A 57671-nucleotide genomic window follows, 5' to 3' on the forward strand; every position below is an offset into this window, starting at 1 on the left:
TTTTTATCTTAGGTTTGATAACAATGTTTTATCTGTAAATGATTCAGAATTAGAGAATATTCAGATATACAGTGATTCTAATCAGAAGCAAATTGTTGTTAAAGGTCAATTAAATAATGATACAGAGTTTACTTTATTCGATATTCAAGGTAGAGAAATACTAAAAAGCACATTAAACACAAATACAACAAAAAACAATGTAAGTACAGCTAATTTTATGTCGGGTGTTTACCTAGTTCAACTTTCTAATGCAACCTATAGTATTACTAAGAAATTGATAGTTAGATAAATAAATTACTATTTTAAAAAAAGGGCTCAGATAATTTCTGAGCCCTTTTTTTATATAAAACTAACCATAAGTAAATCGATTCTTACTTTCAGTTACGGTTTTTCCACACATTTTACTATTGTAGCATTAAACTTAATCTTCAATATCGATTTTTTAAAAAAAAGCTATAACTTGATAGTAGCTATTAATTAATTTATTAACCTCACAATTATGAAGATAAAATTACTACTGCTCATTGGGATTATGAGTACAAGTTTTCTGTTTTCTCAAAACAAACAGTTTTGGATAAAGGAAATTTCAACTACTAATGACTTATCTAAGTCTAATCACAAAAATTTAAAAGAATTTCATCTTTTTAGTTTAGATGTTGCTATTTTAAAACAGCAATTAGAATCTGCGCCAAATCGAGACGATTTTGGCCGACCATCTAATGTTGTTATTAGTGTTCCTAATTACAACGGAAAACTAGAACAATTCTCTATAAAAGAGGCATCTACAATGCATCCTGATCTGCAGGCTAGGTATCCAGAAATTCGTTCATATGTTGGGCAAGGATTAGATAATCCATCCTCAGTTCTTAGATTTAGTATTTCTCCAAAGGGATTAAGTGCAATGATTTTATCCAATGATGGGGAAAGCACATTTATTGATCCAATAGGAAATGCTTCTAATTTACATATTGTATTTAATAGAAAAAATAGAGCAGATTTTAACGATGATTTTGAGTGTCAAGTAACAGAACAACTTAATAGATCGATTGACTCTGGTATTGCAGCTAGAAATGCTGATGATTCAATATTAAGGACATATAGACTAGCAATTTCTGCTACAGGGGAATATACTCAGTATCATGGTGGAACTAAGGCTCAGGCCTTAGCAGCAATGAATACTACCATGACTAGAGTTAATGGAATTTATGAATCAGATTTTAATGTCACTATGCAACTTATTGCAAATACAGATGATGTTATTTATACAAGTACCGCTTCAGATCCTTATGGAAATACTACAAGTGGTTATAATTCACAATTACAAAATACTTTAACGAGTGTAATTGGCGAATCCAATTATGATGTAGGTCATTTATTTGCTAATCTTCAAAATAATGGAAACGCTGGTTGTATAGGTTGTGTATGCGTTAATAATCAAAAAGGGAGTGGATGGACATCTCACGTTGTACCAGAAGGAGATCCTTTTGATGTTGATTATGTAGCACACGAATTAGGACATCAATTTGGCGGAAATCACACATGGACTTTTGGTGGAAATGAAGGAGCCAATGCCCAAATGGAACCAGGTAGTGGATCCACAATTATGGGATATGCTGGTATTACTGGAGCTACAGACGTACAGAATAATAGTGACCCATATTTTCATGCAAGATCAATAGAGCAAATAACGGACTATATTAAAACAACATCTTGTCAGACAAATACGAATACTGGTAATAATGTACCAGTAGTAGACGCCGGTTCTAATTACACAATTCCTAGAGGAACCGCATTTGTATTGGAAGGATCTGCTACAGATGCAGATAGTGGGGATATGTTATCATACTGTTGGGAACAATATGATGAAAATAATGCCGCAACAACAAATCCAAATGTTAATGCAACTTCTGGTGTAGCATTTAGGTCGTTTAATCCATCAACAAGTACAGATCGTTATTTCCCAAGACTATCTACCATAAAAACAGGAGCTACGTCTTGGCAATGGGAGGCTGTACCAAATGTAGCAAGGAATTTAAATTTTAGACTTACAGTTAGAGATAATCAAGCTGGAGGTGGAACAAACAATAGTGACGATATGATAGTTTCCGTTAATGGAACTGCAGGACCATTTATTGTAAATTCCCCTAATACCAATGTAACATGGAATGCAGGAACAACACAATCCGTCACATGGAATGTAGCTGGGACTACTGGCAACGGAGTTAATGCTGCCAACGTAGATATATTCTTATCTACAGATGGAGGAGATACATATCCTATTTCTTTAGCATCTGGAGTACCTAATGATGGTTCACATGATATTTTAGTACCGAATAGTCAAGGAAATCAGAATAGAATAATGGTGAGAGGAGCAAATAATATCTTCTTCGATATCTCAAATTCTAATTTTACTATCGCAGGTCAAGTAGTTTGTAATGCTGATGTTCCAACTGGTCTAGCAGCTTCAAATGTAGCAACAACATCTGCAACATTAAGTTGGACTGCTGTTGCAGGAGCGACTTACGACTTAAGATATAGAGAAGTAGGAACTTCTACTTGGACAACGGTTGCAGTTACAGGAATTTCTTCTAACGTAACGGGCTTATCATCTTTAACCCAATATGAAGCACAAGTGAGAAGTAAATGTTCTGGAGGCTCTAATTCAGCCTACAGTAGTTCGGTTAATTTTACAACTACAGATGTTCAATTAAATTACTGCACTTCCGCAAGTACGAATACAAACGATGAATATATTAGTAGAGTACAGTTAAATACTATTGATAATAGTTCTGGCCCTCAATTTTACTCAGATTTTACAGGGATTTCTACAACCTTAACAAAAGACTCGGAATATACGATAACTATTACACCAACGTGGACAGGTACAGTTTATAACGAAGCTTATGGAGTATGGATAGATTATAATAGAGATGGTGATTTTACGGATGCCGGAGAACAAGTATTTACCCAAGGTAATACCCAAGCAACTTCTGTAAGTGGAAGTTTTACGGTCCCTACAGGAGCAGTAGAAAATTCAACAAGGATGCGTGTAACAATGCGTTACAATCAAGTTCCTGGACCATGTGATGGTTTCACTTATGGGGAAGTAGAAGATTATACTATTATAATTGAAGGCAACGGACCAGATACAGAAGCACCCGTAATTACTTTAAATGGATCAGCCACAGTTGATTTGAATGTTGGTGAATCTTATACAGAATTAGGCGCAACAGCAACTGACAATATCGATGGTATTCTTACAAGTAGTATTGTTGTTGCAGGAGATACTGTTGATACAAATACAGGAGGCACATATGTAGTAACTTATAATGTAAGTGATGCTGCTGGTAATGATGCAATAGAGGTAATAAGAACAGTTACTGTAATTCCTGATACAACGGCACCTGTAATTACTTTAAATGGATCAGCCACGGTTGATTTGAATGTTGGTGAATCTTATACAGAATTAGGCGCAACAGCGACTGACAATATCGATGGTGATCTTACAAGTAGTATAGTTGTTGCAGGAGATATTGTTGATACGAATACAGCTGGAACGTATGTTGTAACCTATAACGTAAGTGATGCAGCTGGAAATGTAGCAACAGAGGTTATAAGAACAATTACTATGATTGCAGATACAACAGCGCCTGTAATTACTTTATTAGGTGATGCAACAGTAAACTTAGAGCAAGGAGATTCGTATTCAGACTTAGGTGCAACAGCGATTGATAATATTGATGGAAACCTAACATCGAGTATTATAATAGTAGGTGATAACGTAGATACTAATACTATTGGTTCTTATACTATAACTTATAATGTAAGTGATGCTGCTGGTAATGCTGCTGTTGAGGTTATAAGAACTGTCAATGTAACTATGGATGGTACACCACCAGTGATTACTTTAATAGGAGCATCTAATATAGATTTAAATGTTGGAGATGTATATAATGAATTAGGGGCTACAGCTACGGACAATATCGATGGAAATATTACAGCCAATATTATAATTTCTGGAGCTGTAGATACAAACTCAGCAGGCACATACTTTGTAAATTATAATGTAAGTGACGCTGCAGGTAATGCTGCAAATCAAGTCACTAGAACAATTAATGTCATTGCTGATACAACACCACCGGTAATTGTTTTGGTTGGTAACGCTACAATAAATTTAATAGTAGGAGATACCTATAACGAACAGGGAGCAACTGCAACAGATAATTTAGATGGTAATTTAACATCTAGTATTGTAATAGCAGGCAATGTTAACACTAATGCAGCAGGAGCTTATTCAGTAACATATAATGTAAGTGATAATGCAGGTAATATAGCGAATGAGGTTATTAGAACTGTAAATGTATCAGATCCTTCAACAGGATGTGCAGGTGGAATTTCAACATTCCCATATGCAGAGGGTTTTGAAAATACTTTAGGAGCTTGGTCGCAATCCTCAGCTGACGATATTGATTGGACAGTAGATGCTAACGGAACACCATCAAATAACACAGGCCCATCTAGCGCTACTGAAGGTAACTTTTATGTATTTGTAGAGGCATCAGTTCAGAACGTTGGTTATCCAAATGCAAGAGCAATTTTAAACTCTCCATGTTTTAATCTTACAGGATTAAGTGAAGCTACTTTTAGTTTTAAATATCACCAATTTGGTGCTACTAATATGGGAAGTATAGATTTAGAAATCAGTGACGATGATGGAGCGACTTGGACGTCTATATGGAATAGTACAGGAAACCTTGGCAACTCATGGTTAACAGCTAATGTTAATTTAGATGCATATGTTGGTGGAAGTGTACAGTTACGCTTTAATAGATTAACAGGTAATACTTGGCAAGCAGATATCGCTATTGATGATATTAGTTTGACAGAAGGTGAACCAACTGTAGTTGGGTGCTCAGGAGGGATTTCAACCTTCCCTTACGCAGAAGGATTTGAAAACACCTTAGGCGCATGGACACAGTCTAGTGCAGATGATTTAAATTGGACAGTAGATGCCAACGGAACTCCATCTAATGGAACTGGACCATCTAGCGCGATACAAGGCAATTTCTACATTTTTGTAGAAGCTTCAGGTAATAATACAGGTTACCCTAATAAGCGTGCTATTATTAATTCACCTTGTTTTGATTTAAGTAGCGTATCTACAGCAAACTTTAGCTTTAACTATCACCAATTTGGTTCTAATAATATGGGAACTTTAAATCTTGAGGCAAGTAATGATAATGGTTCAACTTGGACTAGTATTTGGAATAGTTCTGGAAATCTTGGTAATTCTTGGCAATCACAAACTGTAAATTTATCTGCTTATACAGGTGGTAGTGTTCAGTTACGTTTTAATAGATTAACAGGTGGTACATGGCAGGCTGATATTGCGATTGATAATATCAACTTAACAACAGGAACAACCTCTAGAACCGAAAAAGAACCAGAAGTTGTAATTAGTGACGATATAAGAATTTATCCTAACCCTGTAAAAGGTCAAGTGTTAAATGTTAAAACTCAATTTACAGATGTAGCATACGAAGTATATAATTCTATAGGACAAATAGTAGCAAAAGGAAGACTTACGAATGATACTATTAATGTAAGTGTTTTAGATGCAGGAGTCTATCATATTAGATTTGTAATGGAAGATAGAACACTAATGAAACGTTTTATTAAGAACTAGTTAGTAATTAGATCCTTAATTGTTAAACCCAGAAGTAAACTACTTCTGGGTTTTTTATATATGAGTTATTTCACTGTCGTGCAGAAGTTCATCTCCTCTTAAACGCAGAAAAATTTGAGCAACGGCTATCGTATCTTTTTCACAATAGGTTATAATGCGATCTATCTCGTTTTCTTTATAATAGACACGGTAAACTTCACTACCGTCAATATCATCTTTTGGGGAAGGAATTCCTAAAACATTAGTTAATAGTTTTAAAGATGTATAGGTTTTATAGTCACCAAATTTCCAGAGTTCTAAAGTATCTAGATGAGGTACTTCCCATGGTTTTTTACCAAAGAGATTTAGCTTATATGGCAATTCTATATTATGAATAATCATGCGTCTAGCTATATATGGAAAGTCGAATTCCTTACCATTATGAGCACAAAGCAGATGCTTATTAGAGCTAAAATGCGAAATTAATAAGTTTTTAAAGTCCTTTAGAATTTTAACTTCATCTCCATAAAATGAAGTCACTCTAAACGTTCTAACATCTCCTTGCATTTTAAAATAACCAACGGAGATACAAATAATCTTACCAAACTCAGCCCAAATACCAGCTCTGTCGTAAAACTCTTCTGCACTAAATTCTTCTTTACGTTGATACCTAGATTTAGCACTCCAAAGCTCTTGTTTACTGGTATCTAATTCAGAGAAATGTTCCGTTTCAGGAACAGTCTCTATATCTAAGAATAATATGTTTTCTAGGTTGAGTTTGTTAATCATAACATTTCTTTCGAAGGCAGAAATCTTTTTAAATTAAATTCTATTTCTCCATCATTTCGTATGCTTCATCAATAAAAGTATAAAAATCTGGTGAATGGGCATCACCCGTTGCTTTAGCAATAGAATGCCCTAAGCGTACAACAATTAAATCATCTTCTGGGATAACAATTACCAATTGCCCTAGATGCCCACGCATATAAAAGATATCTTTATCTGCATGATTAGCTAACCACCAACCATAGCCATACATTGGTCCATCATTAAATCGTGGTTTTACAGATTTTGCGATAAATGTAGAGTCTAATATTTGTTTACCGTTCCATTTGCCATGATTCTTAAATAATTTACCATAACGTGCAAAATCCTTAGCGTTACTAGCTATGCAACAATAGGCTTTTACTAAATCATGATCTTCGCTATCTACTTGCCATAGTGTTGTGTTTTCTGACCCTAATGGTTTCCAAAAACTGTTTTCAAAATAATTATAGATTTTTTTACCACTTGCTTTCTCAATAACCATAGCCAGCATTTGTGTATCTCCACTTGCATATTTAAAACTTTTCCCTGGTTCTGTTTCCATTTTTAAGCCATTCATTACTTTAGCTAAATCGTCATCAAAATAAGCTCGTGTTGTTATTGATAATGGCGAGTAATAAGCTTCGTCCCAATTGGTTCCAGAACTCATACTCGACAAGTCACCAACCGTCATTTTTGCCGCTTTGTCTTCACAAAATGCAGGTAAAAAATCACAAACAGGTTGATCTAAACTTTTAATATAACCATCTTGTATGGCTTTTTGCATTAAGCCAGACACATAACTCTTAGCCATTGAAAAACTATTAGATTTAGAATCTTCATTAAAACCGTCGTAATAATTTTCAAACCAAATACTATCATTTTTTATAATGACGTAGGCAATGCTTCCAGATGCTTTATGTAGATCGCTTAATATTTCAGTCTCTTTAACGCTATTATAATTTTTATGGTTTGGCCAAGGTAGAGGTGTAGCAATATCAATTTTTTGATTATCAAATTCTTTATAATCTTCTAGATAAGCTGTAGTGTGTCCTTTCATATAGATAGTACGTACTGCTTTTATAAGATAATCAGTATCAGTTAAGTATAAAACTATAATTAGTAAACCGAAAAATATAATAATGAATTTGAAGAGTTTTTTTAGAAATTTCATTAGTGTCAATTATTAGTTATATGCTTTTACGCGCTTTAAGTTTTTCTTTATAAAAAGCCTTATCAGCTATATATACTGTCTTTTTAAAAGTAGCAATTATATTTTGCTTTTCGTCAACCAAACTCATGGTTTTGATAATATCAGTCTGATTTTTCTCTTTTATAGATTGCTTTATCGCTTTAATCTCTTCAGTAGAAAATATAAATTCACCATAAATTGTTGATTTTGCAGGTTTTCTATACCGCGCTTCAACGGCTTTATCCCAAACAACATAATCCTCACCAAGAATCTGAATTAACTGAATCATGTAAATAGGATCTGTAGCAGCTAACATACTTCCTCCAAAAATAGAACCTGCGTAATTTCGATTTTTCCAGTTGAGTTTTAGTCTAATTTTTACATAATACAGATCATCACTAACTTCAATTAGTTTTGCTGTGGTTCTCATGTACATTGGAGACCAATTAAACCCATATTTATAAATGGTAGATACCTTTATAAACCGTTTTAAAAAATCAGTACCAGCTTTATACATTAAAATAGGGATTGTTGTTTATACGGACTTTCATGCTCTAATAACCATTGTTTTCTGTGTAAACCACTAGCGTAGCCAGTTAAACTTCCATCACTGCCAATAACACGATGACAAGGTATAACAATCCAAAGCGGATTTTTACCATTTGCACTTGCAGCAGCCCTTATAGCTTTAACATCACCAAGCTGTTTAGATAAATCTAAATAGGAAATGGTTTTGCCGTAAGGAATAGTTTTAAGTTGTTCCCAAACTTTTTTTTGAAAATCTGTGCCTTGTGGATTAAGTTTTAGATCAAAATCTTTTCTAGTACCATCAAAGTATTCTTGAACTTGTATTGCACAATCTTTAAGAACTGATGGAATATTATCTGTTAATTTTTCTTCAGAATTTAATACAGCCACCTTCATAATACCATTCTTATCACCACTAATTTCAGTGAAGCCTAAGGGTGATTTAATGATGCAATTTTCCAATAATTATTCGTTTTCTTCTGAAGGAGAATCATCAAAAATTCCTAACTTTTTTGCTCTGGCCTCCCAACTTTTTCGAGCCATATATTGAAGATCTGAAACGTTGTCGCTCTCATCCATTATTTCTAGACCAAGAAGTGTCTCTATTACGTCTTCCATAGTTACTAAACCACTTACAGATCCGTACTCATCAACAACAAGAGCCATATGATTGCGGCTTTCAACCAACTGTTCAAATAATTTAGGAATAGGTAAATCGCGCTCCACTACGATTATATTTCTTTTAAGTTCCACTAATTTTTTAGAACCATTATCTAAAGCCATTTCTTTAAAAACCTCACCTTTTAAAACAAGGCCTTTTATATTATCTGAATTATCTAAATAAATAGGAATTCTAGAGAAACGTAGATTCATATTTTTTTTAAAAAACTCTTCAACAGTCATATTTTCATCTTCAGCTTTCATAACCGTTCGTGGCGTCATTACATCTTTTGCGAAGACTTCTTTAAATGTTAAAAGATTTTTAATAATCTTACTTTCGTTTTCTTCAAAAACACCTTCTTCTTCAGCAATTTCGGTCATAGCAACAAAACCTTCTCTACTTAAAACACTACCATGACCTTTACCACCAATTAACTTAGTTGTAAGTTGAAGTATCCATAATATACCTGTCCATTTTAAAGGGAAGATTAATACGTTTAGTGCTTTAGTTGTAAAATTTGCTAGTTGTCTCCAAAAGGTTGCTCCTATAGTTTTTGGGATTATTTCTGAAGCTACCAAAATAAGAATTGTCATAAGTGTTGAAACGACACCTACCATAAGATCTTCTGTAAATTCAAAACCAAGTATTGTACGCTTAGTGCTACCATAAAGTTCTGTGTAAGCTACTTTTGCTTGTACACCAACTAATATTGCACCAACAGTATGTGCAATAGTATTAAGGGTGAGTATAGCAATTAAAGGACGATCTACATCTTTTTTTAATTCTTCTAAATCGTTTGCATAAGCCTTTCCCTCCTTCTTTTTAAGATTTAGAAATGTCGGAGTTATACTGAGAAGAACAGCTTCTAAAATGGAGCACAAGAATGAAAAGAAAATTGAAATGACGGCGTAAAAAATGAGTAAGCCCATTAACGGTATTGAAGTTTAGTTATTGCAATTTACAAAATAGAATTAGTAATTTTTTATTTTGAAATATATTTAAGGAGATTATATGTTTCTTTGGTGGTTAAATTCGGAAATTTTATACAGGCTGAGTTAAATGATTTATCAATAGATTTTAACCTTTCACCTTTAATTACAAAATGATTAAAACTAATAGAATCATATTTTTTTATTGCATTTAATAATGCTGGACCAGTCATAATTCTATTTAATTTATGACAGGCCGCACAATTTGCATTGAAGATTTGTTTTCCTTCTGAAGCCTTTTCAGTTAAATTTTGAGTTCCACAAAATGGTTCAAAATCTTTTACTCCACAAACTGGTTGCTTTAAGTTTTTAAAATGAATAAACAGAACACTTAAACCTCCAAAAATTAAAAATAATGATGTGAAGATAAAACGTTTCAATATTAGTGTATCAATTTAACTACATCCTTAGCGAAATAAGAAGCAATTATATTAGCACCAGCACGTTTTATAGAAGTTACTTGCTCCATCATAACGGCATCATGGTCTAACCACCCTTTTTCGGCAGCAGCTTTTAGCATTGCATATTCACCAGAAACTTGATAAACCGCAATAGGCACATCAAAATTATTTTTAATATCTCTGACGATATCGAGGTAACAAAGTCCAGGCTTTACCATAACAATATCAGCACCTTCATTAATATCCATTTCAGTTTCTCTAATGGCCTCGTCTCTGTTAGCAAAGTCCATTTGATACGTTTTCTTGTCTTTAGGAATATCAACCATATTAACAGGAGCAGAATCTAAAGCATCTCTAAAAGGGCCATAAAATGCAGAGGCATATTTTGCAGAGTAACTCATAATGCCAGTATCAATAAAATTCGATTGGTCCAAAGCTTCTCTTATGCCTAAAATTCTGCCATCCATCATATCGCTAGGTGCCACAAAATTGGCTCCGGCTTCGGCATGGGAAATACTCATTTCGGCTAAAACTTCTACTGTGGTATCATTTATTATTTTTCCGCCTTCAACAATACCATCGTGTCCGTAAGCAGAAAATGGATCTAGCGCTACGTCTGTCATTACTAACATCTCTGGACAAATATTTTTAACCGTTTTAATAGCACGTTGCATTAATCCGTTAGGATTTAAAGCTTCGGTTCCCTTATTATCTTTAAGAGCATCTTCTACTTTCACAAAAAGTAAGACTGATTTTAAGCCTAAGCTCCAAAGTGTTTTTACTTCGTCTTTGAGTAAGTCTAAACTAAAACGATAATAGTTTGGCATCGACGCAATTTCTTCTTTTACACCTTTTCCTTCGACTATAAATAGCGGTACCAAAAAATCGTTTGGAGATATAGTGGTTTGTCTTACTAAACCTCTAATAGTTTCGTTGGTTCTAAGTCTTCTATTTCTTCTTATTGGAAACATATTATATCCAGTTTTTAGGTTCTTGTAATACTTCAATTAAGCGTTCTTCTTCACTTCCGGCTTCTGGTTGATGATCGTAAACCCATTGCACATGCGGTGGTAAACTCATTAAAATACTTTCAATTCTGCCGTTTGTTTTCAACCCGAATAACGTGCCTTTATCATGTACTAAATTAAACTCTACATAGCGTCCACGACGAATTTCTTGCCAGTTGCGTTGCTCTTGTGCGTATGGTAAGTCTTTTCGTTTTTCAACAATAGGAACGTATGCTTCTAAAAAACTATCTCCAACTTCTGTCACAAAATTATACCAGTTTTGCATGCTCATGTCGTCAGTTGCTTTACAATAGTCAAAAAATAAACCACCTAAACCACGACCTTCATTTCGGTGTGCATTGTAAAAGTACTCGTCGCAACGTGCCTTGTATTTTGGATAGAATTCTGAGTTATGTTTATCACAAGCCGTTTTACAGGTTTTGTGAAAATGTTTAGCGTCCTCGTCAAACAAATAATAAGGAGTTAAATCTTGCCCTCCACCAAACCACTGATCTACGATATTACCTTCTTTATCATACATTTCAAAGTATCTCCAATTGGCATGTACAGTTGGTACCATTGGGTTTTTAGGGTGCAAAACTAAACTTAAGCCGCAAGCAAAAAAATCGGCATCTTCTACACCAAAGTATTTTTGCATACTGTCCGGTAATTTTCCATGAACACCAGAAATATTGACACCTCCTTTTTCAAAAACAGCACCATTTTCAATAACGCGTGTTCTACCTCCACCACCTTCTGGACGTTTCCAAATGTCTTCTTGAAATTTTGCTTTATCATCAATAAGCTCAAGCCTTGAAGTTATGGTATCTTGTAGTTGATGTATATATTTAAAGAATTTGTCTTTCAAAGCTTACTTTTTGTATAATTCGTATAATTCCATATCTAAAGGCTGTTCATTTGGTGGTGTATATTCATTCAGTAAGGTTTTTCGCCATTGAAAATTGTTATTGACTGCAACTTTGACACTTCCTAAATTATTTTTATGTGAAATTATTTGAAGTACTTCTACCCCTAGATTCTTAAATGCATGCTTTGATAATTCACTGACTGCTTTGGAGGTTAATCCTTGTCCTTCAAAAGTATAACCAATACAATAAGCAAATTCACCTTGTTTTATATCCCAATCTAGTTCTTTGATATAAATGAGTCCAGCTAATTCTCTAGTTTCAGAATGCTTTAGAGTAAATAGAAACTCTTCTTTATTGTTAAATTGTTTTACCTTTTTGTCTACAAAGAATTGTGATAAGGTAGGATTTAAGTTTTGTTCTAATGTTTTTGGAAAATAACGTTTAAAACGATCTGCATTAGAAACACAGAAGTTGCATATTTTCCATGCATCTCCATTATGGATAGGGCTTATTTGGAAACCGTTAAACTGCGCTACCATATATTATGCATTAAGTTTTTCAAATGGCTCAAAGCCAATAGTCCCATCATCATCAAAAAGTAAATCAACTGCAATTACCGATGCTGAAGTCACCGATAGTGGTAAGACGAGAACTACACCAACTACAGGGATAAATAATAAAAGTAAGAATCCAATGCCATTACCTATAGCTAAACCTCTGTTTTTTCTGATAAAACTTACACTTTCTTTATACGTAAAATGACGCTCAAGAGTATAATCCATATTTCCAAAACCAGCATAGTATGCTTGCACTAAAAATAGTAATGCTGTAGAGAAGATATTTACAACGGGAATAAAGTTTAGTAGTAAGATTGGAATAGTGAACAATAATTCTTGCGATAAGTTTCTTAAACTTAATCTCACACCTCGCAGTAACTGTTTAGTAAAAGTTGAATTTGTGTAATTCGTAGTTGGTTGACCTGTATAATAGGCTTCAATCTTTTCTGAAACAGGACTCATGAATGGCGTGGATAATGCCATAATAATATGTTTAAATAGGAAAACTCCAATAAAGAAAATGGCTATAGCAGCTATAATTGTCGAAATAAATATAAAGGTAGATTTTCCCCAATCCCAGACCCAAATGCCAGCTATCCACTCACCTAAATTATCAGAGAGACCATAAGCCGACACAAAAATTAAGACAAAAACAACAAAGCTTATAAGCATAGGTATTACAAAATACTTCCATAATTTCAATTTTGAAATTAAGGCATATGCACCTGTATAAACTTGAAGTCCTTTGAGTATATTTTGAATCATTTTTTTGTTTTTAATTAATAAACATCTTCTATTAAACAAGACGTATTAATTTCCTTTCTGTTACGCGAAAAGTTAAACAATTTAAGCCTCGTATTCCTTTACAGCGTCAATAAATGCCTTGGCATTATCTAAACCAATATTGGGTAAAATACCATGACCTAAATTTACGATGTATTTATCTTTTCCAAATTCATTTATCATTTGATGCACCATCTTTTTAATTTCTGAAGGTGGTGAGAATAAACGTGTAGGATCAAAATTACCTTGTAATGTAATATTGCCACCTGTTAAATAACGTGCGTTACGCGCAGAGCACGTCCAGTCTACACCCAATGCAGAAGCGCCAGATTTTGCCATATCACTAAGTGCGAACCAACAACCCTTGCCAAATGCAATTACTGGAGTTTCATCTTTTAAAGCATCAATAATTTGCTGAATGTACTGCCAAGAAAACTCTTGATAATCTACTGGTGATAACATACCTCCCCAAGAATCAAAAACCTGTACCGCGTTAACACCTGCTTTTACTTTTTCTTTTAAATAAGCAATAGTTGTATCTGTAATCTTTTGTAGTAACTGATGTGCAGCAATAGGATTTGTAAAACAAAATTCTTTTGCTTTATCAAAGTTTTTAGAGCCTTGCCCTTGCACACAATAACATAAAATTGTCCATGGAGAGCCAGCAAAACCAATTAACGGAATCTCATTATTAAGTTTTTCTTTAGTGGCTTTTATGGCTTCATAAACATAGCTTAGTTCTTGTTTTACATCTGGTACAATAACATTATCAACATCTTTTTGAGAACGCACAGGATTTGGGAGATAAGGTCCAAAATTAGGTTTCATCTGTACCTCAATGTTCATGGCTTGCGGAATCACTAAAATATCGCAAAACAAAATTGCAGCATCCATACCGTAACGACGAATAGGTTGTACTGTGATTTCACTTGCTAATTCTGGTGTTTGGCAACGTGTAAAGAAATCATATTTCTTTTTAATTTCCATAAACTCAGGTAAGTATCTACCTGCTTGTCGCATCATCCATACTGGTGGACGGTCTACAGTTTCTCCTTTTAATGCTCTTAAAAATAAATCGTTTTTAATCATATCTAAACGTAATGTTCGTTCACCAACTCTATGACACTCTCAACAGTTGGCACTCTTGCAATTCTAACATCTTCAAAATATTGTTTTGCCACCTTGGCAGTGGTTTCACCAATACAAAAAGCAATGCCATTGGCTTTATTTTGCTTCAAAAAACTATCTACAGTAGAAGGACTATAGAATAGTACACCATCTAGATTACCTTCAATTTTATCTGCATCAAACTTTGTTTGATAGGCTTCAACTTCATTTACTGTAATATTATTTTCAGTTAATATATTTGGTAAATCGTCTAGTCTTAAATCACTACAGAAGTAGGTAACCTCTGTGCCATCAATATATTCGACTAAGTATTCAGCAAGCTTTTTAGCATTCGCTTCTGTATGTTTTACTTTACCAATTCGTTTTTCAACCATACGCTTTGTTCTTCGGCCTACACAATAAATATCTTTAAATTGTAATTCTGGCGCAGAAAAATTAGTTAATAAAGCTTCAACAGCATTTTTACTGGTAATAATTACATTTTTAATTTCATTTCTAATTAAACTTTTAGACAACCGATTTAAGCTAATTTTTATGGCATCATTACTTTCTGAAACGACATTATTATGAAATAAAAGCCGTTGATCGTCAGTTAGTTTTTTAGTGGAATAAATATTTGTAGTTTTATCACTTCTTTGCAGCTGATCTATTAAAGTTTTACCACCTTTTTCGATAATGTAATCTGCAGCAAGTTTCGCTAATTCGTCTTTTTTATCTAATGCTACAACCTTAGTATATTCTATTTTTTTTGTCCCATCTTTACTTAGAAGAACACCCTTAAAGTTGACCTCTTCTTCCTTATTGATATAACAAATAGCACCGATTGGTGCAGTACAGCCTCCTTCGAGACGATTTAGAAATTCGCGCTCTATTGATGTACAAATTTCACTTACTTCGTCATTGATTTCTGCACAAATAGCTCTAGTTTCTTCGTCAGCTTCTAAAGCAGTAATCATTATTGCTCCTTGTGCAGGTGCGGGAATCATCCAATGAAGATTTATTGACGTTTCTGGTGTAATATTTAATCTACCTAAACCAGCTCCAGCAAAAATAGCTGCATTCCAATCTTCATTATTTTCAAGCTTTTCTAGTCTAGAGTTGACGTTACCTCTAAGTCCTACAATAGTATGTGTTGGATAACGATTTAACCATTGTGCACGACGCCTTAAACTGCCTGTAGCAATAATTGCATCTCTGGCAGATAAAAACTCTTCATTCTTTTTGTAAACAAGGGTGTCATTAATATTTCCGCGTTTTAAAACAGCGGCTTGCACAATACCTTTTGGTAATACAGTAGGAACGTCTTTAAGTGAATGTACTGCAATATCGATATCCTCGTTAAGCATTGCAATATCCAATGTTTTTGTAAAAATACCTGTAATACCTAATTCGTATAATGGTTTATCAAGAACTAAATCTCCTGTAGATTTTACAGGTACTAAAACGGTTTTATGCCCTAAATGCTCAAGTTGAGATTGAACCGTTTTTGCTTGCCACATAGCGAGCTGGCTGTCGCGTGTGCCAATGCGAATAAGTTTAGACATTATCTGTAGTTTCTAACTGAAATATTTTTTTGATGAGCTCTATACTTTCATCAGATGAGTTGCTATCTTCCCTTAAGTGATGAGCAAATTGATTTGTTATTTTCTGAATGAGATTATTTGTAATTAGCTCAGCCTGATCTTCATTGAAATCGGACATTTTTTTACGTTGAGCATTAAATTCAGAGTTTTTATAATCCGTTAACTTGTGCTTTATGGCTTGTATTGTTGGTACAAATTTACGCGTATCTAACCAAGCGTTAAACTCTGATTTAATTGCTTCAATAATTGACTCGGCTTCTGGAACAAAAGCTTTACGTTTTTCTAAAGTATCATCTGTAATTTTTGCTAAATCATCTAAATGTACTAAAGTTATATTTGTATGATCTCTAATATCTTCATTTACATTCTTAGGGATTGATAAATCTAGAATTAAAAGAGGCTTATTGGTAGAAATCAAAGATTTATAGACAGTAGGGTTTTCTGCACCAGTAGCCACTATTACAATATCTGATCTGTTAATTTCATTTTCTAGATTCTCATAATCTTTAACAATGAGATTAAATTTACCAGCAACTTCTTCTGCTTTAGTTTTTGTTCTATTAATTAATGTGATATGCGGATTCTTAGTATGTTTTACTAAGTTTTCACAAGTGTTTCTTCCGATTTTTCCAGTTCCGAATAGTAAAATATTTTTTTCAGAAATATCCTGAATAGTGTTCATGATATATTGCACAGAAGCAAAGGATACAGAAGTTGCACCAGAAGATAATTCTGTTTCTGTTTTTATGCGCTTACTTGCTTGTATAACAGCATTAACTAGTCGTTCGGAAAATGAATTTAATAAATTTTCTTTTTTTGAAGCTCTCGCACCAAATTTGAGTTGACTTATAATTTCAAAGTCACCAAGGATTTGACTATCTAAGCCAGAGCCTACTCTAAACATATGATTTATAGCATCATTGTTTTTATGGACATAAGCTACTTCTTGAAACGCTTCAACAGTCCCTTTTGTGTTTTCACAAAGTAAATGAATGAGTTGATAAGGATGCTCTGCGAAACCATAAAGTTCGGTTCTGTTGCAAGTAGAAACCACTAAAACACTTTCTATGCCATTTTGCTTTGCTTGGGCTAAAAGGTTTTTTTTTGCAGTATCACTTAAACTAAAATGTCCACGTACCTCTGCGTCTGCCTTTTTATAACTTAGACCAATTGCATAAAAGTATGTGCTTTTGTTTTGTTTCATTCTGTTATATAACAACTAGTTGTTATTTAATCCTGATATTAATTTTAAATAGCGGAACAAAAATAATTCTGTTACTCATAAAAAAGTAACGCTAGAAGAACATAAAGTATCGTTTCTGGTTTTTTAAGATTAAATTTTATAAAAATATGATTTATATCATATTTTTACAGTAAAATCAAGGGGTTTTTAACCTTTTGTTTAGAACGAATCTAAATAAGAATAAAATGAATATTGAAAAAAAGACTCAAAAAAGTATCGCTAAAGGTACTTTTGATGAAACTTTTATAGAAGAAGGCTTTTTTGTTTTAACACGGAAAAATGATAAAGATGCGATTGAAACTTTAGAACGAGAAATAGATAGTAGTTATATTCAATTTCATTTTTGCACTAAAGGATCTGGAGCTTTTGTTTTTAACCAGGGAAATTACAATTTAGCAATCAATGAAGACACCTCATTATTATTATACAATCCTCAGCGCGATTTACCTATTCATTTAGAGTTACAACCACATTCTTGGTTAATCTCGTTAGCTATATCCATTAAAAAATTTCATGGATTATTTTCTCGTGACGCAAATTATGTGACATTTTTAACGGATGAGAATAAAAACAAAAAGTATTACACCGACGGTAAAATAAATCCCTCAATGGCAGTAGTTTTAAATCAGTTAATTAGTTTTAATCTCAATAACTCTATAAAGTCGCTCTATTTTAAGGGAAAGGTCTATGAGTTATTAAGTTTATACTTTAATCGCAGTGAAGAGGCAGATATTGAGCAATGTCCGTTTTTAGTAGATGAGGTAAATGTTGCTAAGTTAAAGAAGGCTAAAGATATTATTATTGCTAATATGGCTGAGCCACCAACATTACAAGAACTCTCAGAAGCTATAGGTTTGAGCTTAAAGAAACTCAAAGAAGGTTTTAAACAAATTTACGGAGACACAGTTTATAGCTTCTTATTTGATTATAAGATGGAGGTGGCGCGCAAACTTTTAGAGTCTGGTGACCATAATGTTAATGAGGTTGGTCTTAAAGTAGGCTATAGCACTTCTAGCCATTTTATAGCAGCTTTTAAAAAGAAATTTGGAACTACACCTAAGAAGTATATTATGGGTTCAAGTTAATAATCATAATAATCTCCACTGGGTCTACTCGGAGTTACCCGTTTTCTGTCTTTGTAAATCGCTAAATTAATAATCTCGTTATATTGTTCTTCTAGTGTTTTTGTTTTATCAATTGGTGTCCCATAATTTTGAGATCTATTATAAACTTTAACCACAATCTGTTCAGGATCTTTTGGTTTTAAGAATGATATGTAATGGAGTATTTCGGTTTTACCAGAGTAGTCATCATCCTTAGTTACTTTATAAAAATACATATGAGCATTTTTGCCTTCATCTGTTACAAAGTCGCGCTTAAAAATAAATCTAATAGAGTCTTTTTCTTTTTCGTAACTAGAGTTAGATAACAATTTAGATTTTGCAAATTGTTGCTGATTAATATTTAAAGATGCTACATTTTTTAATAGATTAAATTTATTAAGTTTTTCTAAAAGTAAATACTGATTTTCTTCGTTATCGCGTATTTTTTCTTTTAATTTTTGTGGAATTTTTGCTTCGTTTTGTATCAATAAAACATAATAACTTACTAAAGCAATCTTATCATCTACATTTAATAATTTATCGAAAAAATCTTTTGCAATACGATCATTTTTATAAGGATAAATAAGTTTCACATAAGTAGAGAGGTCATTAGAATATGAGTTGTATCTATAGTTAGTTGCACTACCTAAATTTCGTTTTATCTCAATTTTACCATCATTAATAAGTTGATTTTTGTATTTACTATACACCTTGGTTTTAATGTGCCCACTGTCTTTTAATCTAGATAATAAGCTGTAAATTGGATTCTTATATTCGGTTATAGTGCTGTACTGCAATAGTTTAGGAAATAAGGTTGTTTTTAATTTTAAAGAATCTCTTTTATAGTAGGTATAGAAAATATTACCTACTCGACCTAAAGGTAAATCTCGTTCCATAAGGTCTAAGGCTATATTATAGTTGTCTTTTTGATTAGAGTTAAGTAAACCTTCTAAAATAGCAATCTGTGTTTGAGGATCAGAATAACTATCATAATATAATTGTTTTATAAATTCTAAATGACGCTTTAAATCTATTTTGATAAGCTCTTCGACCAGATGTGATTTAATTTTTAACCGTTCTTTTTCAAATTTATGATCTTTTAAAACAGAAATAATATCGTCAGTATTTGATTTTTTAAACTTAATAAGATTATAGGATTCTAAAACAATACTATCATTAGCTTTTAGAGCCTTAAAAAATAGTGTTGTTTTATCTTCAAGAACGTTTTTACCCATTAACGTATCTTTGGGAGTAAATGATTTATAAAATTCAGTTACAAATTTTGATGGACCAGTAATGGAGTCCGTTAAAGTCTTTAGTTCAAAAAGGACACCTTCTTTTAAAATATTTTTAACCATAACCTGTTTGGCACTGCCAGAATCTGTATAAGAAAAACTGTGATAATAAATACCATTTTTTGAAGTGGTTGAGCGATTAGAAATTTTAAACTTTTTACTAATTTTAGAATATTTAGTTGAGTAATTGACCTTACGTTCTTGTTTTTCCCATAAGCTATCAACGCTATGAAACATGTGAAGATCATGAAACTTTTTTCTGGTAACAACAATTTGTTCATTAGCCTTGGTGGTATAATTCGTTGTATTTGTCTTTTCTTGATAATCCTTTACATTTTTTCCATTATTGTAATTACCATTAGCGTATGGATTAGGTAATGGTGATTTTGTATTTGTTAGCACAGAAAAATGCAGGGATGTATCAATGATTTTTTTAAAACCATTATAGTTAGTAGTTCTAAACTTAAAGGATTTAAAAAAGTCTGTTTTTTCAGCTTCGCTTATGCCAACATATCCTAACAGATAATAACTACCATCTTTTACAATTGTTTTTAGATGTAGTTTTTTGTTAGATAGGGAATCTAGTATAGCGTAAGATTCATAGTTTTTATACAAGCCTCTTTTAAAGCTACCTTTTGCTTCTTTTAATTTATAGGCCTTATAAAGTGCGTGATGAAAATATTTAGCTTCAAAGCTATCTTCTTCAATGTAAGACATGTCATTTAATGCAGCTTCTTCTAAAAAATAATAAGCATCATTTTTATAACCCTCAACTAACTTTTTGCCACTGTTAGTCATATTACTTGTTGTGTAATATTCAGGAAAACTAACCTCAAATTTATTGTAAGGTGAAATGAACAATTTTTCTGAGTCTGAAGGCGATTTTAATTGTATCGAATTAAATATTTTGTCACCATGTTTTAGAACAAAATCACTACGGCCTGCAAATTTTATAACAATAATTTCCAAAGGTGTTTGGTAGATATGATATTTTTGAAATTCACCTTTCTTTGTTTTGTTAACGATACTTATACCAGGATATGGTGTTGTTAGTTCTTCTTTCTTAAGAATATCTCCAGGAATATCTTCATACAATAAGTGGTCAATATCCTTTAAAGTAATATTGTCTTTTTCATTTGGCAGATATGTAAAACGACTGATCCTATTAACGGTTAAATAGGCTCCATTCGTCATGTCTGGATCTAGGTAATATTTTTGAGCACCATATGAGAATTCTCGCAATTCGTCATAAGTATTTAATCCTAAAAATCCATCTGGTGTGTAATGCATTTTTAACTCTGGATTTACAAATAAACTGTCGAGTTTTAATTTTTGATTCTTACTGTAATCTGATTGTTTAGATGTTAATGATTTTACATTGTAACCGCGTTGGCGCAACATATTAATCATACCTTTATTACCAGGTAAATGTGCAGCACCAACACCAGCAAATACAGATTTACTAGGCATTAATTCTATCAGAGAATTCACCATATTTTCATTTCTAATAAATAGCATATGCTCTCTATAGAATTCTGTATTTGCACCTGCTCCAATAGAATCTAATAAATCGAGATTGCGATCGCGATATAAATTCTCCTGAATTAAATATGGATTTTCCTTTGCATATAGTTTTTGTAACCAAGGCTCTAGATCTTTCTTGTTCGCGTTATAAGCTGCTTTTGTGGTTAAATAACGCGACTCTGCTAAATCCTCTAGACCATAAATTTCTTTATTATTTTTCTTACCAGCTTGGTAAATAAACATATCTAAATATGTTTCTTCTTCAAAATTGTCTGAGGCATTATTTTTTCTATAAAGATAAGCATTTACAGCACCATTATCCATCCTAACCGATCCTCTAATCGCCATTTCTTCAGGATGGATTAACTTAAAAAGATTTGTGTAAAATTCATTTCTGTAATTATTATAATAAGACATTTCATTTAACATCATCTCATAATTAAAACCAGGCCAAGTCGTTGGATCAGACTCTAACGCTACGCAATCACTTGTATTTAATGCTTTATAGAAAACATCATCTAAACGAAAAGCTACTTTTTTACTAACATGCATTGTGCCATAGAGATAAGAAGGCTTTTCTAGATCGCTACCCGTTATTTCCCAAAGTAGACTTTGGTATTGTTGCTGAGCAAAACAAGTTATTGAAATCAGAAGTGTTAGGACTGTAAGATTTTTTCTCATATATATATTTTGTGAAACCAAGAATCTTTAATTAAACAAAGGACTTGTAAAGATATTTAAATACTTGAAACAGCCATGGTCATTCCTTAAAACTCGTTGAAGTTACTTATATAACAGATATTCCATAATAAAATTATAGAGTTTTAATAGAAAATAATTTCGCAATAGGCATATAAGTAAAACCTATATAAAGTTCAACAAAAATTACAGAATAGAGTTGTATTTTTGTTTTTCGAAAAAGAAAATTATGTCAAAAGGAATACTACTAGTCAACTTAGGGTCTCCGGATAGCCCAAACCCAAAGGATGTAAAAAAATATTTGGGTGAATTTTTGATGGATGAACGTGTAATTGATTTACCCTTAATTGCTAGAACACTTTTAGTTAAAGGTATAATTCTTAATACACGACCAAAACTTTCAGCAAAAGCCTATAAAAAAATATGGTGGGAAGACGGTTCGCCATTGATTGTACTTTCTGAAAGACTTCAAGAAAAAGTTCAGCAACAAGTAGATTATCCTGTTGCTTTAGCTATGCGTTATGGTAGCATGACCTTAAAAAAAGGCATACAAGAGTTAGTTGATAAAGGCTGCACTGAAATAAAGACAATCCCTCTATATCCGCAATTTGCAATGGCGACGACCGAAACCATTGATGTAAAAATTGATGAATTGGTAGCCGAATTTTTCCCACAAATTAAAATAACAAAGACTCCAGCGTTTTATAAACGTCAAGATTATATTGATGTGCTTTCTAAAAGTATAAGAGAAGTTTTAGAACAGTTAGATTACGAGCATATTCTATTCAGCTATCATGGTGTACCAGAACGCCATATTCGCAAAAGTGATATCACTAACGGAAACTGTAAAATGAATGGTAAATGCTGTTTTAAAAAGGGCAGTGAGCAACATGAGTTTTGTTATAGACATCAGTGCGAAATCACAACAGTTAATGTGGCTAAAAAATTAGGCCTTAAGAATGGCACATATTCTACGACCTTTCAATCGCGTTTAGGCTTCGATCCCTGGTTAAAACCGTACACGGATAGAACTATAGAGCGTATGGGAAAAGCAGGTACTAAAAAAATGGCCATTGTAACACCAGCTTTTGTAAGTGATTGTTTAGAGACTTTAGAAGAAATTGCCATGGAAGGTGAAGAAATTTTTCACGAAGTTGGTGGTAAAGAATTTACAGTCATTCCTTGTTTAAATGAGCGTGAGGATTTCGCTCAAGTGCTTAGTAATATCATAGAAGAATGGGCAACTAAAGAAACTCTAGCCGTTTAATGTCTAAGGTATCTTCACAAGATTTAGGACATCAACCCATTGGTAAATTACTGATTAAGCAAGCTGTACCAGCATCTATTGGTATTTTAGTTATGTCACTAAACATCCTAGTAGATACTATTTTTGTCGGCCAATGGATTGGGCCAACAGCAATTGCAGCCATAAATGTGGTGCTACCTGTTTCGTTTTTTATTGCCGCTTTAGGTATGGCAATTGGTATTGGAGGTTCTTCAATTATTTCTCGTGCCTTAGGTGCCGATAACCCTATAAAAGCCCTTAAAACGTTTGGTAACCAGATAACATTAACAGCAATTGTAACTATACTGTTTGTAGTTTTTGGACTTCTATATATAAATGACATTGTGCCAGCCTTTGGAGGTAAAGGCGCAATTTTTGAACCAGCTAGAACCTATTATAGAATTGTTTTATACGGAGTGCCTATCCTAGCATTTTGTATGATGGGAAATACAGTAATTAGAGCAGAAGGTAAGCCTAAATTTGCCATGTATGCTATGTTATTTCCTTCTGTAGGAAACCTTTTGTTAGATGTACTTTTTATTAAAGTCTTTGATTTTGGTATGGCAGGAGCTGCTTGGGCAACTACAGGTTCTTATCTGCTATGTTTCTTATTTATACTTTGGTTTTTCTTATCTAAAAATTCAGAATTAAAAATTGATATTAAACATTTTGGTTTAGATCTTCCTATTGTAAAAGAAATAGGTTCTTTAGGATTTGTGACTTTGGCGAGACAAGCTATTGTTAGTGTGACGTATTTGTTAATGAATAATATTTTATTCGATTTGGGTGGTGAAACATCAGTGACAGCATACGCTATTGTCGGACGCATGTTAATGTTTGCCTTATTTCCTGTTTACGGAATTACTCAAGGATTTCTGCCAATTGCTGGTTTTAATTATGGTGCAGAAAAGTATAAACGAGTTCGCGAAGTGATAACGACAGCCATAAAATATGGTATTTTATTGTGTGCTGTAATCTTTGTGTTTCTAATGATTTTTCCAGATGCAATCACTAAGCTTTTTACTCAAGATGCAGAAGTACTAAAAGAGACACCTTCTGCAATGCGTTGGGTTTTTGCTGCAACACCGATAATTGGGATTCAATTGATTGGTGCAGCGTATTTTCAAGCTATAGGTAAAGCAATACCTGCATTATTGTTGACCCTTTTACGTCAAGGTTTATTCTTTATTCCTTTAATATTTATTTTGCCTAAGTATTATGGCGCTTTAGGAGTTTGGATGGCGTTTCCGATTTCAGATGTATTAGCGACTATTGTTACTGCTTATTTCTTGCAACGTGAGGTAAAGTTAAATTTAATGACCAAGGCGGATAAATAATATTTAATCCGTAATTTTAAAATTGAATAACTAACCGCTTTTCGACATGAAATTTTCTATATCTATTGCAGTTCTTCTGCTATCATTTTTTAGTTTAAATACATACTCACAAAACTTTCAAGAATCAGATTATGATGTCTTGGAGTATAGACTTCTTGGCCCTTTTAGAGGTGGTAGAAGTGCTGCTGTAACAGGAGTACCTAATCAACCAAACCTTTATTATTTTGGGTCTACTGGAGGAGGTATCTGGAAAACAACTAATGGAGGTCGACAATGGGAAAATATTTCTGATGGTTTTTTTGGCGGAAGTATTGGAGCTATAGCAGTTTCAAAAAGCGACCCTAATGTTATGTATGTTGGTGGTGGTGAAAAAACAGTAAGAGGTAACGTATCTTCTGGATATGGTATCTGGAAAAGTGAAGATGCTGGTAAAACATGGAAATCATCAGGGTTAAAAACATCGAGACATGTACCAAGAATAGCTATTCATCCTACAAATCATAACATTGTTTTTGCAGGTGTTATGGGAAACTTATACAAACCAACACAAGAGCGCGGAGTTTATAAAAGTATTGATGGAGGAAAAACTTGGAAGAAAACTTTATTTTCTAATGAGCATGCTGGAGTTGTAGATTTAATTATGGACCCGACAAATCCAAGAGTCTTGTATGCTTCGACTTGGAGAATCAATAGAACGCCTTATAGTCTAAACTCAGGAGGAGAAGGTTCAGCACTTTGGAAAAGTACAGATAGTGGAGAAACTTGGACAGAAATTTCAACTAATAAAGGGTTTCCTGAAGGCACTTTAGGCATTATAGGTGTTACCGTTTCACCTTTAAATAGCCAACGCATTTGGTCTATTATCGAAAATAAAGACAAAGGTGGTTTATACCGAAGTGAAGATGGAGGTGATACATGGACGCAAGTTAATAGTGAGCGCAAATTGCGTCAACGAGCTTGGTATTACACAAGATTATATGCAGATACAGAAGATGTAAATACGGTTTATGTTTTAAATGTACGCTATCATAAAAGTACAGATGGTGGACGAAATTTCAACACATACAATGCACCTCATGGAGATCACCACGATTTATGGATTGCACCAGAAGATCCTAAACGAATGATTATTGGAGATGATGGTGGAGCTCAAGTCACATATGATGGTGGTGAAACATGGAGTACCTATTACAACCAACCAACATCACAGTTTTATCGTGTGACTACAGACAATGCATTTCCATATCGTATTTATGTGGCGCAACAAGATAACTCTACAATTAGAATTCCGCATCGTACCGACGGAAGGTCTATAACAGAAGACGATTGGGAATCTACAGCAGGAGGCGAATCTGCTCATATTGCTGTCGATCCAGAAGATAATGATATCGTCTACGGCGGAAGTTATGATGGTTTTTTAACACGAAGAAATCATAAAACAGGAACGGTTAGAGCCATTAATGTTTGGCCAGATAACCCAATGGGACATGGCGCTGAAGGTATGAAATATCGTTTTCAATGGAATTTCCCTATCATATTTTCTAAGCATAACCCAAATCGATTATATACGTTTTCTCAACACGTGCACGTTACAGAAAACGAAGGTCAATCTTGGGATATTGTTAGTCCGGATTTAACACGAAATGATCCTGAAAAACTAAAATCTTCAGGTGGACCAATCACTCAAGATAATACATCAGTGGAATATTACTGTACCATTTTTGCAGCACAAGAATCGCCATTAAAAGAAGGCTTGCTTTGGGTTGGAAGTGATGATGGTTTAATAAACATAACTCAAGATGGTGGAAAGACTTGGACAGATGTTACGCCTAAAGGCATGCCAGAATGGATGATGATTAATAGCATTGAGCCAAGTGCATTTGATGAAGGTACATGTTATGTCGCAGGTACAAAATATAAGACAGGTGATTTTGCACCTTATTTATATAAAACGACTAACTATGGAAAGAGTTGGACAAAAATTACAAATGGTATTAACGAAGAGCATTTTACAAGAGTAGTTAGAGAAGATCCAAAACGAAAAGGTCTTTTATATTCTGGTACAGAAACAGGAATGTATATTTCGTTTAATGATGGTAAAGACTGGAAGCCTTTTCAGCTGAATTTACCAATTGTACCAATTACAGATTTAACCATCAAAGACAATAACTTAATTGTAGCTACCCAAGGGAGAAGTCTTTGGATGATTGATGATTTATCTGTAATTCATCAGTTATATAATGCCGATTTAAGTAAAAATGTACTCTTCAAACCAAAAGACACTTACAGAATGCGTGGTGGAAGTAGAACTGGTAGTAAAACTTCTGGAACTAATCACCCTAATGGTGTAATTACATATTTTAATCTAAAAGATTTCAAGAAAGATGATAAAGTTTCTCTAACTTATTTTGATACTAAAGGAGATACGATTAAAACGTTTTCAACTAAAGACAAGAAGAATAAATTAAAAGTTGAAAAAGGAGGAAATCAGTTTGTTTGGAATATGACTTATGATGGAGCAGAACGCTTACCTGGCATGATTTTATGGTGGGCAAGTTTACAGGGGCCTAGAGCAATTCCGGGTACTTATAAAGTAAGTTTAAATATAAATGGTGCAGATCAATCTCAACCATTTACTATTGTAGCTGACCCAAGAGCAGAAAGTACTTTGGCAGACATGCAAAAGCAATTCGATTTTATTAAAGATGTTAACAAAACAATGGACGACGCGCATAAATCTATTAAGAAAATTAGAGCAGTTAACAAACAGTTGAGCGCATTTCAGAAGCAATATAAGGATGACGCTAATGTAAAAGAGCTAGTTGAAAAAGCTAAAACGTTAGAAGAACAATTATCTAATATTGAAAAGGAGTTATACCAGACTAAAAATCGAAGTGGACAAGACCCTTTAAATTTCCCGATTAAGTTGACTAATAAATTAGGGCATTTAAATTCGCTCGTAAGTATGGGTGATTTTCCACCAACCGAACAAGATATTGCAGTGAAGAACGAATTATCTGGTAAAATTAAAACACAATTAGATGCATTTAATACTATTTTGAATGATGAGGTAAAAGCGTTTAATGCAGCGTTTAATACTAGACAGTTAAACTATTTGTTTGTTGAAGATTGATGGGAGACATTATTAGAGAATTTTCAGGACAATTTTATGATTATATAAAATCCCTACACCTCATTTTTGTAATCACATGGTTTGCTGGTTTATTTTATATTCCACGATTATTTGTTTATCAAATTGAAGCTTTTCATAAACCGTCTCCAGAAAAGAAAATTTTAGGAAAGCAATTAAAATTAATGGCTAAACGACTTTGGTTTATTATTACATGGCCATCAGCCATATTGGCGACTATTTTTGCGATTTGGCTTTTAATTCTAAGACCAGGTTGGTTAGAACAAGGTTGGATGCACGTAAAATTAGTATTTGTTATTTTACTTTTTATTTACCAATACAAAACACATATATACTATAAACAACTTCAAAAGGATAATGTAAAGGTAACTTCAAATTTTATGCGAATATGGAATGAAGGCGCCACATTTATATTATTTGCAGTGGTGTTTTTAGTAATTTTAAAAAGCACTATCAATTGGATCTTTGGAGTTGTGGGAATTATTGTTTTAGGGATTCTGATAATGCTTGGTTTTAAACTATATAAAAATATTAGATCAAAAAATCCAGAAGCCTAGTTGGCTTGATTATTGCTATATTTAGAAAATTGTAGATAATCATAACAGATACCCTTTTTCAAGGGCACTTTGATGAAAATAAAAAGACTGTCTTTACGAGCACGAATATTTGTAGCCATGATACTATTAGTATTACTGGCTTCAATTTTAATTGCTGCTGTTACTATTTATCAGTATAATGAGGAAGCTAAGGATTACCATAAAGAGCGTTTAGAACGTAAGGAAAAGGCGATAAGAAAAAGTATAAACTTTACTATTCAAAAGACCACATATCCGGTAACAACAGATAATATTCCACTGATTTTTAAAGATGCCATTTTTGATATTGATGCTATTCATAGCCTACAAGTTAATTTATACGATTTGGATGGTCAATTATTAAAAAGTTCCAAAAGAACGATTCAACGCGATACGACTGAGCAATGCGTTGAAGCAGAAGTATTAAATCTATTATCTAGCACAGCAGAGCATCGTTATGTGCTTAAAAAAGAAGAAAATGGACAAACTTTTCAATCTTCATATTCTTATATAACAGATGAAAAATTTAAAAATTTAGCAATTTTGAATTTGCCTTATTTAGAAAATGATGATTTTTTAAATAAAGAACTGAATGAGTTTTTATTGCGCCTTAGCTATGCTTATTTAGCAATGATATTGGCAGCTATAGTTTTTGCTTATTTCATTTCAAAATATATCACAAAATCCCTTAAGAACATTAGTGATAAAATGAATGAAATTAGGTTAGAAAAACGGAATAAGAAAATTGAAATAGAATCTTCTAGTGATGAAATAGAGACTCTAGTCAATTCATACAATAGTATGATTGATGAGCTAGAAGACAGTGCTGTAAAATTAGCAACTAGTGAAAGAGAACAAGCCTGGCGAGAGATGGCCAAGCAAGTTGCACATGAGATCAAAAACCCTTTAACACCCATGCGATTGAGTGTTCAGAGTTTTCAAAGAAAATTTAATCCTGAGGATGATAATATTTATCAAAAGGTAGAAGAGTATAGTAATACACTGATTCAGCAGATAGATACAATGAGCTCTATAGCGTCTGCATTTTCTAATTTTGCTAAAATGCCAGCTCAAATGAAGGAGGTTTTAAATGTTTCACATATCGTAAAGTTGGCTTTAGATATCTTCAACGAAGATTATATCTCATTTTATCCTGATGATAAAGATATCATTGCTAAGTTTGATCGAACACAACTTATTAGAGTAGTAACTAATCTTGTAAAGAATGGAATTCAAGCGATACCTGAGAATTCTAAAAACCCAAAGATTGAAGTTAAAGTTTTAAGTCATGAGAATGATGTAAAAATTACTGTAAAAGACAATGGTTCAGGGATTTCTGAGGAAAATAAATCTAAAGTATTTGAACCAAAATTTACCACTAAAACTAGTGGAATGGGATTAGGTTTGGCTATGGTAAAAAATATTGTTGAAACATATAATGGAAGTATTACCTTTGTTTCTAAAGAGGGAGAGGGGACCACGTTCATGGTTAATTTTCCTAAAGACTAAATTCCTTTAAAAGAACGAGTAGCGTTATTATAAATTTACAGAATTGATATAAAAATGAAATTTCTGCTTTAGCTGAGATTAAATTATTTTCTATGAACTACAACAATATACTTTCGAATTATAGCAATGGAATTACAACCATTACTATTAATAGACCTAAAAAACTCAATGCCTTAAATAAAGATACTATTTCAGAGTTGCACAAAGCATTTGATGAAGCTAATAACGATGGGGATACTAAAGTTATTTTAATTACAGGTAGTGGTGAAAAAGCTTTTGTAGCAGGTGCTGATATTAGCGAATTTTCTCATTTTAATATTGAAGAAGGTGGTAAATTAGCAGCCCAAGGTCAAGCTTTATTATTTGATTTCGTTGAAAAACTCAGTACACCAGTTATTGCAGCAGTTAATGGATTTGCACTTGGCGGTGGTTTAGAACTAGCTATGGCCTGCCATTTTAGAGTAGCTAGTAGTAACGCTAAAATGGGATTACCAGAAACTTCATTAGGTGTTATACCTGGATATGGAGGTACACAGCGTTTACCTCAATTGGTAGGTAAAGGAAGAGCTATGGAGATGGTAATGACTGCTGGTATGATTGATGCCAGCCAAGCATTAATCTTTGGATTAGTAAACCATGTGGTAGAACAGATTGATTTAATACCGCTTTGCGAAAAAATAGCGAGTAAAATAATGAAAAATTCATCAGTTGCTATTTCAGAAGCAATCCGAGCAATAAATGCAAATTATGAAGATGGTATTAATGGATATGATGTAGAGATAGAATCGTTTGGCAACTGTTTTGGTACCGAAGATTTTGTTGAAGGTACAACAGCCTTTTTAGAGAAGCGAAAGGCTGATTTCCCAGGTCAATAAATAAAAGGACTATCGTTTTAATGTAAAATGAGCTTTAAAAACACGCTTTATATTATCTAAAGGTTCTATATATTCAACCGTAAACCAATAGTCACTAGTTGGCATTTTATTACCATTATATGTGCCATCCCAGCCAACACTGCCAGGATTTAACTGTTTTAATAATTTCCCATAGCGATCAAATACATATATTTTTGCATCAGGTTGATTTGCTATGCTAGTTATATTCCAGGTATCACGATAACCATCACTATTAGGTGTAAAGTAACGGGGATAATCTATTATACTTTTTACAGCAATAAGCATGTTACAGTTATAAATATCTCTAACTCTAACTTCATGTTCTCCTCCCGCAACATTATTAAATATGGGTGAATCTTGCCAAAGACCATTATCTAAACTATAATTATATTCCCCATTACCAACAACTATGACTTCTAATGTATTAGTTCCAGAAAATGTAGGGCTAATTAGTTCTAAAGTAATACTTTCTGGTGGATAGGAAGCAATAACCAATGTGCTTGCTGCAACTGTGCAGCCGGTTTCATTATTTGTTGTTATTACAGTATAGGTGCCTGGTGCAGTTGGATTAAACATAGGTGCAATTTCACCAACAAGAATATGTTCTATTGGATTAATAATAACATCTTGCTCAGAGCCAGTATACCATTGAAACGTATAATCATTAGAGCTTAGCTCTGTATCTATTGGAGGATTTTCTATAAATGTAGTATTTACATTATCTATTACAGAATTTGTATTAGATAGACATATTACATATTGATCTGCTATTGGTATGGGTGGTGCAGAATTTACAATTAAAGTTACGGGTATTACAGCGAAACATTGATTGTTGCTGCCACTAATTTTAGTAACACGGACATATATTATTTGTTGACTAAAAATTGTATTAATAAATGTTGTTTGATCAGAAATAGAACGTGATAAATCTTCGATAGCTAAGGATGCATCACTTTCTAATTCGTAGTAAGTAAATATATAATCGCTTATATTTAGGTCATTTGCGGCACTTGCATCAAGTAAGTTTAAAATATCAGGTTCAACACGAGTCAAATCAAAATTATCATAACCATCATTATCTACTTCACATTCTTCAATTGGAAGTGGATTAAAATTATAATCATCATATAACGTTGTATTTAACCTTTGGATTTGTGAAGAAACGCAATTATTTACGTTGGTAACTAAAACGATAATATCTCTGCTAAGCTGAGTGTTTAAATATGTTGAAGGATTCTGTATTGGATTATTATTATTAATATCATTTTCAGATTCAAAATAGTTAATTTCTAAGCTACTATCACCGTTTAGAATTTGACTCTCATTTATAGTTAAATCATATATAGTATTTAATTGCTCACTGCATATTTCTATAGGGTCTGGCTCAAAAATTACAGGCAATGAATTAATTACTAAATTAAATTGCATGTCTATTGCATTATAGCATTCTCCTAGGTTAGCAATACCATCATTATTTGTATCGTACGTAGCCCTAACAAATATAGTTTGACCAGAACTCACATAATTATTTGGATTAGCAATAGGTATATCGTTTTCAGCATCTGCAAGCGATTGGTAATAATTAATAATAAAATTTTGAGTTTGGGTGCCAACTACTTCTGCGTCTTTTGTTGTAAGATCGAAAGTAGAATTACCGTTATCACTGCATAATTGATAATTGCTAATAGGATTATTTATAGGAACTTCTAAAACGTTTAGAATAACGTGTGGGCCTAATCCTTCACACCCATTATTATCTAGATTATCAACTCTAACCCAAATTGTCTGACTGTTTGGGGATAACACATTCCTATAATCTATAAGATTTGTAATAGCATTTAATTCTTGTAACGCATCATTTTCATTAAGATAAAATGTAGTTTCTAAGTTTTGACCAGCAGGGAATAATCCCTCTATTTGACTTGCAGCATTACTAAAGTTAAAGGTGCTAATACCATCTATATTAGATCCAAAATCTACATCATCACAAGATTCATAAATTAGCTCAAAATTTTGCGGAATTTGAGTTGCTCCAACATTTAAGTTTATTTGTACGGTGTCAAAGCACCCTGTATCTGCTTCTATTCTGGCATATACAACGCTGTTTAAAGGTGTTGGATTTTGATAAGCTGTAACATTTGTTATTTGAGTAGAAGGATCACCAGATATTGCTTCAATTTCAGTCATGTAATATGTAAAATCAAAAGCAGAATTAGATGTGATAATACTATTAGTTTCTGTAAGATTGAACAAGGTAATACCGTCTTGATCAACGTCGCACTGATCTAAAGAGATCATTTCAATTAGATTTGGGGCGACTAAAGCCTCTATATCAAAGTTTGTTATACCATAACATACAATAGATTCTTGACTTTGCGCTCTAACCCAAATAGTAGTAGAATTACTTAAGAATGTAGCTGTGTCTAAAATGGCTCCAACATTATTATTTGCATCATCTTCTGTTGTATGAAATGTTAGATCTATGTTAGTTTGACCGTTTAATATTGATGTAATTTGCGACGTCAAATCAAATTCTGCCAAACCATTTTCATTTTGGCATTCTGCAAGATTATTTGGTTGTACAATATCTATATTACCGACACTAATATTGATGGGTTGACTCTGAGTGCAATCAACTATAGATTCAATTAATAATCTATAGTCACTACTTGGAGTTAATAGTGAAGGAAGTGTAACATTAATACTACCATCCATATTAGTAATTAATTCACCTACATTAGTACTATTTTGAAAGCTACCAGAAGCATCACTTAATATTGCAGAAAATGTTGTGTTTGGACTAAAACTGCCAGTTAGTGTAAATGGTAAATCAAATGAAGTTCCGGAACAAATGTCAATTGCAGGATTAGGCTCAATAATTTCAATACCCTTTAATAAGTCGGTGTATACCGTAACAAAAACTTGGTCATTTTTACTATACGCAACAACAATATCATTGTAAAATGTATTTCTATCTATATTATGACTTTCACCATCAGAAATTAATATAGGAGGGTTAAAAATACCACCTTGATCAAAACTAACGCTAATTACTAATTCGCTAAGATCATTCTTATAACCGTCAATGATCGTTCCTTGGGTATCTGCAAAGAGTGTTCTGGCATGACTTGTAATATTACTTTCACCAAAGGTGATTGCTTCTGTGCTACCATCAGAAACATCTATTTTATAGCCTAATGAGCCCGAACCAGCGACGAAAATAAAGGTGCCGCAAGGGCCATCACTTAATGTATAACTCGAAAAAAAAACCTGAGGTGAATTTGGTATTATTATTTGATTAAAACTTTGACCATTGTCAACACTATTATATAACTCTAATGTAGGATTGTCTCTTGGAGCATATATAACTCCATTTTGATCTACAAAGATATCAGAGTATGCAAAATTAGGTAGGTTTATATTTGTGAATGGACCATCACCATTATTAGAGTTTGAATACACATTCTCTCCTGATCTATCTGTAATATAAAGATTATTATCAAATGTTGAGAGATGAACAGTTTCATTATCTTCAAAAGTAACTTGAGAAATCGTAATTGGTCCTACAACTATTTCTGAGGAATAAGTTAAACCTGCATTTATACTTTTACTTAATTTAATTTCTTCATTTTCTACCCAAGCGACAAAGATTATGCCTTGATTATTTATGATAATTTCTGGTTCAATATTTCCGGTTACTGCGGAGACTTGTATGCTCGGTAAAAATGTCGCACCTCTATCCTCACTTTTTGCAACTCTAATACCATTGCTCCCTGTAAAAACAACAAAAATATTACCTGCATTATCAATTGCAATATTTCTACTGGTATTTGCTTTGCCAATATTATTAGATACACCTACGTCGCTAACAGGTGTTTCATTAAAAAGTAGTGTTTGAGAATTTAATTGATAAGAACTTATTAAAATACCAATTATTATAATAGGATACTTTATCAATTTTAGGTACTTACAAATTTTAAAATTCATTCGTTAGGTGGTTTCGACATTAAAATCTAATTCTAATATAAATGAAATTTTTTTTATTGAGCAGGAGTAATTTGATGAAGAGCTGATTAGTTCGGTATAATTCATAAACTGATCTATACATTAGATAATCAATGTGTTTAATTAAAAGGATTTAAATAAATTGAGAAATTAGATAACTGATTAAATATATTATTTTTTAGCTAACTAGCATTGAATATTTACCTATTTAACCTCCCAGCCTTTCCTATAATCTCTAGTTACCCATTCGTTAGCTTTTTCATAATTTGTAACACGCATTGCATCTCCATCCCAAAGTAATTTTCTACGACCAGGATAATCAAAAGGAGCCCAATCTCTTTGAGTTTTACCTTCCTTTAGAACTTTATACTGAAAGGCCTTTATAGCTAAATTACCCATAAGTACAGATTCAGTTAATGGTCCAGCATAGCTAAAAGGAGATGACGTTTTTATACCTGTCATACAGGCTTCTACCCAATTAAGAGCATGGCCGTTACTACCATTTTTTATTCGAGGTAATGTTGCTTCAGGTTTATTAAAATATTTCATGCTACTGCTTGGTAATAGTCTTGGATTTCCAGAATAACAGTCTGTAACCAACATGCCTTTTGTACCGTAAAACACGCTTCCACCGCTCCAATCACCGATAAACTCGCCATCCTTTAATTCGTCTGGTAAATCTGGCATAATACCTCCATCGTACCAGTTTAAATCCACTTTCCCATGTTTCTTAGTATCAAATTTTAGACGTACTATGGATGATGGTGGACAGGCCTTATTATAATTAGCCTCTACAAAATCACCAGCCCAAACGGTAGTGCAACTTGCCTCAGCTTCATATGGTGAACCCAGCCCTAAAGTTTTAAAAGGAGTTTCCATAATATGGCAACCCATATCACCTAAACCGCCTGTGCCAAAATCCCACCAGCCTCGCCATTTAAATGGCAAATAGGCAGAATGATAAGGGCGATCTTGAGCTGGTCCTAACCATAGGTCCCAATCGAGACTTGGTGGTACAGGTTCACCTTCGTTAATATTTCTTAGTCCTTGTGGCCAAACAGGTCTGTTTGTCCAGCAGTCTACCTTTTCAATAGTTCCTAAAACACCAGAGTCAATCCATTCTTGCGTTACTCTAATACCTTCACTTGAGCTTCCTTGGTTACCCATTTGTGTAACTATGCCTTTTTCTGCCGCAACCTTTGCCATAAGACGTGCTTCATGAATGTTATGTGTTAATGGTTTTTCGACATAAGCATGTTTTTTTGCTCGCATAAATGGTAATGCAATTGTCGCATGTGTATGATCTGGTGTCCCAACCATTACAGCGTCTATTTCATTAATATGGGCATCGTATAGTTTTCTGAAATCTTTATAACGTTTAGCTTTAGGGTGTGCTTCGTAACTTCCTTTTGCCATATTATCATCAACGTCGCATAAGGCAACAAATTTCACTTTGTTAGTAGCAGTTAAATCTCTAACAACACCACCGCCTCGGCCACCAACTCCAACAGCACCTATATACAAAGTATCACTTGGAGGAACATGGGTTTTACCTAAAACAAAACTTGGAACAATAGAGAATACAGCAGTAGCACCTGCGGTCTTTTTGATAAAATTTCGTCGTTTCATAAAAACAAATTGGATTAGTTAGTTGTTATGAAGGTATAAAAAAAATGTGATTTATTTCACCAATATTGTTCTACAAGTAAATTCTCCAATTAAGAATTTATTTGATTCTTGGTTTAATGAAAAAATATAAGAACACTAATCCCGGAGCTTTTAAATAATGTTGTCCAAAACTATTTGAATAAAAAAGTGGGCTTAAAAAGCCCACTCTTCTACTAAATAAATAACTAATATATAAACAACAATTTATATTCTAAATGTCTCAACAAATACTCTATCATTAGACCTTATAACGGTCGTATATTCTCCTTTGAAGGAATTGTCGAGTTGGTAAATACGATTTAAGATTTTTTCTCCCTTAACAGTTTCAGAAAAAATAACTTCATCGTTATAATAAAGCTTTATATCCATACCCTTATTATCTAAGGCTAGTTTAGAGATTATTATTTTAGAGTTTTCTATTCTAAATACAGGTTTATAAATCTTCTCTTCTATATTCGAATTAAATGTAACTACATTATTTTTCACATTAATCGAGTTAATTTCAATAACAAAATCTTTATTAACTTCTACAGTGTAATTACCATCTCTTAATTGCGAAAAGTCAAATAGATTTGTAAGATTACCGTCATAATTTACTAAACCGATATATATAATTTCACCAGTTCCGTCAGTTACAGTAATCTTGTTTCCTTTTTCAACGTTGTGAGTTAAAGTATTAATTTCTAAGGTCTCGCTTGCGTAACTAGTGTATGTTCCTAACATCACCGCTACTACTAAAATTCTTTTAAATAAATCTTTCATTTGTTTCATCTTTTATATGTGAAACTGATTTTTTTGATTTTGCCGTTTCCATAATCTACTAGCTTTTTTACTTCATCAATTTCACATGATTTAACACTACAAATTTATAATGCATTAGGTTTTTATAAAACAAGTATCTTAATGAATATCTATGCGAAATTACCCCTTAAAGTTATGTTAAATACTAATAGGGTTAATTTAGAATATATTTAAGGTAATTATAAACAGTTTATAAAATCTATTTAACTTAAATTTGTTATAGAATGAATAAAAAACAGCCTACATTAGAAAAAATCAGCCCACAGTTTGGTAGTTCATTCTTGGCCAAAAGGAATGATGTTTATACAGGTACAGGTATGCCTTACTGGCATTTTCATCCAGAAATGGAATTAGTGTATGTAAACAAAGGTAAAGGGAAGCGGCATATTGGTAATCATTTATCTTATTTTAATAATAGTCAATTATTACTAATTGGCTCTAATTTACCACACAACGGTTTTACAGATCGTTTTACAGCAGAGGGAACAGAAACTGTTATTCAGTTTAAGCCCGATTTTTTAGGCGAAGGTTTTTTTGATATTCCTGAAATGGAACCTATAAAATCAATGTTTAATCGTGCAAAAAAAGGGATTTTATTTGGTATAAAGACAAAAGAAAAATTAGGAAAAAAGATTGAGAAACTACCTGAAAAAGGTGGTTTTAAAAAGATATTGATCTTACTCGAAGTTTTCCATACACTTGCAAAATCTAATGATTACACACTTTTAAACGCCGATGGCTTTGCTTTTGAGACTGAACCTCAAGATAGTGCTAAGATTGATTTAATTTATAAGCATATCAACCAAAATTTTCAGGAGCATATTAGTTTGGATGAGATTGCCGGTATTGTGAGTATGACGGTGCCTGCTTTTTGTCGTTACTTTAAAAAGGTAACTGGTAAAACGTTTACTAAATTAGTTAATGAATATCGTGTTGTACACGCAACAAAACTTTTGTCGGAGAGCCAGATGAGTATTACAGATATAAGTTTTGAATGTGGCTTCAATAATTTCTCGCATTTTAATAAATTATTTAAAGAGTTTACAGGCAAAAGTGCTTCAAAATATAGAAGTGAATTAAAATTAATGGTCGAATAGTAGTTTTTGAGACAATGGATAAAAAGATTAATATAGCAATTGACTATTATACTAAGAAAGGTCAGGATATTTTGAATGTTGTAAACACAAAAACCAATCTAACAGCGGATGAACTCATCCATTATGGCGAAGAAATGGCAATTTTAGAATATAAACTGACTGCTTTAGAAGTTGCAAAAGAAAATTAATTTATTGTTTACCTTCACATTCTGCATAAAACTGTTTTAAGAAACTCTCCATATAGTTATGTCTTTCAGTAGCAATTCGCTTTCCAGTTTTAGTATTCATTTGATCTTTTAACAACAATAACTTTTCGTAAAAATGATTAATTGTCGGAGCTTTAGCTGCTTTATATTCAGCTTTAGTCATTTTTAGATTTGGTTTAATTTCAGGATTATATAAAGGCCTATTTTTATAACCACCATAATTAAAACATCTTGCAATTCCTATAGCTCCAATAGCATCTAAACGGTCAGCATCTTGCACAACTTTCATTTCTTTTGAGCTAAAAGAGGGGTTTAAATCAAATGAATTTTTAAAAGACATATTCTCAATAATCTGAGTCACATGTTCTATAATTTCGCTATCTACATTTTGTTTTAATAGAAATTCACTCGCTATTCTAGGACCAATAGTTTCATCTCCATTATAAAATTTTGAATCAGCTATATCGTGAAGTAGTGCTGCTAAAGCAACAATAGTTAGATTTACATTTTCATGTTTTGCAATTAATAGCGTATTCTTGTACACACGCTCTGTATGAAACCAATCGTGACCACCTTCAGCATCTAAAAGTTTAGATTTTACAAAAACTATCGTAGCTTCGATTAATGCAGGTGTGTCCATGTTTTATTAAGCAGGGTCAACCCATTTAAATTGAAAGGAATTCTCAGGTACTTTCATACGATCAGCTAAACGCAACATACGAGAGGGTAATTTCATTAAATAATCTCGTGCCTTTTCTGCATCATCATTAAGATCTTTAATATTTGCAATATCCCAACGTACAATTAATTTTTGTAAAATATCTACGTAATCTGCTGAGGTATACACACCGATACGCTGCGCAGTATTAGAAAACTCTTCGAAAGCGGTACTTATTTTATCTCCAGATTCTCTTAAAAAATGTGCAGGCATGGCTATTTTTTGTTTCATCATATAATGAAATGCCATCATCATTTGACTGGGATCTACAGCAAAAATACGCTCAACAAACTCCGCATAAGCATGGTGATGTCGCATCTCATCACCAGAAATAATTTTGCACATTTTTGCTAACTGTTTATTGCCTTTTGCTTTTGCTAATTTTGCTACTCGATTATGCGATATATATGTTGCTAGTTCTTGAAAACTCGTATAAATGAAGTTTTTATAAGGATCTCTGTCAGTACCAATATCGAAACCATCTGCTATAAGATGCTGGGTTGTCTTTTCGATTTCGCGCATATTCACGCGGCCAGATAAGTATAGATATTTATTTAAAACATCTCCATGTCTGTTTTCTTCTGCTGTCCAATGTCTTACCCATTTAGACCAACCGTTGCGTTCTATTTGGCCTACACCTTCCACATCCATTAACCAAGACTCGTATGTTGGTAAGGCTTCTTCAGTAATCATATCACCGACTAAAACTACCCAAAAATCATAAGGTAATTCTTTAGATAATGCTCTAATTTCTTTAACCTCTTCGTAGAAGTTTTCACTTTCAGAATTAGGAAGAAAATCTGTAGGTTGCCAGATTTTTTCAACAGGAATTAAATATTTTTCTATTAATGATTCTACATCTTTTTCGAGATGTTGCATGACTTCTAATCTTATATTTTTTAAGGACATCTAGATGGTATTTGATGTTTAATTTTTAATAGCGTCTACAATAGTTTTTTCAACTTGAGCAATGAGTGCCTCTGTAGTTGTAAAGTTAGCTATTTCTAAGGGCTTGTGAACTGTAAATTTAATATGATTTCCAATGCCCATTGGAAATTTACCATAACGTAACATTTTCCAAGAGTTATTTACTGTAATTGGAACTATTAATGCAGAAGGTGCTTTTTTTATTAATATTTCGACACCTTTAGTTTTAAACGGTTTAGCGGAACCATCTTTGCTTCTTGTGCCTTCAGGAAAAATAACTGCTGCATATTTGTTAGACTCTATATACTCACCAAACTTTAACATTGCAGGTAGCGCTTGTCGTGGATTTTTACGATCTATTAAAACAGATCCACCATGACGAAGATTGTAAGATACACTAGGAAATCCTTTACCTAATTCTTTTTTAGCTACAAATTTCACATGATGCTTGCGCATGTACCACATTATTGGTGAAATGTCATACATACTCTGGTGGTTAGATACAATTATTAGAGGTCTATCTGTAGAAATAGTATGTGTATTATTAAATGTAAAACGAGTACCTAAAACATTTAAACAACGTATTAAAAAGAATTGCAACCAGTCTACACTTATTTTATGCGCTTTATAACCAAACACATTTAGGCAAACCCATTGTATGGGATGGAAAATATATAATGTTAACCCAAAGCAGATAAAATATAATACCGTAAGTGGATAAGCCAATAATTTGCGCATACTGTAAAATTAAAAAACCACGATAAAAAATCGTGGTTTTAAATTCTATAATTTTAAACTTTTTTAACAATGCGCGTTGTAAGCATCCATTAAGTTTTCTGAAATTAGTTCTGCTGGACGACCTTCAATGTGGTGACGCTCTAACATATGCACTAATTCACCATCTTTAAATAATGCCATACACGGAGAGCTAGGTGGAAAAGGCACCATATGGGCTCTTGCAGCGTCAACAGCTTCTTTGTCAACACCTGCAAAAACGGTTACGATGTGATTTGGTTTTTTTGCGTTTTGTAAACTCATACGAGCTCCTGGTCTTGCATTTGCTGCTGCACAACCACAAACAGAATTAACAACCACTAAAGTTGTTCCTTCTTTTGCAAGTGCACTATTTACATCTTCTGTAGTATATAATTCTTGAAAACCAACTTTGGTTAAATCTTCACGCATTGGTTTTACTAATTCTGCTGGATACATATTTTTTCTTTTTTATTCAATTGAATAACAAAGATAATGAAAAAATAGAGGTGTATGTTAGTCTTTAGTTAACAGTTTGAATGCGACTATTTTTGTTTTCTATGGTAACAAAAACACAATTTTATCTACTAACAAATAGTATATTTGAATAGATTTAAAAGAATTAGAATACATGAGTTTTGCAAAATGGGTTGGAGGCGCAATTGGTTGGTCTTTTGGAGGACCAATAGGCGCTATTATAGGATTAGCAATAGGTAGCTTTGTCGATAATTTATCTGGTGATGGAACACCTTTATTGGGTGATCGTCAAACCGGAAGACAACGGAGAGACCCATATCGTCAGAGACCAAGACAAACACGCCAACGACCGCAAACACAATCTGGTGACTTTGAAGTGAGTTTGCTCATTTTAGCATCTATTATTATAAAGGCAGATGGTAAGCAAGATCAGCGCGAATTAGATTTTGTACGTCAGCAGTTTACCAATATGTATGGTAAAGAAAGAGCTAACAAAGCCTTTGAATTGTTTAAGCGTATTAGCAAACAAAATATTTCTATGCGTCAAGTGTGTTTGCAGATAAAACAAATGATGGATCATGCGTCGCGTTTACAATTACTTCACTTCTTATTCGGCATTGCTAAATCAGATGGCCATGTCGCTGAAGTTGAAATGCGACAGATTTACACCATGTCTGGTTATTTAGGTATTAGCAATAAGGATTACGAAAGCATTAGAGCTATGTTTTACGATAGTACCAATAATGCTTATAAAGTATTAGAAGTTGATAAAAAAGTATCTGATGATGAAGTTAAAAAAGCCTATCGTCGAATGGCGAAAAAATACCATCCAGATCGTGTTGGACATTTAGGTAAAGAACATCAAGAAGGTGCAGAAGCTAAGTTTAGAGAGGTACAAGAAGCTTATGAGCATATTCAGAAAGAGCGTGGTTTTAAGTAATGTGATTAATGAGAATCTTTATTCTTCCTTTTCTTTTCAATGTATTTAAAATAACGTTGTGTTTTATACTTTCTGAAAAGAAAAACACTTATTGTAATCAAACCCAGAATCATTATTCCGGCTTTACCTGTGAGGTATTCAAATAGTTCCATACATCTATTGTCGTAATTATTTAATAAAACTATCGATAGGCATTATTTTTTAATCACTTTCTTAATAGATAAAACCCGCTGATCAATACCAATAACCTGAATAAAATAAAGACCACTAGCAATCTCATTTTTAAGTTTTAAAACAGATTGAGTAGATGTATGTTTTTGTTCTATTAATACCTTACCTGTGGCGTCTACGAGTCTTATACTAGATATATTTCTTTGCAGTGACTCTGAAATTTGAATATTTAATTCATCTACAAAAGGATTAGGGAATATTTTAAAAGCTTCAAGTATGTTTTCAGGTGTAGACAATGTTAAACCTGCACAGACTACTTCCATATCAGAAACAGAACACCATGGTCCTGCATAAGTGGCAGCTCCTGTAACTGTTAGACGTATATATCTTACAACAGTGAGGTCAAAAGAGTCGCTAATTACTGTACCTCCAGTTGTATTTCCTTGTCTATCCACTAAGGTTGTAAAACCTGTTGAAGGAGAGGTTACAGAACCTTCAACTAAATATTGGTAATCGCGACTTTGGTAAGGGAATAAATTAATACCTCCTACATTATAAGTATCGCCTAAATCTATGACCATATTCTGTGGAAAATTTTCTGCAGACCATCGGTTATCTGCATCACCATCAATAACATTTGTTGCTGGATTAGCAGCTTGCTGATTTGTAAAACTTACTACAGATGCTGACAAGGAAAGGTTGGTATTTTCTAAACAATCTGGTGGTGATAATGGTCCTAGAACTTCAATATTTGCAGAATCTGTAAAAGAACCATCAACCGATGTTGCAGTTATATTTATGGTCCCTTCAGCTACGGCTGTAACTAGCCCATTAGAATCTACTGTAGCAATAGTATTATTTTCAGAAGACCAGGTCACTTGCATATTTGTAGCATTATTTGGTGTTATTGTTGCCGTAAGCTGTTGTGTGTTATTTATAGAAAGTGTGGCTGTTTCAGGGTTCACATTAACAGCTGTTACGGGTATTGGTGCACAGTTTGTACCATAATCAATTATAGTGCATGCACTTGAAGATACCAAACCATCAGAATCTAAATAACAGGCTCCTACAGTATTTCCTACAGCAGAATCTATTATTGGTACTGAATTCGTTGCAGTGCCTGTTGCACCAATCACTTCGTGTGCACCTACATCTTTGCCTGTACTTGGTCTTGTAAACCCTTCAATATCTAATGTAACTTCATTATATGTTCCTGCCGATGCATTTGCCACAGGACCTGCAGCACTAGGTTTAAAAATTAAACCACTCATAGAAAAATTGGCATTGGTATCTGTAATACCAGGATCTGTAACACCAATAGGGGAACCACCAAAAATATTACCATCATAATTTATACTTCCACCTATTGAACCAACATCACCAGAAACAATTGTACCATTAGTACTGTAAATTACGTTGTTTGCAATTGTTCCAGATGGAATATTGTTCCCTCTAGAATCATTAAAGTAAATTGGATCTACTGAATCATAAATTGTATTGAAAGCAATAAGAATATTATTAACGTTTTGATACCCATTACTTGTTCCACCTGAAGCTGCGTTCCCTCCCATTAATGTAATGCCATTATTAAATGAATCTGAAGAATTATCTAAATCTTGCATGTAATTATTAATGATGATATGATCTTGATCGGATATTCTTATCCCTCCAGATTTAGCTTTATTCTCTCCCATAAAGTAATTCCCTTCAACTAAGGCTTGTGCTCCATGTCTTAATACTAAAGAACCTCTGCAGTTTCTAAATGTATTGTTACGAAATGTATTACCAAGGCTTTTGTTAGAAATAATTTCATTTTCACCGTCCACCGCCTGGAAATAGTTGCCTTCTACTAATACAGCTGCGTTTTCTGTTTGCTCAGAACTAGAACCAATACGTATACCTTCGGAATCTCCTGAATTCGTGCGTCCATCTTTTGCTGTTACGTTATAAAAATAATTATTGAGTATATTATGACCTGCTGTACCTCCATTGTTATACGATAATTCTACTAAAATGCAAACACCAGTTGTATCTTTATTGAGAAAAGAGGTATTTTCAATAGTGTTATTAGAACCATAGAGTACGATCCATCTACTTTTTGCATCAGGCTCAGTAGGATCTTCTATTTGTAAATCGTTGAAAGCACAATTACGCATTGTAGAATTTTTTGCAAAATCTGTGTTAGAACCGCTTCGTCTAAATTCTATATGATTATTAAATCCAATACCACCATCCCAATAAAAGCCATCTACAATTAGGTATTCTCCCCAAATATTCATCCTAGATTCACCAGTAAAAATCACTCCACCAGGTGTTTCGGCCTTTAAAACGATTGGACTACCAGATTCTCCGATGGCATTAAAATCTATGTCTTGGTCTGAATATGTTCCGTTTGTCCATGCGACAACATCACATGGTTGTAAAGTCAACGCATTAAATTGACTAGCTGAGTTTACAGTATAATCTGTTGCAAATGATATGTTAGAAACAAATAGTAAAATTATTAATGAACCGAAAAAATGTAGTTTTGAAATCATAGCTAAAACTTTATAATTGGTTCACCAAATTGGTTAACCAATTATAAATATATAGAATATTTTGATATTTAAAAGAAAATGCTTGTTAAAACAAGACTTTAAAGGTTAACCTCTAAACAAAAAGAAGTCATCTTTCATATCTTCAATTTGTGTGTCTTCATTGGTAATAATATAATCGATGGCTTTTGAAGTAAATTCATCGCCTTTAATGGTAAGAGAGACAATATTGTTTTCTATATGAATCATATTATTTTTTTGAGCTAAATCTAATACAGATTTAGAACGTACCTTTTGCCAATTAATATGTTCATTAAGATGTTTAACATGGCGTTCTGATTCTTCATCATGATTTTTTAAGTGCAATAAAAATGTAAGTAAAGAAACTTCTGTTCGTTGCTGTCTTTCTCTGTAAAGCACTGCAATTATGCCTTTTGTTGGAGCAAATAAGTATACCATCAAAAACACCAATCCAAGAACTGTGGTTATAGAACCTGCGATTGATGCATCTAACCAATGCGCTACCCAATATCCAAAAATGGCACTAAAGATTCCAAACCCGATAGCTAAACCAAGCATCTTCTTTAAGTCTGTGGTCAATAAATATGCAGCAGCAGCTGGTGCTATCATAAGGGCAACAACAAGTATAGCACCTACAGCATCAAATGCTCCAACCGTAGTGACTGAAGATACAGACATTAATCCATAATGAATGACAGCAGGAGAAAATCCTAAAGATGCTGCTAATCCTTTATCAAAGGTACTCACTTTTAATTCTTTAAAAAATGTAAACAATAAGATTACAGTAATAAGTAAAATTGTACCAACAATCCATAAAGATTTAGGACCAACATCTGCTCCGCTAATTATTAATCTATCAAATGGAGCAAAAGCTAATTCACCCAACAAAACAGCGTCGACATCTAAATGTACATCATTAGCGTTTTTAGCAATCATAATGACACCAATACTAAATAATGCAGGAAATACTAAACCTATGGCAGTATCTTCTTTAACCAATCCTGTTTTTTGAATATACTCAACTAATATTACTGTAATTATTCCTGTTAATGCAGCAAGAAGAATAAGTAATGGTGAATTTAAATCGTGGGTAATAAAAAAACCAATGACGATGCCAGGTAAAATAGAATGACTTATGGCATCACTTATCATAGCCATTTTCCGAAGTACTAAAAATGTACCGGGAATTGCACAAGCAACAGCGACTAAACTAGCAATAAGTTGTATTTCTAATTGCGCACTACTCATTTTCAGTTGTTTGTTTGGTGTATAGATTAGCTGCGATATCAAAACCGGTTTCAGTTAAGCTCCACATGTTACCGTTAATCTGAACATAGTCTTTATCTACTAATTTTTGAAGCGTAGACTTTGTATAGCCTTGAAAATTATTCAATAATCTAATAGCGTGTGGGTGCGAAATGTCTTCATGTGTTTCAGCTATGTTATGCATAAAAGCTAAGGTTTTATGTAATTCTAAATCGCGACGATTTTTTATAAATCGAATTTGTTTAAATAGTAAACCTCGACTTGGAGAAAATATAAATGAAACAATAACAAATACTCCTGCTACAAGAACAATTACTGGCCCTGTAGATAAGTTATTTTGACTTGCACTAATGGCAGTGCCAACAACTCCAGAAAATGCACCAAAAATAGCTGCTAAAAATACCATTATAGCCAAACTATTTGTCCATTGTCTAGCTGCTGCGGCTGGCGCTAAAAGCATGGCACTCATAAGTACAACACCAACAGTTTGTAAACCTAGAACGATTGCAAGAACAATAAAACTTGTAATCAAAATATCTATAGTCTTTGTATTAAATCCAAGTGTTTTGGTATAATCAGCATCGAATAATAGAATTTTAAATTCCTTCCAAAACGTGAGCATAACGATTAAACAAATACCCGTTACGACTGCCATCATCCAAACATCACTTTCAACCAAAGTAGCAGCTTGCCCAAACAAATATTTATCTAAACCAGCTTGATTGGCGTTAGGTTGCTTTTGAATAAATGTGAGTAACAGCATCCCGAATCCAAAAAATAATGATAGGATTAAGCCTAATGCAGTATCCGACTTTAAATGTGTTTTAGTCACAATTCCTCGGATCCAAAAGGTGCCGATGAGACCACTTACCAAAGCACCAAGTAGCAATGTATTACTGTCTTTTGCTCCAGTGATTAAAAATGCAATAGCAATTCCTGGCAATGCAGCATGAGAAATAGCATCACCAAGTAAGCTTTGTTTTCTTAAGACAGCGAAGCTTCCTAACATACCGCAAACTGCACCTAGAATAGCAGTACCGAGTGTTATGGTTCTGAGTGTATAATCTGTAAAGACAAGTTTTATGTATTCAATGAAGTCTATAGCGTTTAGTTTTTAATTGGTGTACAAATCTCAATAAGAAAACCATTAATATCCCTTAAGTAACCTACTTTTTGACCCCAAGGTTTCTCAATAATACTTTCATATTCCATAGCACCTGCATTTATTGCTTTTTCAAAGTCTGCTTCGATATTTTCCGAAGTAAAAGCCATTTCAATACCATTTGGTTTTTCAGTCAATGTTATTTTTTTGAACCCTTGTTTAAAATTAGAATTGCCTAATACATATGAGGCAAAGGCAATTGTAGTTTCTCCAGAAATTAACTCGCCATAATCAGCTTCTGGAGTTAAAAACTTCTTTTGAAAACCAAAAGCGTTCGCATAGAAGGTAATTGTCTTTTCAACATCTTCTACATAGAGAATGGTATAGGCATATTTCATAATATTACTCTTGTATACTTACCTTATAATTAATACCGTAAGTCTTTGTTAGGTTGTCATCATTAAAAATATCTTTTACAGGTCCGGTTGCAATTTTCTTTACATTTAAAAAGGTAACCCAATCAAAATACTCTGGAACGGTTTGTAAATCGTGATGAACGACAATAACAGTTTTACCTTCTTTTCTAAGTTCTTTAAGAATATTAATTATTGCAATTTCGGTTGTTGCATCTACACCTTGAAATGGCTCATCCATAAAATAAATAGATGCATTTTGAACTAACGCTCTAGCTAAAAATATACGTTGTTGTTGCCCTCCGGAAAGTTGACTAATTTGCCTATTCTTAAATGGTAGCATTCCCACTTTCTCTAAAGCTTCAAGGGCTGCTTTTTTCTCTTTTTGACCTGGTCGTTTTATCCAGCCTAGACTTCCATAAGTTCCCATTTTCACAACATCTAAAGCTGTTGTTGGGAAATCCCAATCTACGCTTCCTTTTTGAGGCACATAAGCTACTAACTTACGTTGCTTATCATATGATTTTCCGTAGATACTAACACTACCAGCAATAGGTTTTAAAATACCTAAGATAGATTTTATGAGTGTTGATTTTCCTGCTCCATTAGGTCCTACAATAGCCATTAAAACGCCTTCTGGAATCTCTAAATCTATATCCCAGAGTACAGGTTTGTAGTTATAAGCTACGGTTAAATCATCTACTTTAACGGCTATATTTTTCATTATTTGAGTGCGTTTACGATGGTATTTACGTTATACTCAAACATACCTATATATGTACCTTCGATTGTTCCTTTATTACCTAATGCATCTGAGTAAAGTGTACCTCCAATTTCAACGTTATGACCTTTAGATTTTACAGCTGCTTGTAAGGCTTCAATAGTACGTTTTGGTACTGAACTTTCTACGAAAACAGCTTTAATCTGGTTTTCGATAATAAAAGCTGATAGTTTTTGTACATCTTTAACACCAGCCTCTGTGGCTGTAGACAAACCTTGTAAACCAACCACATTAAAGTTATAAGCTTTACCAAAATAATTAAATGCATCGTGTGCTGTAACTAAGATTCGATCTTCAATAGCGAGTTCATCAACTTTGGTGATTATTTTTTCATTTAGCAATTTTAATTCCATCAAGTAAAAAGTCATATTTTTCTCATAGATTTCGGCATTTTTCGGATCTTGTTCTACCAATACTTTTGCAACTTTTTCTGCAAATAATCCAAAGTAACTAATATCAAACCAAACATGTGGGTCATAATTAGAGGCAAAATAATCTGAACCAATTAGAGTGCTTTTATCTAATTGGTCCGCTAAAGCAATTGGCGTTTTAGTAGCACTTCCCATCTTTTCAAAAACTTCAACAAGTTTTCCTTCTAGATGTAGACCGTTATAAAAAATGATATCTGCATCCACCAGTTTAGAAACATCTCCTTCACTAGCTTTATACAAGTGCGGATCAACACCCGAGCCCATTAAGCCTTGCACATTAATAGCATCTCCTCCTATGTTTTTAACCAAATCAGTAATCATGGTCGTAGTAGTGACGATATTTAATTTTCCGTCGTCTTTAGTTTCATTTTTACAGCTATAAACGGATATTATGGAAAGAAGTAATAGTATTTTTTTCATCAATAAATTATTTTTTAAGCATTCTATAACTAAGTCCCATTCCCAATAATAAATCTTGACCTTCAGTAATACTGGTACCACCATAAATATCAAACTGTAAGTTGTTGCTGGCTAAATATGTAAATCCTGCATCCCAATAATGATTCGCAGAATTATCTTCTGGGAAGTCACCATATAATTCGGCATAAAACCCGAATTTATCTGAAAGACTATAACCATAAGCCACAGTATATATTGCAGCAGCTTCAGGAGAATCGTCTCCCCATTGCGCACCAATATTATAACCTAAACTAGATTTTTCGCCTAGGGTATGAGATAACGAGAATCTAAAATCTACTCCTGTAGTTTCTGGCCTAAAATCTGTTGAAGCACTAAATAATGGAAATACATGACCAATTAATGCAATCTCTGGCATGCCATCTTTTTCTTCGGCAATATCAATTTTAACACCTAAGAGTAAAGGGGAGAGTCCGCTTGCAACATTATCTAATTTATTACCATTGAGTTTAGTTACGCCTTCTACAAAATTCCATCCTAAGCGTAACTCTAAATTGTCTAGTATACCATAACGAACAAGCATAGTGTTATACGTATAGGATTCTGATTTTATATTATTTGCTTCAAAAGTTTCGTATAGTCCTCCTGTTTCAAGTTGTAAAACACCTTTTCCAACAGTTGAAGATGCTTCAGTAGCATCTGGTCTGTCTGTAACGAGAGCTTCGCCTTCTTCATTTTCTTGAGCAAAAGAGAAAAGCATTGAAATAAATAGGATGGTACTTAGTGTTATATTTCTATTAGTTGATTGCATTGACATAAATTAAAGTTGTGAAATCTTGGTTGAGTAAAATTGTATTGTTCTCGACTGATAATTCAGTCATCTTGTTGTTTATGAATTGTTTTGATACCAGTACCTCGTGGCCATATTTTAATTTGTGATGCGCGCAAAACTCAAAGAATTCTTTATCATCACTCATTAATCGAGATATCACGTAATGCTTACCTTCTTCTGCATTAGCAAGGGAAATAGATGTATCAATCGTTGTTATTTCTCCATTAGCATTTGGAATGGGATCTCCATGCGGATCAAATTTTGGGTGGCCTAAATAAGCACTAATTTTATCGGCTAATAAATCTGAGGTTTGGTGTTCTAAAAGTTCAGCTTCTTTATGAATATCATGAAGAGACATATCGAACATTTTAAATAAAAAAGCCTCCCAAAGTCTATGTTTTCTAACGACACTTAAAGCCATTTTTTTACCCTTTTCCGTAAGCTGAAGTTCTTGATATTTTTGGTAATGTAACAAATCTTTAACGGCTAGTTTTTTAGCCATATCTGTTGCTGCTGCGCTAGAAATCCCAAGTTTTTTGGCAATGTTACCAGGCTTGGTGTCTTTAGCATTATTAGAATTATTTTTGTAAATAGCTTTAACAAAGTTTTCAATAGCAATTGACATTAACGATAGCTTTAATTAATTTTTAAGTAAGCTTAAATATTTTTCAAATGTAGCTAAAAAAATTAAAATAAGGGACGTTAAAATATGATTTTGTAACGCAATGTGATTTTTATCGTCTTTTAATTGTAAAACAATTAGTTTTAAAAAAGTTTTTATGAAATCAATAATATATTTAGTCGTCTTTTGTTTTTCTTGTCTTTTTGGTAAGATTGAAGCACAAACTCAAATTGTTAAAGATTCAATGAGTATCGCTAAAGTTGTTGGACTTCAAGAAAAAGTGGATTATAAAAACTTTCAAGTAAAATTTAAAAAAGTAATAGCAGATTCTAGATGCCCAAAGCATGTAATGTGCGTTAGAGCTGGTGAAGCAGATGTGTTAGTTTCGATTTATAAAAACGAGAATTTTGTTGGTGACAAAAAAATAAGGATTGACGCGAGTGGTTATGTAATGGAATCTAATAATTTAGCCTTTGACGCTAAAGATTTTAAAATTTATGGATTTGCCTTAACTCCATATCCTACTGGAACAGATGATACTACAAATGCTAATTATGAATTAGAACTTGTTTTTAAGCCTAAAGTTTTAAAATAAAATAAAGAGTCTCTTTTCTTAAAGGGAATTTTTAATTACAGCCACACCCACCATTACTTCCACAAGCCTTAGTGTTTTTTTTCTTGGGTGACCAAATAAACTTTTTGACTAAGAAAATCAATGCTAGTGTTAATGCTGAAAAGACGAGTATGTTTTGAATAATAGCGTTCATTTTATTTTAAAACTTGAAAAGCAATTAATGCCACAACATAAGCAAAAGCACTCATAATTACAAGCTGATACATTGGCCACTTCCATGAGTTAGTTTCGCGTTTTACAATAGCTAATGTGCTCATACATTGCATGGCAAATGCATAAAATAATAATAATGATATACCCGAAGCAAAGTTAAATAATGGGCCTCCAAGAATAGGATTAACTTCTCCGGCCATTCGGTTTTTAATAGTTTCTTCTTCGTCGCTACCAACACTATAGATAGTAGCTAATGTACCAACAAAGACCTCTCTAGCAGCAAAAGAACTTACTATAGCAATTCCTATTTTCCAATCATAACCTAATGGTCTTATGGCTGGTTCTATAGCATGGCCTGCAATACCAATAAACGAATGTTCTAACTTATGAGATGCTATTTTTTGTTGTAGCTCGCTATCTGATAAATTATCTGCAGCGTATTGCTCTGTAATAATAGATTGGGCATTGTTAAATTGTTCGCCAGGTCCATAAGAGGCTAAAAACCATAGTACTATTGATATTGCTAAGATTATTTTACCTGCGCCAAATACAAAAGATTTTGTTTTTTCAATGACGGTTAATGCCACATTTTTAAACATTGGCAACTTGTAATTTGGCATTTCTACAACAAAAAATGTCTTACTTTTTACTTTAAGAATTTTGTTTAAAATCCATGCAGAACCGACTGCTGCGGCAAAACCAATTAAGTATAAAAGCATTAATGTTAGGGCTTGATAGCTTAGGCCTAAAAAACGCCCTTCAGGAATGACTAAAGAAATTATTATTAAATAAACAGGCAGTCTTGCAGAGCATGTTGTAAATGGTGTTACTAAGATTGTGATAAGGCGCTCTTTCCAACTTTCTATATTACGAGTTGCCATAATTGCTGGTATAGCACAAGCTGTGCCAGAAATAAGAGGCACAACACTTTTTCCACTAAGCCCAAAACGTCGCATAATACGATCCATTAGAAATACAACACGACTCATATAACCACTTTCTTCTAGAATGGAGATAAATAGAAATAAAAATGCGATTTGAGGAATAAAAATAACAATACCACCCAAGCCAGCAATAATTCCTTCTGCTAATAAATTGGTAAATGCGCCTTCTGGCAATGTGTTTTTTGTCCACTCACTAAGTGATGCAAATGTGCTATCAATAAAGTCCATCGGTATGCTAGACCAATCATAGATAGCTTGGAAAATCAATAGTAATATCACCCCAAAAATTAAATAGCCCCAAACTTTGTGAGTGAGTATTCGATCTAATTTTATCCTTAAATCTTTGGCTGAATTTAAATCTATAGTCTGCCCTTTTTTAAGTGTATCATTAATGAACTGATATCGCTTTATAGTTTCCTTTTGCTGCAGTCTTTTTAAATCAGTTTCTGTCTTAGTTTTAAAACTAGAAACAGCATCTATAGTTTTTCTATCTGTTTTACCAAAGTTGACATCTTGAGTAATTACCAACCAAAGTTTATATAATAGCTGATTTGGAAATGCTTTTCTTAAGTTATCGAAGTAATTTTTATCTATTGAAGAAGCATCCATACATGGTTTTATGGAAAGCTCTTTATAATTTGAGATGCATTCTTTCAGCTCAGAAATACCTTTCTTTTTTCGAGTACTGATTAATGCAATTTTTGTTTCGAGCTGTTGTTCAAGAAAAGGAATATCTAATGTAATCCCTTTATACTCCATTCGGTCGGACATGTTAATTACTAAGATTGTTGGAATTTCTAAATCCTTAATCTGAGTAAATAATAATAGGTTACGTTTTAGATTTTCAACATCACTCACTACGACAGCAACATCAGGAAAATCTTTGTCATTTTTGTTTAGAAGTAATTCTATAACAACATTTTCATCTAATGAGGATGCGTTTAAACTGTACGTTCCGGGTAAATCAATAATATGAGCCTTTACACCTCTTGGAAGTTTACAGATACCTTCTTTTTTCTCAACTGTAATACCAGGATAATTACCCACTTTTTGGTTTAACCCAGTTAATGCATTAAATACAGAGGTTTTACCAGTATTAGGATTTCCTATTAAAGCGACATTAATTTGCTTACTCATTTATTTTTTTAATTAATATATGAATAGCCGTTTCTTTTCGTATAGCTAAATGAGATCCATTGATATTAAGATACATAGGGTCAGCGAAAGGCGCCACTTGCACTAATTCGACAGAGTTACCAGGTAAACAACCCATTTCTAGAAGTTTTAAAGGAATTTCTGATGCAGATACATCAGTAATGATACCTCGTTGTCCACGTTTTAAATCTGCTAATGTCAATCTTATTCTTATTTAGATTAATTTTAAAGAAGCAAAAATAATAGAAAAATTTAGCCTAAAAAAGATTTACTAAAACTATTGCTCGTATTCTTTTTTTAAAGTTTCTAAATCTCTCAATAAAGAGTCTATTCCTGCTTTAGAAATACCATTATAAGTTCCTCTAATACGTTTATTTTTATCTATTAATGCAAAATTTTCGGTGTGGATCATGCCATAATTGTTTAAACCATCATCTTCAACTACCATATAAGATTTTCTTGCTAAATCATAGATTTGTTTTCGGTCACCAGTGACTAAATTCCATTTCTCATCAATAACGCCCTTTTTTATAGCATAGCGTTTTAACTGAGCAACACTATCAATTTCTGGTGTTACAGAATGTGATAGTAGCATTACTTCGCTATCATCTTTTATTACTTTTTGTATATCTAACATGTTACTTGTCATTATTGGGCAAATAGTTTGGCATGTGGTAAAAAAGAAATCAGTAATGTAAATTTTATCTTTATAATTATTTTGCGTTATGGTGTCACCATTTTGATTTATTAATTTAAAATCAGCGACAGTATGATACTTTTCAATATGCTGAATAGAACTATCTACTAATTTAGTTTCAAAATCCGAAGGTTGATAAACAGGTAGACGCTCATTATCTTGATTAAGTACACTATAGATCGCAATAATTATAATAAGACATAGTGTAGAAAAGAAAATTCCGAATTTTTTGTAGTCTTTAAAAAAAGAAAGAAAGGACATTGAATTTAACTTAGAATTTCTGAAATACAAAGGTACAACCGAAGCTAATTTTATAATACTTTTTTAACACAAATATGGAATTAAAAACCACTCACTTATAAATGATTGTTAAAAATAATCCGATTGGAAATACATTTATTTCCTAAGTTGCTTGAAAACCTTACTTTTGTCAATCGAAATTTGAAAATGACTACATGGAATTTGTAATTAAGATATCTCAATTTTTACTCAGTTTATCCTTGCTTATTGTATTACACGAGCTTGGACACTTTATACCAGCTAAACTTTTTAAAACTAAAGTTGAAAAATTTTACCTCTTTTTTGATGTAAAATATTCACTATTTAAGAAGAAAATCGGAGAAACGGTCTATGGTATTGGTTGGTTACCTCTTGGTGGTTATGTTAAAATTGCAGGTATGATAGATGAGAGCATGGATAAAGAACAGATGGCCCAACCACCACAACCTTGGGAGTTTAGATCTAAACCAGCTTGGCAACGTTTAATTATTATGTTAGGTGGTGTTACGGTTAATTTTATACTCGCTTATATTATATATGTAGCTTTATCTTTTACTTATGGTGATACAGATGTTACTACAGAAAGTATGCAAGATGGATTTTGGATAGAAAACCAATTGCTTTTAGATGTTGGTTTTAAGACTGGTGATAAAATTGTTGCAATTAATGATGAAAAAGTTACCACATACTCTGGTGTAAGAAAAAATCTTATAAAGGGTGAAAAATATGCTATTGTTAGAAATGGTGTTAATGAAGAGATAGTATTACCAAAAGATTTTCTGGGTCAGTTATCTTCTGCTGAAAGAAAAAATGGAACGTTTAAATTAAGAATACCATTCATGGTTGGCGATGTTCCCGATACGTCAATAAATAAAAGCGTAGATCTTAAAACAGGTGATATCCTTTTATCACTCAATGGAAAAGATGTACGTTATTTTGACCAAGTAGAATCTCGTATGTCTGCGTATAAAGACCAATCTGTAAATGCCATATTTTTAAGAGAAGACGAAAAAATAAATAGAACTTTAACGGTCAGTCCTGAGGGAAAAATTGAAGTAGGTTTGGCCACACATAATTCTAGATTTGCAGAATTAGGGTATTTCGATATTATTCATAAAGACTATACCTTTTTGGAAAGTTTTGGTGGAGGCATAGATAAATTTAAAGATCAGGTTTCTAATTATTTCGATCAATTAGGAAAGATATTTACACCAAGCACTGGTGCCTATAAAGGAGTAGGTGGTTTTAAAGCAATTTTCGATGTTTTCCCAGACCAATGGAATTGGCAAGATTTCTGGAGTTTAACTGCATTTTTATCTATAATGTTAGCGATATTAAACCTATTACCTATACCAGCATTAGATGGTGGGCATGTGGTATTCTTATTGTTTGAAATGATATCTGGACGTAAACCAAGTGAGAAATTTTTAGAGCGTGCACAAGTCGTTGGTTTCTTTATTTTAATAGCGTTGGTTTTATTCGCTAATGGAAACGATATTTTCAAAGCTATTACCAACTAAATATTTTTAGAAATCAACCTTAAAAAAATAAGTTTTCTTTTGGCGCAAACAAAAAAAATAATTTATATTTGCATCCGCTAACGCGAAAAATAACCTTCCTCTTTAGCTCAGTTGGTTAGAGCATCTGACTGTTAATCAGAGGGTCCAAAGTTCGAGTCTTTGAAGAGGAGCAAACAAAGCCATTACGAGAGTAGTGGCTTTTTTGTTTTCAAGAATGATTTTATAGTTTATGAAATTAAACCTTTAGCACTTAAATTAGTCTTAACTAAGTTAAATTATATAAATTAGTTTTTTAAACTTATTAAGTGTCTCAAAATTCTAACCCGATAAAATTTTTTACAGTTGTAATTATTGCATTATTAAGCTTTAACAGCTATGCTCAATTAAGTAAAACACATTATATACCGCCTTTAACAAGTGCAGAATTTGGTAATGCCAATCCCGAAGGTCAATTCTTATATCTTTCTACGCCAAGTGCTGCAGATGTTGCATATACAATTAAACCTATTGGTTTGCCAACTACGAGTTATATCACTGGTTTAGTTTCTAACACTAATCCAGAGGTAATAAGTATAGGCACAGGTAATGGACAATTATTTGTTGCTTCTAACCAAACAAGTACAATTACTAATAAGGGATATGTTATAGAGGCAGAAGACGTTATCTATGTTTCTGTAAGAATGGAGGCAGGTGATGGTGCACAGGCAGGTGCATTAGTGAGCAAAGGCTCTTCAGCTTTAGGACAACAGTTTAGGGTAGGTAGTTTTACAAATGAAAATCCACAAAATAATTATTTAAATTTCGTTTCCGTTATGGCAACTGAAGATAATACAGAAATTGTATTTAGTGATCTTCCAGCAGGACTAGTTATTAAAAACTATACAGGAGCTACTCCTGTTTCCATAATTCTAGATGAAAATGAAAGCTATACGATTGCTACTAATAGTCTAGATGGTATTATAAATAGGGATGGTTTAATAGGTTGCTTAGTTACTTCAAATAAGGACATTGTGGTTAATTGTGGTTCAGCAAATGGAAGTTTTGATAATGGCAACGGTAGAGATTATGGTATAGATCAAATAGTTGGTGCGTCTAAAATAGGTGATGAATATATTTTTGTACAAGGGGATGGTACAGATAACTGGGAGAATGTATTGATTGTAGCCCATTCAGATAATACTACTATTAGTATAAATGGTAATGGTACTGTTGCCACTATAGATGCAGGGAATTATTACCTTATTGAAGGAAACAATTATAACTTAAATGGAAATATGTATGTGCAAACATCGGAGGATGTTTTTGCATATCAAGGTGTTGGAG

47 protein-coding genes and 1 tRNA gene (2 of these 48 running past the window's edge) are annotated in these 57671 nt (G+C 33.0%); 16 read left to right on the forward strand and 32 right to left on the reverse strand.

Annotated features, from left to right (window positions below):
* Window positions 1-289: the final stretch of a M14 family zinc carboxypeptidase gene (locus tag ACFWU4_RS02525; RefSeq protein WP_411124547.1), read on the forward strand. The gene continues 4931 nt to the left of window position 1, outside the view; only the last 289 of its 5220 coding nucleotides appear in the window; its start codon lies beyond the left edge, outside the window; the stop codon is at window positions 287-289.
* A gap of 210 nt (window positions 290-499) precedes the next feature.
* Entirely contained in the window at window positions 500-5686 is a 5187-nt protein-coding gene (locus ACFWU4_RS02530) for an immunoglobulin-like domain-containing protein (protein ID WP_411124549.1), read from the forward strand.
* 54 nt (window positions 5687-5740) lie between these two features.
* On the opposite strand, the gene ACFWU4_RS02535 is transcribed toward ACFWU4_RS02530, so the two are convergent.
* From ACFWU4_RS02535 to hemA, 13 genes are all read right to left on the reverse strand, one after another.
* Window positions 5741-6454, reverse strand: a complete 714-nt coding sequence (locus ACFWU4_RS02535) for a 3'-5' exonuclease (RefSeq protein ID WP_411124551.1) — start codon at window positions 6452-6454, stop codon at window positions 5741-5743.
* A 40-nt stretch (window positions 6455-6494) separates the two neighbouring features.
* The gene (locus ACFWU4_RS02540) at window positions 6495-7643 is read right to left on the reverse strand and encodes a serine hydrolase domain-containing protein (RefSeq protein ID WP_411124553.1); all 1149 of its coding nucleotides are present in this window, start codon (window positions 7641-7643) and stop codon (window positions 6495-6497) included.
* Between the two features lie 16 nt (window positions 7644-7659).
* Window positions 7660-8178 (reverse strand): DUF4442 domain-containing protein, encoded by a 519-nt coding sequence (locus ACFWU4_RS02545; RefSeq protein WP_411124555.1) that lies wholly within the window; start codon window positions 8176-8178, stop codon window positions 7660-7662.
* Window positions 8178-8651, reverse strand: coding sequence for a methylated-DNA--[protein]-cysteine S-methyltransferase (locus ACFWU4_RS02550; protein ID WP_411124557.1), 474 nt, complete (start codon window positions 8649-8651; stop codon window positions 8178-8180). The genes ACFWU4_RS02545 and ACFWU4_RS02550 overlap by 1 nt, the downstream gene beginning before the upstream one ends.
* Before the next feature lie 3 nt (window positions 8652-8654).
* Window positions 8655-9779, reverse strand: a complete 1125-nt coding sequence (locus tag ACFWU4_RS02555) for a CNNM domain-containing protein (RefSeq protein ID WP_411124559.1) — start codon at window positions 9777-9779, stop codon at window positions 8655-8657.
* A 53-nt stretch (window positions 9780-9832) separates the two neighbouring features.
* Entirely contained in the window at window positions 9833-10219 is a 387-nt protein-coding gene (locus ACFWU4_RS02560) for a c-type cytochrome (RefSeq protein ID WP_411124561.1), read from the reverse strand.
* A 2-nt stretch (window positions 10220-10221) separates the two neighbouring features.
* Window positions 10222-11211: a porphobilinogen synthase gene (gene hemB / locus ACFWU4_RS02565; protein ID WP_411124563.1), complete on the reverse strand. Its 990-nt coding sequence runs from the start codon at window positions 11209-11211 to the stop codon at window positions 10222-10224.
* Between the two features lies 1 nt (window position 11212).
* A complete protein-coding gene (gene hemF / locus ACFWU4_RS02570; RefSeq protein ID WP_411124565.1) occupies window positions 11213-12115 on the reverse strand; it encodes an oxygen-dependent coproporphyrinogen oxidase in 903 nt (300 codons plus the stop codon).
* Window positions 12116-12118: 3 nt separating this feature from the next.
* Window positions 12119-12655: a GNAT family N-acetyltransferase gene (locus ACFWU4_RS02575; protein WP_411124567.1), complete on the reverse strand. Its 537-nt coding sequence runs from the start codon at window positions 12653-12655 to the stop codon at window positions 12119-12121.
* 3 nt (window positions 12656-12658) lie between these two features.
* The gene (locus ACFWU4_RS02580) at window positions 12659-13438 is read right to left on the reverse strand and encodes an EI24 domain-containing protein (RefSeq protein ID WP_411124569.1); all 780 of its coding nucleotides are present in this window, start codon (window positions 13436-13438) and stop codon (window positions 12659-12661) included.
* Between the two features lie 81 nt (window positions 13439-13519).
* Window positions 13520-14545 (reverse strand): uroporphyrinogen decarboxylase, encoded by a 1026-nt coding sequence (gene hemE, locus ACFWU4_RS02585; protein ID WP_411124571.1) that lies wholly within the window; start codon window positions 14543-14545, stop codon window positions 13520-13522.
* A 2-nt stretch (window positions 14546-14547) separates the two neighbouring features.
* Complete coding sequence (gene hemC, locus ACFWU4_RS02590; protein WP_411124573.1) at window positions 14548-16128, reverse strand: hydroxymethylbilane synthase; 1581 nt, start codon at window positions 16126-16128, stop codon at window positions 14548-14550.
* Window positions 16121-17371, reverse strand: a complete 1251-nt coding sequence (gene hemA, locus ACFWU4_RS02595; protein ID WP_411124575.1) for a glutamyl-tRNA reductase — start codon at window positions 17369-17371, stop codon at window positions 16121-16123. The genes hemC and hemA overlap by 8 nt, the downstream gene beginning before the upstream one ends.
* 224 nt (window positions 17372-17595) lie before the next feature.
* Here hemA and ACFWU4_RS02600 point away from each other — a divergent pair, with 224 nt between their 5' ends.
* On the forward strand, window positions 17596-18495 hold the full coding sequence (locus ACFWU4_RS02600) for a helix-turn-helix transcriptional regulator (RefSeq protein WP_411124577.1): 900 nt from the start codon (window positions 17596-17598) through the stop codon (window positions 18493-18495).
* On the opposite strand, the gene ACFWU4_RS02605 is transcribed toward ACFWU4_RS02600, so the two are convergent.
* Window positions 18492-22013, reverse strand: a complete 3522-nt coding sequence (locus tag ACFWU4_RS02605) for a TraB/GumN family protein (RefSeq protein ID WP_411124579.1) — start codon at window positions 22011-22013, stop codon at window positions 18492-18494. The genes ACFWU4_RS02600 and ACFWU4_RS02605 overlap by 4 nt on opposite strands.
* 247 nt (window positions 22014-22260) lie before the next feature.
* Here ACFWU4_RS02605 and hemH point away from each other — a divergent pair, with 247 nt between their 5' ends.
* From hemH to ACFWU4_RS02635, 6 genes are all read left to right on the forward strand, one after another.
* Window positions 22261-23298 carry a ferrochelatase gene (gene hemH / locus ACFWU4_RS02610; protein ID WP_411124581.1) on the forward strand — a complete coding sequence of 346 codons (1038 nt, stop codon included), beginning with the start codon at window positions 22261-22263 and terminating at the stop codon, window positions 23296-23298.
* Window positions 23298-24653 carry an MATE family efflux transporter gene (locus ACFWU4_RS02615; RefSeq protein WP_411124583.1) on the forward strand — a complete coding sequence of 452 codons (1356 nt, stop codon included), beginning with the start codon at window positions 23298-23300 and terminating at the stop codon, window positions 24651-24653. The genes hemH and ACFWU4_RS02615 overlap by 1 nt, the downstream gene beginning before the upstream one ends.
* A 46-nt stretch (window positions 24654-24699) precedes the next feature.
* Entirely contained in the window at window positions 24700-27786 is a 3087-nt protein-coding gene (locus tag ACFWU4_RS02620; RefSeq protein WP_411124585.1) for a VPS10 domain-containing protein, read from the forward strand.
* Window positions 27786-28361: a CopD family protein gene (locus tag ACFWU4_RS02625; protein ID WP_411124587.1), complete on the forward strand. Its 576-nt coding sequence runs from the start codon at window positions 27786-27788 to the stop codon at window positions 28359-28361. The genes ACFWU4_RS02620 and ACFWU4_RS02625 overlap by 1 nt, the downstream gene beginning before the upstream one ends.
* 72 nt (window positions 28362-28433) lie before the next feature.
* A complete protein-coding gene (locus ACFWU4_RS02630) occupies window positions 28434-29888 on the forward strand; it encodes an ATP-binding protein (RefSeq protein WP_411124589.1) in 1455 nt (484 codons plus the stop codon).
* Window positions 29889-29980: 92 nt separating this feature from the next.
* The gene (locus tag ACFWU4_RS02635) at window positions 29981-30763 is read left to right on the forward strand and encodes an enoyl-CoA hydratase/isomerase family protein (protein WP_411124591.1); all 783 of its coding nucleotides are present in this window, start codon (window positions 29981-29983) and stop codon (window positions 30761-30763) included.
* Between the two features lie 9 nt (window positions 30764-30772).
* On the opposite strand, the gene ACFWU4_RS02640 is transcribed toward ACFWU4_RS02635, so the two are convergent.
* The 3 genes from ACFWU4_RS02640 to ACFWU4_RS02650 all read right to left on the reverse strand — a co-directional run bounded on the left by ACFWU4_RS02640 (window position 30773) and on the right by ACFWU4_RS02650 (window position 37219).
* Window positions 30773-34771, reverse strand: a complete 3999-nt coding sequence (locus ACFWU4_RS02640) for a T9SS type B sorting domain-containing protein (protein ID WP_411124594.1) — start codon at window positions 34769-34771, stop codon at window positions 30773-30775.
* A gap of 222 nt (window positions 34772-34993) precedes the next feature.
* Window positions 34994-36418: a Gfo/Idh/MocA family protein gene (locus tag ACFWU4_RS02645; protein WP_411124596.1), complete on the reverse strand. Its 1425-nt coding sequence runs from the start codon at window positions 36416-36418 to the stop codon at window positions 34994-34996.
* Between the two features lie 243 nt (window positions 36419-36661).
* The gene (locus ACFWU4_RS02650; protein WP_411124598.1) at window positions 36662-37219 is read right to left on the reverse strand and encodes a hypothetical protein; all 558 of its coding nucleotides are present in this window, start codon (window positions 37217-37219) and stop codon (window positions 36662-36664) included.
* A gap of 263 nt (window positions 37220-37482) precedes the next feature.
* Here ACFWU4_RS02650 and ACFWU4_RS02655 point away from each other — a divergent pair, with 263 nt between their 5' ends.
* Together ACFWU4_RS02655 and ACFWU4_RS02660 are read left to right on the forward strand one after the other, a co-directional pair.
* Window positions 37483-38355, forward strand: a complete 873-nt coding sequence (locus tag ACFWU4_RS02655) for an AraC family transcriptional regulator (RefSeq protein ID WP_411124600.1) — start codon at window positions 37483-37485, stop codon at window positions 38353-38355.
* 14 nt (window positions 38356-38369) lie between these two features.
* A complete protein-coding gene (locus ACFWU4_RS02660) occupies window positions 38370-38543 on the forward strand; it encodes a hypothetical protein (RefSeq protein WP_411124602.1) in 174 nt (57 codons plus the stop codon).
* A 1-nt stretch (window position 38544) separates the two neighbouring features.
* Here the strand turns inward: ACFWU4_RS02660 and ACFWU4_RS02665 are convergent, their stop codons facing one another.
* From ACFWU4_RS02665 to ACFWU4_RS02680, 4 genes are all read right to left on the reverse strand, one after another.
* Window positions 38545-39201: an HD domain-containing protein gene (locus ACFWU4_RS02665; RefSeq protein ID WP_411124604.1), complete on the reverse strand. Its 657-nt coding sequence runs from the start codon at window positions 39199-39201 to the stop codon at window positions 38545-38547.
* A 6-nt stretch (window positions 39202-39207) separates the two neighbouring features.
* Window positions 39208-40188: an acyl-ACP desaturase gene (locus ACFWU4_RS02670; protein ID WP_411124606.1), complete on the reverse strand. Its 981-nt coding sequence runs from the start codon at window positions 40186-40188 to the stop codon at window positions 39208-39210.
* A gap of 18 nt (window positions 40189-40206) precedes the next feature.
* Window positions 40207-40944, reverse strand: a complete 738-nt coding sequence (locus ACFWU4_RS02675; protein ID WP_411124608.1) for a lysophospholipid acyltransferase family protein — start codon at window positions 40942-40944, stop codon at window positions 40207-40209.
* Window positions 40945-41007: 63 nt separating this feature from the next.
* The gene (locus tag ACFWU4_RS02680) at window positions 41008-41418 is read right to left on the reverse strand and encodes a BrxA/BrxB family bacilliredoxin (protein WP_411124609.1); all 411 of its coding nucleotides are present in this window, start codon (window positions 41416-41418) and stop codon (window positions 41008-41010) included.
* A 172-nt stretch (window positions 41419-41590) separates the two neighbouring features.
* Here ACFWU4_RS02680 and ACFWU4_RS02685 point away from each other — a divergent pair, with 172 nt between their 5' ends.
* On the forward strand, window positions 41591-42376 hold the full coding sequence (locus ACFWU4_RS02685) for a TerB family tellurite resistance protein (protein WP_411124611.1): 786 nt from the start codon (window positions 41591-41593) through the stop codon (window positions 42374-42376).
* Window positions 42377-42570: 194 nt separating this feature from the next.
* Here ACFWU4_RS02685 and ACFWU4_RS02690 read toward each other — a convergent pair whose 3' ends face one another.
* The 8 genes from ACFWU4_RS02690 to ACFWU4_RS02725 all read right to left on the reverse strand — a co-directional run bounded on the left by ACFWU4_RS02690 (window position 42571) and on the right by ACFWU4_RS02725 (window position 50969).
* The gene (locus ACFWU4_RS02690; RefSeq protein WP_411124613.1) at window positions 42571-45084 is read right to left on the reverse strand and encodes a chondroitinase-B domain-containing protein; all 2514 of its coding nucleotides are present in this window, start codon (window positions 45082-45084) and stop codon (window positions 42571-42573) included.
* Window positions 45085-45189: 105 nt separating this feature from the next.
* A complete protein-coding gene (locus ACFWU4_RS02695; protein ID WP_411124615.1) occupies window positions 45190-46350 on the reverse strand; it encodes a metal ABC transporter permease in 1161 nt (386 codons plus the stop codon).
* Window positions 46343-47470 carry a metal ABC transporter permease gene (locus ACFWU4_RS02700; RefSeq protein WP_411127214.1) on the reverse strand — a complete coding sequence of 376 codons (1128 nt, stop codon included), beginning with the start codon at window positions 47468-47470 and terminating at the stop codon, window positions 46343-46345. The genes ACFWU4_RS02695 and ACFWU4_RS02700 overlap by 8 nt, the downstream gene beginning before the upstream one ends.
* A 5-nt stretch (window positions 47471-47475) precedes the next feature.
* Window positions 47476-47868 (reverse strand): VOC family protein, encoded by a 393-nt coding sequence (locus ACFWU4_RS02705; RefSeq protein ID WP_411124616.1) that lies wholly within the window; start codon window positions 47866-47868, stop codon window positions 47476-47478.
* 4 nt (window positions 47869-47872) lie between these two features.
* Complete coding sequence (locus tag ACFWU4_RS02710; RefSeq protein ID WP_411124618.1) at window positions 47873-48607, reverse strand: metal ABC transporter ATP-binding protein; 735 nt, start codon at window positions 48605-48607, stop codon at window positions 47873-47875.
* On the reverse strand, window positions 48607-49515 hold the full coding sequence (locus ACFWU4_RS02715; protein ID WP_411124620.1) for a metal ABC transporter solute-binding protein, Zn/Mn family: 909 nt from the start codon (window positions 49513-49515) through the stop codon (window positions 48607-48609). Before ACFWU4_RS02715 ends, ACFWU4_RS02710 begins: the two co-directional genes overlap by 1 nt.
* 7 nt (window positions 49516-49522) lie before the next feature.
* A complete protein-coding gene (locus ACFWU4_RS02720) occupies window positions 49523-50323 on the reverse strand; it encodes a transporter (protein ID WP_411124622.1) in 801 nt (266 codons plus the stop codon).
* The gene (locus ACFWU4_RS02725; RefSeq protein WP_411124624.1) at window positions 50310-50969 is read right to left on the reverse strand and encodes a metal-dependent transcriptional regulator; all 660 of its coding nucleotides are present in this window, start codon (window positions 50967-50969) and stop codon (window positions 50310-50312) included. The genes ACFWU4_RS02720 and ACFWU4_RS02725 overlap by 14 nt, the downstream gene beginning before the upstream one ends.
* 154 nt (window positions 50970-51123) lie before the next feature.
* On the opposite strand from ACFWU4_RS02725, the gene ACFWU4_RS02730 reads away from it, so the two are divergent.
* Window positions 51124-51561, forward strand: coding sequence for a hypothetical protein (locus tag ACFWU4_RS02730; RefSeq protein ID WP_411124626.1), 438 nt, complete (start codon window positions 51124-51126; stop codon window positions 51559-51561).
* Window positions 51562-51734: 173 nt separating this feature from the next.
* Here ACFWU4_RS02730 and feoB read toward each other — a convergent pair whose 3' ends face one another.
* From feoB to ACFWU4_RS02745, 3 genes are all read right to left on the reverse strand, one after another.
* Window positions 51735-53834 (reverse strand): ferrous iron transport protein B, encoded by a 2100-nt coding sequence (feoB, locus tag ACFWU4_RS02735; protein WP_411124628.1) that lies wholly within the window; start codon window positions 53832-53834, stop codon window positions 51735-51737.
* Window positions 53827-54060, reverse strand: coding sequence for a ferrous iron transport protein A (locus ACFWU4_RS02740; RefSeq protein ID WP_411127216.1), 234 nt, complete (start codon window positions 54058-54060; stop codon window positions 53827-53829). Before ACFWU4_RS02740 ends, feoB begins: the two co-directional genes overlap by 8 nt.
* 69 nt (window positions 54061-54129) lie before the next feature.
* Entirely contained in the window at window positions 54130-54810 is a 681-nt protein-coding gene (locus ACFWU4_RS02745) for an SCO family protein (protein ID WP_411124630.1), read from the reverse strand.
* Window positions 54811-55004: 194 nt separating this feature from the next.
* Between ACFWU4_RS02745 and rseP the strand changes: the two genes are divergently transcribed.
* The 3 genes from rseP to ACFWU4_RS02760 all read left to right on the forward strand — a co-directional run.
* Complete coding sequence (gene rseP, locus ACFWU4_RS02750) at window positions 55005-56348, forward strand: RIP metalloprotease RseP (protein WP_411124632.1); 1344 nt, start codon at window positions 55005-55007, stop codon at window positions 56346-56348.
* A 96-nt stretch (window positions 56349-56444) separates the two neighbouring features.
* Window positions 56445-56518, forward strand: a tRNA-Asn gene (locus ACFWU4_RS02755).
* 135 nt (window positions 56519-56653) lie between these two features.
* Window positions 56654-57671, forward strand: the start of a protein-coding gene (locus ACFWU4_RS02760; protein ID WP_411124634.1) for a T9SS type B sorting domain-containing protein. 4088 nt of this gene lie beyond the right edge of the window; only the first 1018 of its 5106 coding nucleotides appear in the window; its start codon is at window positions 56654-56656; the stop codon falls past the right edge of the window.

It is taken from the genome of Winogradskyella sp. PE311, from assembly GCF_046545555.1.
Taxonomy (GTDB): Bacteria; Bacteroidota; Bacteroidia; order Flavobacteriales; family Flavobacteriaceae; genus Winogradskyella.

Coding starts and splice junctions, on each gene's coding strand:
- ACFWU4_RS02530 (WP_411124549.1), top strand. CDS start 500: ATGAAGATAAAATTACTACTGCTCATTGGGATTATGAGTACAAGTTTT.
- ACFWU4_RS02535 (WP_411124551.1), bottom strand. CDS start 6,454: ATGATTAACAAACTCAACCTAGAAAACATATTATTCTTAGATATAGAG.
- ACFWU4_RS02540 (WP_411124553.1), bottom strand. CDS start 7,643: ATGAAATTTCTAAAAAAACTCTTCAAATTCATTATTATATTTTTCGGT.
- ACFWU4_RS02545 (WP_411124555.1), bottom strand. CDS start 8,178: ATGTATAAAGCTGGTACTGATTTTTTAAAACGGTTTATAAAGGTATCT.
- ACFWU4_RS02555 (WP_411124559.1), bottom strand. CDS start 9,779: ATGGGCTTACTCATTTTTTACGCCGTCATTTCAATTTTCTTTTCATTC.
- hemB (WP_411124563.1), bottom strand. CDS start 11,211: ATGTTTCCAATAAGAAGAAATAGAAGACTTAGAACCAACGAAACTATT.
- ACFWU4_RS02575 (WP_411124567.1), bottom strand. CDS start 12,655: ATGGTAGCGCAGTTTAACGGTTTCCAAATAAGCCCTATCCATAATGGA.
- ACFWU4_RS02580 (WP_411124569.1), bottom strand. CDS start 13,438: ATGATTCAAAATATACTCAAAGGACTTCAAGTTTATACAGGTGCATAT.
- hemE (WP_411124571.1), bottom strand. CDS start 14,545: ATGATTAAAAACGATTTATTTTTAAGAGCATTAAAAGGAGAAACTGTA.
- hemC (WP_411124573.1), bottom strand. CDS start 16,128: ATGTCTAAACTTATTCGCATTGGCACACGCGACAGCCAGCTCGCTATG.
- hemA (WP_411124575.1), bottom strand. CDS start 17,371: ATGAAACAAAACAAAAGCACATACTTTTATGCAATTGGTCTAAGTTAT.
- ACFWU4_RS02600 (WP_411124577.1), top strand. CDS start 17,596: ATGAATATTGAAAAAAAGACTCAAAAAAGTATCGCTAAAGGTACTTTT.
- ACFWU4_RS02605 (WP_411124579.1), bottom strand. CDS start 22,013: ATGAGAAAAAATCTTACAGTCCTAACACTTCTGATTTCAATAACTTGT.
- hemH (WP_411124581.1), top strand. CDS start 22,261: ATGTCAAAAGGAATACTACTAGTCAACTTAGGGTCTCCGGATAGCCCA.
- ACFWU4_RS02615 (WP_411124583.1), top strand. CDS start 23,298: ATGTCTAAGGTATCTTCACAAGATTTAGGACATCAACCCATTGGTAAA.
- ACFWU4_RS02620 (WP_411124585.1), top strand. CDS start 24,700: ATGAAATTTTCTATATCTATTGCAGTTCTTCTGCTATCATTTTTTAGT.
- ACFWU4_RS02625 (WP_411124587.1), top strand. CDS start 27,786: ATGGGAGACATTATTAGAGAATTTTCAGGACAATTTTATGATTATATA.
- ACFWU4_RS02630 (WP_411124589.1), top strand. CDS start 28,434: ATGAAAATAAAAAGACTGTCTTTACGAGCACGAATATTTGTAGCCATG.
- ACFWU4_RS02635 (WP_411124591.1), top strand. CDS start 29,981: ATGAACTACAACAATATACTTTCGAATTATAGCAATGGAATTACAACC.
- ACFWU4_RS02640 (WP_411124594.1), bottom strand. CDS start 34,771: ATGAATTTTAAAATTTGTAAGTACCTAAAATTGATAAAGTATCCTATT.
- ACFWU4_RS02645 (WP_411124596.1), bottom strand. CDS start 36,418: ATGAAACGACGAAATTTTATCAAAAAGACCGCAGGTGCTACTGCTGTA.
- ACFWU4_RS02650 (WP_411124598.1), bottom strand. CDS start 37,219: ATGAAAGATTTATTTAAAAGAATTTTAGTAGTAGCGGTGATGTTAGGA.
- ACFWU4_RS02655 (WP_411124600.1), top strand. CDS start 37,483: ATGAATAAAAAACAGCCTACATTAGAAAAAATCAGCCCACAGTTTGGT.
- ACFWU4_RS02660 (WP_411124602.1), top strand. CDS start 38,370: ATGGATAAAAAGATTAATATAGCAATTGACTATTATACTAAGAAAGGT.
- ACFWU4_RS02665 (WP_411124604.1), bottom strand. CDS start 39,201: ATGGACACACCTGCATTAATCGAAGCTACGATAGTTTTTGTAAAATCT.
- ACFWU4_RS02670 (WP_411124606.1), bottom strand. CDS start 40,188: ATGTCCTTAAAAAATATAAGATTAGAAGTCATGCAACATCTCGAAAAA.
- ACFWU4_RS02675 (WP_411124608.1), bottom strand. CDS start 40,944: ATGCGCAAATTATTGGCTTATCCACTTACGGTATTATATTTTATCTGC.
- ACFWU4_RS02680 (WP_411124609.1), bottom strand. CDS start 41,418: ATGTATCCAGCAGAATTAGTAAAACCAATGCGTGAAGATTTAACCAAA.
- ACFWU4_RS02685 (WP_411124611.1), top strand. CDS start 41,591: ATGAGTTTTGCAAAATGGGTTGGAGGCGCAATTGGTTGGTCTTTTGGA.
- ACFWU4_RS02690 (WP_411124613.1), bottom strand. CDS start 45,084: ATGATTTCAAAACTACATTTTTTCGGTTCATTAATAATTTTACTATTT.
- ACFWU4_RS02695 (WP_411124615.1), bottom strand. CDS start 46,350: ATGAGTAGTGCGCAATTAGAAATACAACTTATTGCTAGTTTAGTCGCT.
- ACFWU4_RS02705 (WP_411124616.1), bottom strand. CDS start 47,868: ATGAAATATGCCTATACCATTCTCTATGTAGAAGATGTTGAAAAGACA.
- ACFWU4_RS02710 (WP_411124618.1), bottom strand. CDS start 48,607: ATGAAAAATATAGCCGTTAAAGTAGATGATTTAACCGTAGCTTATAAC.
- ACFWU4_RS02715 (WP_411124620.1), bottom strand. CDS start 49,515: ATGAAAAAAATACTATTACTTCTTTCCATAATATCCGTTTATAGCTGT.
- ACFWU4_RS02720 (WP_411124622.1), bottom strand. CDS start 50,323: ATGCAATCAACTAATAGAAATATAACACTAAGTACCATCCTATTTATT.
- ACFWU4_RS02725 (WP_411124624.1), bottom strand. CDS start 50,969: ATGTCAATTGCTATTGAAAACTTTGTTAAAGCTATTTACAAAAATAAT.
- ACFWU4_RS02730 (WP_411124626.1), top strand. CDS start 51,124: ATGAAATCAATAATATATTTAGTCGTCTTTTGTTTTTCTTGTCTTTTT.
- feoB (WP_411124628.1), bottom strand. CDS start 53,834: ATGAGTAAGCAAATTAATGTCGCTTTAATAGGAAATCCTAATACTGGT.
- ACFWU4_RS02745 (WP_411124630.1), bottom strand. CDS start 54,810: ATGTCCTTTCTTTCTTTTTTTAAAGACTACAAAAAATTCGGAATTTTC.
- rseP (WP_411124632.1), top strand. CDS start 55,005: ATGGAATTTGTAATTAAGATATCTCAATTTTTACTCAGTTTATCCTTG.